The 55,961-nt window shown below is 57.6% G+C and carries 55 protein-coding genes and 1 riboswitch (1 of these 56 only partly in view); of the genes, 28 read left to right on the top strand and 27 right to left on the bottom strand.

The annotated features are described in order from the left end of the window. Positions 1-67: the beginning of a type 1 glutamine amidotransferase domain-containing protein gene (locus ENTHG_RS09360; protein WP_044178334.1), read on the bottom strand. The gene continues 614 nt to the left of window position 1, outside the view; 67 of the gene's 681 nt are visible here — the first part of the coding sequence; its start codon is at positions 65-67; its stop codon lies off the left edge, out of view. A gap of 67 nt (positions 68-134) precedes the next feature. Further along, positions 135-1,424 (bottom strand): adenosylmethionine--8-amino-7-oxononanoate transaminase, encoded by a 1,290-nt coding sequence (gene bioA / locus ENTHG_RS09355; RefSeq protein ID WP_044178331.1) that lies wholly within the window; start codon positions 1,422-1,424, stop codon positions 135-137. Between the two features lie 76 nt (positions 1,425-1,500). On the opposite strand from bioA, the gene bioB reads away from it, so the two are divergent. From bioB to bioD, 4 genes are read left to right on the top strand one after another with little or no spacing between them, the layout of a single operon-like run. Further along, a complete protein-coding gene (gene bioB / locus ENTHG_RS09350) occupies positions 1,501-2,541 on the top strand; it encodes a biotin synthase BioB (RefSeq protein ID WP_044178328.1) in 1,041 nt (346 codons plus the stop codon). Further along, the gene (gene bioF / locus ENTHG_RS09345; RefSeq protein WP_044178325.1) at positions 2,538-3,695 is read left to right on the top strand and encodes an 8-amino-7-oxononanoate synthase; all 1,158 of its coding nucleotides are present in this window, start codon (positions 2,538-2,540) and stop codon (positions 3,693-3,695) included. The genes bioB and bioF overlap by 4 nt, the downstream gene beginning before the upstream one ends. After that, entirely contained in the window at positions 3,679-4,434 is a 756-nt protein-coding gene (gene bioC, locus ENTHG_RS09340; protein WP_044178322.1) for a malonyl-ACP O-methyltransferase BioC, read from the top strand. Before bioF ends, bioC begins: the two co-directional genes overlap by 17 nt. After that, positions 4,427-5,149: a dethiobiotin synthase gene (bioD, locus tag ENTHG_RS09335; protein WP_044178318.1), complete on the top strand. Its 723-nt coding sequence runs from the start codon at positions 4,427-4,429 to the stop codon at positions 5,147-5,149. The genes bioC and bioD overlap by 8 nt, the downstream gene beginning before the upstream one ends. Here bioD and ENTHG_RS09330 read toward each other — a convergent pair. After that, on the bottom strand, positions 5,091-5,813 hold the full coding sequence (locus tag ENTHG_RS09330) for an ABC transporter ATP-binding protein (RefSeq protein WP_044178314.1): 723 nt from the start codon (positions 5,811-5,813) through the stop codon (positions 5,091-5,093). The two genes, bioD and ENTHG_RS09330, sit on opposite strands and share 59 nt — an antisense overlap. A 714-nt stretch (positions 5,814-6,527) precedes the next feature. Here ENTHG_RS09330 and uvrB point away from each other — a divergent pair. Beyond that, positions 6,528-8,549: an excinuclease ABC subunit UvrB gene (uvrB, locus tag ENTHG_RS09325; protein WP_044178313.1), complete on the top strand. Its 2,022-nt coding sequence runs from the start codon at positions 6,528-6,530 to the stop codon at positions 8,547-8,549. A gap of 305 nt (positions 8,550-8,854) precedes the next feature. Here the strand turns inward: uvrB and pmrB are convergent, their stop codons facing one another. From pmrB to yvcK, 4 genes are all read right to left on the bottom strand, one after another. Then, positions 8,855-9,934 (bottom strand): two-component system sensor histidine kinase PmrB, encoded by a 1,080-nt coding sequence (gene pmrB / locus ENTHG_RS09320; RefSeq protein WP_044178310.1) that lies wholly within the window; start codon positions 9,932-9,934, stop codon positions 8,855-8,857. Between the two features lie 2 nt (positions 9,935-9,936). After that, positions 9,937-10,608 (bottom strand): two-component system response regulator PmrA, encoded by a 672-nt coding sequence (pmrA, locus tag ENTHG_RS09315; RefSeq protein WP_044178308.1) that lies wholly within the window; start codon positions 10,606-10,608, stop codon positions 9,937-9,939. Continuing rightward, positions 10,605-12,248, bottom strand: coding sequence for a phosphoethanolamine transferase EptA (gene eptA / locus ENTHG_RS09310; RefSeq protein ID WP_044178305.1), 1,644 nt, complete (start codon positions 12,246-12,248; stop codon positions 10,605-10,607). The genes pmrA and eptA overlap by 4 nt, the downstream gene beginning before the upstream one ends. Before the next feature lie 124 nt (positions 12,249-12,372). Next, entirely contained in the window at positions 12,373-13,281 is a 909-nt protein-coding gene (gene yvcK, locus ENTHG_RS09305; RefSeq protein ID WP_044178303.1) for a uridine diphosphate-N-acetylglucosamine-binding protein YvcK, read from the bottom strand. A 208-nt stretch (positions 13,282-13,489) separates the two neighbouring features. Continuing rightward, positions 13,490-13,632, top strand: a riboswitch (molybdenum cofactor riboswitch). Here yvcK and moaA point away from each other — a divergent pair. The 7 genes from moaA to ENTHG_RS09270 all read left to right on the top strand — a co-directional run bounded on the left by moaA (position 13,620) and on the right by ENTHG_RS09270 (position 17,914). Next, entirely contained in the window at positions 13,620-14,609 is a 990-nt protein-coding gene (moaA, locus tag ENTHG_RS09300; RefSeq protein ID WP_044178301.1) for a GTP 3',8-cyclase MoaA, read from the top strand. (Overlaps the previous riboswitch by 13 nt.) Before the next feature lie 20 nt (positions 14,610-14,629). Next, positions 14,630-15,142 carry a molybdenum cofactor biosynthesis protein B gene (moaB, locus tag ENTHG_RS09295; protein WP_044178298.1) on the top strand — a complete coding sequence of 171 codons (513 nt, stop codon included), beginning with the start codon at positions 14,630-14,632 and terminating at the stop codon, positions 15,140-15,142. Between the two features lie 2 nt (positions 15,143-15,144). Then, the gene (moaC, locus tag ENTHG_RS09290; RefSeq protein WP_044178295.1) at positions 15,145-15,630 is read left to right on the top strand and encodes a cyclic pyranopterin monophosphate synthase MoaC; all 486 of its coding nucleotides are present in this window, start codon (positions 15,145-15,147) and stop codon (positions 15,628-15,630) included. Further along, complete coding sequence (gene moaD, locus ENTHG_RS09285) at positions 15,623-15,868, top strand: molybdopterin synthase sulfur carrier subunit (protein ID WP_044178292.1); 246 nt, start codon at positions 15,623-15,625, stop codon at positions 15,866-15,868. Before moaC ends, moaD begins: the two co-directional genes overlap by 8 nt. Position 15,869: 1 nt before the next feature. Next, positions 15,870-16,322 carry a molybdopterin synthase catalytic subunit MoaE gene (gene moaE, locus ENTHG_RS09280; protein WP_044178290.1) on the top strand — a complete coding sequence of 151 codons (453 nt, stop codon included), beginning with the start codon at positions 15,870-15,872 and terminating at the stop codon, positions 16,320-16,322. Positions 16,323-16,381: 59 nt separating this feature from the next. Then, positions 16,382-17,089 (top strand): Bax inhibitor-1/YccA family protein, encoded by a 708-nt coding sequence (locus ENTHG_RS09275; RefSeq protein WP_044178288.1) that lies wholly within the window; start codon positions 16,382-16,384, stop codon positions 17,087-17,089. Between the two features lie 123 nt (positions 17,090-17,212). After that, positions 17,213-17,914, top strand: coding sequence for a Bax inhibitor-1/YccA family protein (locus tag ENTHG_RS09270; protein ID WP_044178286.1), 702 nt, complete (start codon positions 17,213-17,215; stop codon positions 17,912-17,914). On the opposite strand, the gene ENTHG_RS09265 is transcribed toward ENTHG_RS09270, so the two are convergent. Genes ENTHG_RS09265 through ENTHG_RS09255 form a run of 3 tightly spaced genes read right to left on the bottom strand, consistent with a single transcriptional unit; the run spans position 17,915 to position 20,882 of the window. Then, positions 17,915-18,880 carry a lysylphosphatidylglycerol synthase domain-containing protein gene (locus tag ENTHG_RS09265; RefSeq protein WP_044178284.1) on the bottom strand — a complete coding sequence of 322 codons (966 nt, stop codon included), beginning with the start codon at positions 18,878-18,880 and terminating at the stop codon, positions 17,915-17,917. Then, complete coding sequence (gene clsB / locus ENTHG_RS09260; RefSeq protein ID WP_044178279.1) at positions 18,880-20,124, bottom strand: cardiolipin synthase ClsB; 1,245 nt, start codon at positions 20,122-20,124, stop codon at positions 18,880-18,882. The genes ENTHG_RS09265 and clsB overlap by 1 nt, the downstream gene beginning before the upstream one ends. Further along, the gene (locus tag ENTHG_RS09255; RefSeq protein ID WP_044178276.1) at positions 20,121-20,882 is read right to left on the bottom strand and encodes an endonuclease/exonuclease/phosphatase family protein; all 762 of its coding nucleotides are present in this window, start codon (positions 20,880-20,882) and stop codon (positions 20,121-20,123) included. Before ENTHG_RS09255 ends, clsB begins: the two co-directional genes overlap by 4 nt. 132 nt (positions 20,883-21,014) lie before the next feature. Here ENTHG_RS09255 and ENTHG_RS09250 point away from each other — a divergent pair, with 132 nt between their 5' ends. Beyond that, entirely contained in the window at positions 21,015-21,425 is a 411-nt protein-coding gene (locus tag ENTHG_RS09250; protein WP_044178273.1) for a YbhQ family protein, read from the top strand. Here the strand turns inward: ENTHG_RS09250 and ENTHG_RS09245 are convergent. From ENTHG_RS09245 to cecR, 5 genes are read right to left on the bottom strand one after another with little or no spacing between them, the layout of a single operon-like run. Beyond that, positions 21,387-22,493, bottom strand: a complete 1,107-nt coding sequence (locus tag ENTHG_RS09245) for an ABC transporter permease (RefSeq protein WP_044178270.1) — start codon at positions 22,491-22,493, stop codon at positions 21,387-21,389. The genes ENTHG_RS09250 and ENTHG_RS09245 overlap by 39 nt on opposite strands. Before the next feature lie 9 nt (positions 22,494-22,502). Beyond that, entirely contained in the window at positions 22,503-23,636 is a 1,134-nt protein-coding gene (locus ENTHG_RS09240; protein ID WP_044178267.1) for an ABC transporter permease, read from the bottom strand. Next, positions 23,626-25,365 carry an ATP-binding cassette domain-containing protein gene (locus tag ENTHG_RS09235; protein ID WP_044178264.1) on the bottom strand — a complete coding sequence of 580 codons (1,740 nt, stop codon included), beginning with the start codon at positions 25,363-25,365 and terminating at the stop codon, positions 23,626-23,628. Before ENTHG_RS09235 ends, ENTHG_RS09240 begins: the two co-directional genes overlap by 11 nt. Further along, positions 25,358-26,353, bottom strand: coding sequence for a secretion protein HlyD (gene hlyD / locus ENTHG_RS09230; RefSeq protein WP_044178262.1), 996 nt, complete (start codon positions 26,351-26,353; stop codon positions 25,358-25,360). The genes ENTHG_RS09235 and hlyD overlap by 8 nt, the downstream gene beginning before the upstream one ends. Before the next feature lie 3 nt (positions 26,354-26,356). Further along, complete coding sequence (gene cecR, locus ENTHG_RS09225) at positions 26,357-27,016, bottom strand: transcriptional regulator CecR (protein ID WP_044178259.1); 660 nt, start codon at positions 27,014-27,016, stop codon at positions 26,357-26,359. A gap of 298 nt (positions 27,017-27,314) precedes the next feature. Between cecR and rhlE the strand changes: the two genes are divergently transcribed. The 7 genes from rhlE (at position 27,315) to ybiB (ending at position 35,943) form a co-directional block, all read left to right on the top strand. After that, positions 27,315-28,652 (top strand): ATP-dependent RNA helicase RhlE, encoded by a 1,338-nt coding sequence (rhlE, locus tag ENTHG_RS09220; RefSeq protein WP_044178255.1) that lies wholly within the window; start codon positions 27,315-27,317, stop codon positions 28,650-28,652. A gap of 213 nt (positions 28,653-28,865) precedes the next feature. After that, a complete protein-coding gene (locus ENTHG_RS09215; protein ID WP_044178254.1) occupies positions 28,866-29,600 on the top strand; it encodes a GntR family transcriptional regulator in 735 nt (244 codons plus the stop codon). A 121-nt stretch (positions 29,601-29,721) separates the two neighbouring features. Next, a complete protein-coding gene (locus tag ENTHG_RS09210; RefSeq protein WP_044178251.1) occupies positions 29,722-31,326 on the top strand; it encodes a PTS transporter subunit EIIC in 1,605 nt (534 codons plus the stop codon). 13 nt (positions 31,327-31,339) lie between these two features. Then, the gene (locus tag ENTHG_RS25830) at positions 31,340-31,633 is read left to right on the top strand and encodes a family 4 glycosyl hydrolase (protein ID WP_202595300.1); all 294 of its coding nucleotides are present in this window, start codon (positions 31,340-31,342) and stop codon (positions 31,631-31,633) included. After that, positions 31,630-32,667 (top strand): family 4 glycosyl hydrolase, encoded by a 1,038-nt coding sequence (locus tag ENTHG_RS09205; protein WP_202595299.1) that lies wholly within the window; start codon positions 31,630-31,632, stop codon positions 32,665-32,667. The genes ENTHG_RS25830 and ENTHG_RS09205 overlap by 4 nt, the downstream gene beginning before the upstream one ends. A 147-nt stretch (positions 32,668-32,814) precedes the next feature. Further along, on the top strand, positions 32,815-34,956 hold the full coding sequence (gene dinG / locus ENTHG_RS09200; protein ID WP_044178248.1) for an ATP-dependent DNA helicase DinG: 2,142 nt from the start codon (positions 32,815-32,817) through the stop codon (positions 34,954-34,956). 24 nt (positions 34,957-34,980) lie between these two features. Further along, entirely contained in the window at positions 34,981-35,943 is a 963-nt protein-coding gene (gene ybiB / locus ENTHG_RS09195; RefSeq protein WP_044178245.1) for a DNA-binding protein YbiB, read from the top strand. Positions 35,944-36,048: 105 nt separating this feature from the next. Here the strand turns inward: ybiB and ybiJ are convergent, their stop codons facing one another. From ybiJ to ENTHG_RS09180, 3 genes are all read right to left on the bottom strand, one after another. After that, positions 36,049-36,309 (bottom strand): DUF1471 family protein YbiJ, encoded by a 261-nt coding sequence (gene ybiJ / locus ENTHG_RS09190; RefSeq protein ID WP_044178243.1) that lies wholly within the window; start codon positions 36,307-36,309, stop codon positions 36,049-36,051. Between the two features lie 285 nt (positions 36,310-36,594). Further along, positions 36,595-36,861, bottom strand: coding sequence for a DksA/TraR family C4-type zinc finger protein (locus ENTHG_RS09185; protein WP_044178240.1), 267 nt, complete (start codon positions 36,859-36,861; stop codon positions 36,595-36,597). Positions 36,862-36,987: 126 nt separating this feature from the next. Continuing rightward, positions 36,988-37,602 (bottom strand): flavin reductase family protein, encoded by a 615-nt coding sequence (locus ENTHG_RS09180; RefSeq protein ID WP_044178237.1) that lies wholly within the window; start codon positions 37,600-37,602, stop codon positions 36,988-36,990. A gap of 94 nt (positions 37,603-37,696) precedes the next feature. Between ENTHG_RS09180 and rlmF the strand changes: the two genes are divergently transcribed. Next, positions 37,697-38,632, top strand: coding sequence for a 23S rRNA (adenine(1618)-N(6))-methyltransferase RlmF (gene rlmF, locus ENTHG_RS09175; protein ID WP_044178234.1), 936 nt, complete (start codon positions 37,697-37,699; stop codon positions 38,630-38,632). On the opposite strand, the gene ybiO is transcribed toward rlmF, so the two are convergent. The 6 genes from ybiO to rhtA form a co-directional block, all read right to left on the bottom strand. Continuing rightward, the gene (ybiO, locus tag ENTHG_RS09170; protein WP_044178231.1) at positions 38,622-40,829 is read right to left on the bottom strand and encodes a mechanosensitive channel protein; all 2,208 of its coding nucleotides are present in this window, start codon (positions 40,827-40,829) and stop codon (positions 38,622-38,624) included. The genes rlmF and ybiO overlap by 11 nt on opposite strands. 117 nt (positions 40,830-40,946) lie before the next feature. Further along, on the bottom strand, positions 40,947-41,669 hold the full coding sequence (glnQ, locus tag ENTHG_RS09165; protein WP_044178229.1) for a glutamine ABC transporter ATP-binding protein GlnQ: 723 nt from the start codon (positions 41,667-41,669) through the stop codon (positions 40,947-40,949). Then, on the bottom strand, positions 41,666-42,325 hold the full coding sequence (gene glnP, locus ENTHG_RS09160) for a glutamine ABC transporter permease GlnP (RefSeq protein ID WP_044178226.1): 660 nt from the start codon (positions 42,323-42,325) through the stop codon (positions 41,666-41,668). Before glnP ends, glnQ begins: the two co-directional genes overlap by 4 nt. Before the next feature lie 156 nt (positions 42,326-42,481). After that, positions 42,482-43,225 carry a glutamine ABC transporter substrate-binding protein GlnH gene (glnH, locus tag ENTHG_RS09155; RefSeq protein WP_044178223.1) on the bottom strand — a complete coding sequence of 248 codons (744 nt, stop codon included), beginning with the start codon at positions 43,223-43,225 and terminating at the stop codon, positions 42,482-42,484. A 354-nt stretch (positions 43,226-43,579) separates the two neighbouring features. Then, a complete protein-coding gene (dps, locus tag ENTHG_RS09150) occupies positions 43,580-44,083 on the bottom strand; it encodes a DNA starvation/stationary phase protection protein Dps (RefSeq protein WP_044178220.1) in 504 nt (167 codons plus the stop codon). A gap of 294 nt (positions 44,084-44,377) precedes the next feature. After that, positions 44,378-45,265 carry a threonine/homoserine exporter RhtA gene (gene rhtA, locus ENTHG_RS09145; protein WP_044178216.1) on the bottom strand — a complete coding sequence of 296 codons (888 nt, stop codon included), beginning with the start codon at positions 45,263-45,265 and terminating at the stop codon, positions 44,378-44,380. A gap of 353 nt (positions 45,266-45,618) precedes the next feature. On the opposite strand from rhtA, the gene ompX reads away from it, so the two are divergent. Further along, positions 45,619-46,131: an outer membrane protein OmpX gene (ompX, locus tag ENTHG_RS09140; protein WP_044178213.1), complete on the top strand. Its 513-nt coding sequence runs from the start codon at positions 45,619-45,621 to the stop codon at positions 46,129-46,131. A 61-nt stretch (positions 46,132-46,192) separates the two neighbouring features. Here the strand turns inward: ompX and ENTHG_RS09135 are convergent, their stop codons facing one another. Beyond that, positions 46,193-47,776 carry a phosphoethanolamine transferase gene (locus tag ENTHG_RS09135; RefSeq protein WP_044178210.1) on the bottom strand — a complete coding sequence of 528 codons (1,584 nt, stop codon included), beginning with the start codon at positions 47,774-47,776 and terminating at the stop codon, positions 46,193-46,195. Positions 47,777-48,053: 277 nt separating this feature from the next. Then, positions 48,054-48,182 carry a manganase accumulation protein MntS gene (gene mntS, locus ENTHG_RS09130; protein WP_044178207.1) on the bottom strand — a complete coding sequence of 43 codons (129 nt, stop codon included), beginning with the start codon at positions 48,180-48,182 and terminating at the stop codon, positions 48,054-48,056. 191 nt (positions 48,183-48,373) lie between these two features. Between mntS and mntR the strand changes: the two genes are divergently transcribed. The 6 genes from mntR to ENTHG_RS09100 all read left to right on the top strand — a co-directional run bounded on the left by mntR (position 48,374) and on the right by ENTHG_RS09100 (position 55,402). Next, positions 48,374-48,841 carry a manganese-binding transcriptional regulator MntR gene (gene mntR, locus ENTHG_RS09125; RefSeq protein WP_044178204.1) on the top strand — a complete coding sequence of 156 codons (468 nt, stop codon included), beginning with the start codon at positions 48,374-48,376 and terminating at the stop codon, positions 48,839-48,841. Further along, positions 48,838-49,947: an anion transporter gene (locus ENTHG_RS09120; protein WP_044178202.1), complete on the top strand. Its 1,110-nt coding sequence runs from the start codon at positions 48,838-48,840 to the stop codon at positions 49,945-49,947. Before mntR ends, ENTHG_RS09120 begins: the two co-directional genes overlap by 4 nt. Positions 49,948-50,047: 100 nt before the next feature. Beyond that, a complete protein-coding gene (locus tag ENTHG_RS09115; RefSeq protein WP_044178199.1) occupies positions 50,048-51,154 on the top strand; it encodes an HlyD family secretion protein in 1,107 nt (368 codons plus the stop codon). Then, the gene (locus ENTHG_RS09110) at positions 51,151-52,722 is read left to right on the top strand and encodes a DHA2 family efflux MFS transporter permease subunit (protein WP_044178195.1); all 1,572 of its coding nucleotides are present in this window, start codon (positions 51,151-51,153) and stop codon (positions 52,720-52,722) included. Before ENTHG_RS09115 ends, ENTHG_RS09110 begins: the two co-directional genes overlap by 4 nt. Before the next feature lies 1 nt (position 52,723). Next, on the top strand, positions 52,724-54,247 hold the full coding sequence (locus ENTHG_RS09105) for an efflux transporter outer membrane subunit (RefSeq protein WP_044178192.1): 1,524 nt from the start codon (positions 52,724-52,726) through the stop codon (positions 54,245-54,247). A 99-nt stretch (positions 54,248-54,346) separates the two neighbouring features. Continuing rightward, entirely contained in the window at positions 54,347-55,402 is a 1,056-nt protein-coding gene (locus ENTHG_RS09100) for an aldo/keto reductase (RefSeq protein WP_044178189.1), read from the top strand. A gap of 63 nt (positions 55,403-55,465) precedes the next feature. On the opposite strand, the gene ENTHG_RS09095 is transcribed toward ENTHG_RS09100, so the two are convergent. Next, positions 55,466-55,961: L,D-transpeptidase family protein (locus tag ENTHG_RS09095; RefSeq protein WP_044179199.1), on the bottom strand; the 496-nt coding region annotated here is incomplete at its 5' end.

Here is a 55,961-nt window from a genome sequence, read left to right as displayed (position 1 = left end):
AGAAGCCGGTTTTCTGCCCGGTGTCGCCCAGAGCGTCATGGGAAGTCAGTACCATTAATATCGCCATTTTTCCTCCTGATTCCGGGATAAGTTAACTCCAGAGTGTAGTGCATCCCTGCATAAATGGCGGCGGATCAGGCGATAAACATCGCCTCATTGCGCACGGCATCCTTAACGGCCTGGGTGAGACGGCGCAGCTGATCCGGCTGAATAATATAGGGCGGCATCAGGTAGATAAGCTTGCCAAACGGACGGATCCATACCCCTTGCGCAACGAAGAATTGTTGCAGCGCCGCCATATTTACCGGCCGGGTAGTTTCCACCACGCCGATTGCGCCGAGTACCCGCACATCGGCGACGTTTTCGCACGCCCGCACGGGGGAGAGCTCAGCGCGTAGCTGGGCTTCAATCCCGGCGACCTGCTGCTGCCACTCACCGGATTCCAGCAGCGACAAACTGGCGGAGGCGACCGCGCAGGCCAGCGGGTTGCCCATAAATGTGGGGCCATGCATAAAACAGCCCGCCTCACCGTGGCTGATGGTGTCGGCCACCTGACGAGTGGTGAGGGTGGCGGACAGGGTCATGGTGCCGCCGGTTAACGCTTTACCGAGGCACAAAATGTCCGGCGCGATACCGGCGTGTTCGCAGGCAAACAGCCTGCCGGTGCGGCCAAAACCGGTGGCAATTTCATCAGCAATCAGCAGGATGCCCTCGCGGTCGCACATTTTGCGGATGCGACGGAGCCACTCGGGGTGATACATCCGCATCCCGCCGGCCCCCTGGACAATGGGCTCCACGATCACCGCCGCAATCTCATGGCGGTGGGCAGCCATCAGGCGGGCGAAGGCCACCATGTCGCGCTCATCCCATTCACCGTCCATCCGGCTTTGCGGCGCGGGGGCAAAGAGGTTTTCCGGCAGGTAGCCCTGCCACAGGCTGTGCATGGAGTTGTCCGGGTCGCAGACTGACATCGCGCCGAAAGTGTCGCCGTGGTAGCCGTGACGAAAGGTCAGGAAGCGCTGGCGCGGCTCGCCTTTCGCCTGCCAGTACTGCAACGCCATTTTCATCGCCACTTCCACCGCCACCGAGCCGGAATCGGCAAGGAACACGCACTCCAGCGGCGCGGGGGTCATCGCCACCAGCTTGCGGCACAGGCTGACGGCGGGCGCGTGAGTAATGCCGCCAAACATCACGTGCGACATGGCGTCAATCTGGCTTTTCATCGCCGCATTCAGCTGCGGGTGGTTGTAGCCGTGGATCGCCGCCCACCAGGAGGACATGCCATCCACCAGCCGTTCGCCGCTGGCCAGGAACAGTTCGCAGCCTTCGGCGCGCGCTACTGGATAGACCGGCAGGGGAGAGGTCATGGAGGTGTAAGGGTGCCAGATATGGCGCTGGTCAAATGCGAGATCGTCCGGGGTCATAATCGACTTGTAAACCAAATTAAAAACATTTAGGTTTACAAGACTACACGATTCCCACAACAAAACGTAGAAAATTATGACGACTCATTCTCGCTGGACACTGTCGCAAGTCACCGAATTATTTGAAAAACCGCTTTTGGATCTGCTGTTTGAAGCTCAGCAGGTGCACCGCCAGCACTTCGATCCCCGTCAGGTGCAGGTCAGCACGCTGCTGTCGATTAAAACCGGTGCCTGCCCGGAGGACTGCAAATACTGCCCGCAAAGCTCGCGTTATAAAACCGGGCTGGAGGCGGAGCGCCTGATGGAAGTGGAGCAGGTGCTGGATTCGGCGCGTAAGGCCAAAAATGCCGGTTCCACCCGCTTCTGCATGGGGGCGGCGTGGAAAAACCCGCACGAGCGCGACATGCCCTATCTTGAACAGATGGTGCAGGGCGTCAAGGCGATGGGGCTGGAGGCCTGTATGACCCTCGGCACCCTCGATGAATCGCAGGCGCAGCGCCTTGCCAGCGCCGGGCTGGATTACTACAACCATAACCTCGACACCTCGCCGGAGTTCTACGGCAATATCATCACCACCCGCTCTTACCAGGAGCGACTCGACACGCTGGACAAAGTACGCGATGCCGGGATCAAGGTCTGTTCCGGCGGTATTGTCGGGCTGGGTGAAACGGTAAAAGACCGGGCCGGTCTGCTGCTACAGCTGGCTAACCTGCCGACGCCGCCGGAGAGCGTCCCCATCAACATGCTGGTGAAGGTGAAAGGGACGCCGCTGGCGGATAATGACGATGTGGACGCCTTTGATTTTATCCGCACCATTGCGGTGGCGCGCATCATGATGCCGCAGTCTTACGTGCGCCTCTCCGCCGGGCGCGAGCAGATGAACGAGCAGACGCAGGCGATGTGCTTTATGGCCGGGGCCAACTCCATCTTCTACGGCTGCAAGCTGCTGACCACGCCGAACCCGGAAGAGGATAAAGATTTGCAGCTGTTCCATAAGCTGGGGCTGAACCCGCAGCAAACCGCCGTGCTGGCGGGGGATAACGAACAGCGCGCGCGGCTGGAGCAGGCGCTGATGACCCCGGACACCGATACGTATTACAACGCGGCAGCGGTATGAGCTGGCAGCAAAAAATCGACGCGGCGCTAAGCGAGCGTCGTTCCACTGACACCCTGCGCCGTCGTCACGCGGTGTCGCAGGGGGCCGGGCGCTGGCTTATTGCCGACGGTTGCAAATACCTGAATTTTTCCAGCAATGACTATCTGGGGCTGAGCCAGCACCCGCAGGTAATCCGCGCCTGGCAGCAGGGGGCTGAACGCTTTGGCGTCGGCTCCGGCGGCTCCGGCCACGTCAGCGGCTACACCACTGCCCATCAGGCGTTTGAAGAAGAACTGGCGGACTGGCTGGGCTACCCGCGCGCGCTGCTGTTCATCTCCGGTTTTGCCGCCAACCAGGCGCTGATTGCCGCGCTGATGGCCAAAGAGGACAGGATTATTGCCGACAGGCTTAGCCACGCCTCGCTGCTGGAAGCCGCCAGCCTCAGCCCGGCGCCGCTTCGCCGCTTCAGCCATAACGACACGCAGCACCTGGCGCGACTGCTTGCGGCCCCCTGTCCGGGGCAGCAGCTGGTGGTGACCGAGGGGGTGTTCAGTATGGATGGCGACAGCGCGCCGCTACGGGAAACAGACCGGGCGGCGCGGGCGCAAAACGGCTGGCTGCTGGTGGACGATGCCCACGGTATTGGCGTGGTCGGGGAGGCGGGGCGCGGCAGCTGCTGGCAACAGCAGGTGCGGCCGGATCTGCTGGTGGTGACCTTTGGCAAAGGCTTTGGCGTCAGCGGGGCGGCGGTGCTCTGTAGTGAAAGCGTGGCGGCGTACCTGCTGCAATTCGCCCGCCACCTCATCTACAGCACCAGTATGCCGCCTGCGCAGGCCCAGGCGCTAAGCGCCGCTCTGGCGTTAATTCGCGGGGAAGAGGGAAGGGCGCGCCGGGAAAAGCTGACGGCGTTGATTCAGCGTTTTCGCTCGGCGGTCAGTACCCGCGAGTTTACCCTTGCGGATTCGCAAAGCGCCATTCAACCGCTGATTGTCGGGGAGAATGGCCGCGCGCTACAGCTTGCCGATGCGTTACGCCGCCAGCAGTGCTGGGCGACGGCCATCCGCCCGCCAACCGTGCCCGCCGGCACCGCCCGCCTGCGGCTGACCCTTACCGCCGCCCATGAACCGCAGGATATCGACCAGTTGCTGGAGGTGCTGCATGGCGCAGGTCAATAAACAGGCCATCGCGGCCGCGTTTGGCCGCGCGGCGACCCATTACGAGCAGCATGCCGGACTGCAGCGGCAGAGCGCCGACGCGCTGCTGGCCCTGTTGCCGGAGCGGGCTTTCCCTCGCGTTCTGGACGCAGGCAGCGGGCCGGGGCGGATGAGCCGTTACTGGCGCGAGCGGGGCAGCGCGGTGACGGCGCTGGATCTCTCACCGCAGATGCTGGATGTGGCGCGCAGTCAGAACGCGGCGCATCAGTACATTGCCGGGGATATTGAATCCTTGCCGCTGGCGGACGCGCGCGTCGATCTGGCCTGGAGCAACCTCGCCGTACAGTGGTGCGGCGACCTGCAGCGGGCATTAAGCGAACTCTACCGGGTAGTGCGCCCCGGCGGGGTGGTGGCCTTTACCACCCTGGCACAAGGGTCGCTGCCGGAGCTGCGCCTGGCGTGGCGGGCGGTTGACGCGCGGCCGCATGCCAACCGCTTCTTAGCCGAAGCCCGCATCCGGGAAGCCGCCGACACATGGCGCGGGCGGTACCAGATGCAGACGATCACGCTGTGGTTCCCCGATGCGCTGAGCGCGATGCGTTCGCTGAAAGGCATCGGCGCGACCCATCTGCATGAAGGGCGCGAGCAGCGCGTACTGACCCGCACTCAGCTCAGGCAGCTCCAGCTGGCCTGGCCGCAGCAGCAGGGGCAATTTCCCCTGACGTACCATCTTTTTCTGGGAGTACTCACCCGTGACTGAACGCTATTTTGTTACCGGCACCGATACCGAAGTGGGCAAAACCGTTGCCAGTTGCGCGCTGTTGCAGGCGGCAACGATGCAGGGCTACCGGACGGCCGGTTATAAGCCCGTCGCCTCCGGCAGCGACATGACGACGGAGGGCTTACGCAACAGCGATGCGCTGGCGCTACAGCGTAACAGCAGCGTGGCGCTGGATTACGCCGCCGTTAACCCCTATACCTTCGCCGAGCCGACGTCGCCGCATATTATCAGCGCGGCGGAAAAACGGCCGATCCTGGCCTCGTCCCTTTCTGCGGGCCTGCGTGCGATAGAAGCCCGCGCTGACTGGGTGCTGGTAGAAGGGGCAGGGGGCTGGTTTACGCCGCTTTCAAAAACGCTGACCTTCGCCGACTGGGTGCAGGCGGAGCGGCTACCGGTTATTCTGGTCGTGGGGGTGAAGCTCGGCTGCATTAATCACGCGATGCTCACCGCGCAGGCGGTCCGCCAGGCGGGGCTACCGCTGGCAGGCTGGGTTGCCAACGATGTGCAGCCGCCGGGCCAGCGGCACGCGGAGTATCTCGCCACGCTACGGCGCATGTTGCCAGCCCCTTGCCTTGGGGAGATCCCCTGGCTTGGGCATGCGCCGCAGGATAAAGCGTGCGGGCAGTATCTGAACCTTAACCTGCTGACTCCGGCGGCAGCCAGTGCGACAGCATCTGCTCATCCAGCTGTCTGACCTCGCCCTGGGCGACGGTTCGTCCCCGGTGGAGCAGACAAAAACGATCGGCGACCCGGCGAATAAACGACAGCTGCTGCTCCGCCAGGAGAATCGTCATGCCGAAGTCGTGATTCAGCCGGACGATTAAGTTGCCCAGCTTATGGATAAACGCCTGCCCCAGCCCACGGGTAGGCTCATCCAGAATGAGCAGACGCGGGCTGTTGACCAGCGCCCGCGCCACGGCCAGCTGATGCTGGTTATCTTCTGACAGCGCTGCGCCTTTCATCTGGCGCAGGGAGTAAAGCTCCGGAAACAGCGCGTAGATATCGGCGCTCAGCGCGCTGCGCGGAGCGCTTCCCGCCAGCATCGCTATCTGCAAATTCTCTTCTACCGTCAGCTGCGAAAAGATGCGCCTGTCCTGCGGTACATAGCCAATCCCCATTGCGCTGCGATGTTCCGCCTGCAGGCCAAGCAGATCGCGCGGCGGGGAACCCGCCTCCTGCCACACCATGCTGCCGCTCTCTACCGGTAGATAGCCTGCGATACAGTTGATCAGGGTTGTTTTGCCCATACCGGGCATGCCGATAACGGAGTTACAGACGCCCGGCGTGAGATCGAGGTCGACATTCCACAAAGTATGCTGGTCGCCGTAATACTGGTTCACTGCACGTAAACTCAACATGCTCCGCTCCTGTTTCACATTAGGTGAAACCAGAGAAGTGCAAAAGGCTTGCCAGAAGGCGGGTCAGGCGTTTTTTTCGGAAGGCGCTGAACAAAAAGTGATATAAAACGCCTTTTTACCGGAGCGGGGTGAAATCCTCTGCACTCTGCCGGTGCCGCGCTGGCGGGTTATGGTGCAGCTAACGTGGAAAATCTCAGAAATAACCCGCAGAAAAAGTCGGTTTTGATAGCACTTTTCCTGCAAAAAATAGCGATAAAAATTTTTTAATCCTGCCGCTGCGCTCGCCGTCGGGTTTGCGGCGACTGGCGAGGCGTCGGGCCTGGAAGCACTTATCCACTATTCCTGTGGATAACCTTGTGTATTAGAGTTAGAAAAACGGCGACAAGCGAGTAAATACGCGGCCTGCGCCCGAATTGGCGCGAAAGCCGTCTTTTCCTGAATGTTTTTACAGATCAATTAGTTGAATAAAAGCAATGGTTGTAAGAAAAGTGTCACCCGCTGCCACAAAACTTTCATTACACAACTTGACAACTGTTAAAAAATGAATTTTTTTGGGGATAACCCGTCCCGCTGGTGTTTTGTTCTGTCTGGCTCGCTGCCAGCGCTTCGTTTCTTTTATAACACTGTTTTTTCATCCAGTATAATTTATTGGCAAATCCCGCTGTGGTGAGTAAAATTACTTACCTGTCCGCCCCCTTCATCAGGTCGTTGTCCATGAGTAAACCGTTCAAACTGAATTCCGCGTTTCGCCCTTCGGGCGATCAGCCAGAAGCCATTCGTCGCCTGAAAGAGGGGCTGGAGGATGGGCTGGCGCATCAAACCTTACTGGGGGTAACCGGCTCGGGGAAAACATTCACCGTGGCCAATGTGATTGCCGACCTGCAGCGCCCAACGATGGTTCTGGCCCCTAATAAAACCCTGGCCGCCCAGCTTTATGGCGAGATGAAAGAGTTCTTCCCGGACAACGCGGTGGAATATTTCGTCTCCTATTACGACTACTATCAGCCTGAGGCCTACGTACCCAGCTCCGATACGTTTATTGAAAAAGATGCTTCGGTGAACGAACACATCGAACAGATGCGCCTGTCGGCGACCAAGGCGCTGCTGGAGCGCCGTGATGTCGTGGTGGTGGCGTCGGTTTCGGCAATTTACGGCCTGGGCGATCCGGACCTCTATCTCAAGATGATGCTGCATCTGACGAAAGGGATGATTATCGATCAGCGGTCGATTTTGCGGCGTCTGGCCGAGCTGCAATATACCCGTAACGACCAGGCGTTCCAGCGCGGCACCTTCCGCGTGCGCGGCGAGGTTATCGATATCTTCCCGGCGGAGTCAGACGATATCGCCCTGCGCGTCGAGCTATTTGATGAAGAGGTCGAGCGGCTGTCGCTTTTCGACCCGCTAACCGGCCACGTCGAGTCGGTGATTCAGCGCTTTACCGTCTACCCGAAAACCCACTACGTCACCCCGCGCGAGCGTATTTTGCAGGCGATGGAGGAGATAAAAGACGAGCTGGTGGACCGGCGCAAGACCCTGCTGGCGAACAACAAGCTGCTGGAAGAGCAGCGGCTTAGCCAGCGTACCCAGTTCGACCTGGAGATGATGAACGAGCTGGGCTACTGCTCCGGTATCGAAAACTACTCCCGTTACCTCTCCGGGCGCGGGCCTGGCGAGCCGCCGCCGACGCTGTTTGATTATCTTCCGGCGGACGGCCTGCTGGTGGTGGACGAATCCCACGTCACCATTCCGCAAATCGGCGGCATGTACCGCGGTGACCGCGCGCGTAAAGAGACGCTGGTAGAGTATGGTTTCCGCCTGCCGTCGGCGCTGGATAACCGCCCGCTGAAATTTGAAGAGTTTGAGGCGCTGGTGCCGCAAACGATCTATGTCTCGGCGACGCCGGGCAATTATGAGCTGGAAAAATCGGGCGACGAAATTGTCGACCAGGTGGTGCGGCCCACCGGGCTGCTCGATCCGATTATCGAAGTACGCCCGGTGGCGACGCAGGTGGACGACCTGCTGTCGGAAATCCGCAAGCGTGCCGCTATCAACGAGCGCGTGCTGGTGACCACCCTCACCAAGCGGATGGCGGAAGATTTAACCGAGTATCTGGAAGAGCACGGCGAGCGTGTACGCTACCTCCACTCGGATATCGACACCGTGGAGCGCATGGAGATCATCCGCGATTTGCGCCTCGGCGAGTTTGACGTGCTGGTGGGGATCAACCTGTTGCGAGAAGGGCTGGATATGCCTGAAGTTTCGCTGGTCGCCATTCTGGACGCCGATAAAGAGGGCTTCCTGCGTTCTGAGCGTTCGCTTATTCAGACCATCGGGCGCGCGGCGCGTAACGTTAACGGCATGGCTATTCTCTACGGCGATAAAATTACGCCATCGATGGCGAAAGCCATCGGCGAGACCGAGCGCCGCCGCGAGAAACAGCAGCGCTATAACGAAGAGCACGGCATCACCCCGCAGGGGCTGAACAAGAAAGTGGTGGATATTCTGGCGCTGGGGGAAAACCTGGCGAAGACCAAAGCGAAAGGGCGCGGCAAGTCGCGCAATCCGGTGAAGGCCGACGCGGCAGATCTGGCGCTGACGCCGAAAGCGCTGCAGCAGAAAATTCACGAGCTGGAAGGGCAGATGATGCAGCACGCTCAGAACCTGGAGTTCGAAGAGGCGGCGAAGTGCCGCGACCAGCTGCATCAGCTGCGGGAACTGTTTATCGCTGCGTCGTGATTTTGCCCCTCACCCTAACCCTCTCCCCAGTGGGGAGAGGGGACCGATCGTGCGGTTTTCTCCCACCGGGCCGTAGCCCGGATAAGGCAGCGCCGCATCCGGGTGCATCCGTTGCCGCGCGTGATACGCTTCACAAAATAAAAAACGACGCTTAATGTTGCCTTAATAAAACCCGATTACTCTCCTGACTAACATCAGGAGAGTTTTTTATGCACAAAGAATTTCTGTATCAGTACCTCGCGGTGGCCCTCTCACTGGCCATCGTTATCGGCTTTAGCCAGCTGTGGGTTTTAAGCTACTAAGCGTCACCGCCGCGCGGGCTTAAAGGCCACCCAGGCGTGAACGCCGGGCCCTGGCGTGCGGTTTTGCAAAAAGAATTGCGCGTCGTGAAGCTGGGCGATACGCGAAACGATGCTCAACCCGAGCCCCGCGCCGCCGTACCGGCTGTCCATGCGCACAAACGCTTTGCTTAATTCACCGCTGCGCGCCTCGTCAACCCCTGGGCCCTCATCTTCCACCGATAGCACCGGCGAAACGTCGTTGGTCAGGCGCAGGGTGATGACCGAACCTGCCGGGCTGTAGCGGTGCGCATTCTCCACCAAATTTCTCACCAGCACCTGTAAGAGAGTGGCGTCGCCTGCGACGGCGACATCCGTATCGATCTTCGCAAGGCGCAACTGCTGTTGCCGCTCCTCAAGCATACGCTCCAGCTCTGCGCGCAGCGGGGTAACCACATCCTCCATAAGCGCGACCTGCTGATAGCTGCCCGCGGAGAAACACTGGCCGACGCGCGCCAGCTGCAAAAGCTGGGCGATGTTCTCCGTCATCTGATCGAGCCGCTGCAGCAGGGGCGCAACATCCAGCGCATGGCTTTTCGCCATCAGCTCCAGATGCAGACGCAGCCCCGCCAGTGGTGTGCGTAACTCATGGGCGACATCGGCGGTAAAGAGGCGTTCGCGCTCAAGGGTGGTGGTCAGCCGTGAAACCAGATGGTTAATGGCTGATGCCACCGCCTCCACCTCGCTCACGGACTTATCCAGGACAATCGGCTGCAGGTTATCCGGCGTGCGGGCGTCCAGCTCGCGCTGCAACGTGGAGAGCGGGCGGGTAATGGCTTTAACCGCCTGCAAACAGAGCAGCAGGGCAAGACCGATTATCACCAGCGACGGCACCAGCAGGCTGGCTACCGCTTCCCGCACTTCATGCTCAATATGCCTGTGGTTGTTATGGTTGTGGATGGCGCTCTCAACCAGCAGCTGGATCTGCTCTTTGCTCTCATGCCATAACCAGAAGACGCTGATAAGCTGGCAAAACACCAGAATAGCGCCAATGGTCAGCAGCAGGCGATTACGCATTGAGCCGCCTGCCAGCGTAAATTTCACCATAGTTATTCCTGTTTGCTCGCACTAAGCAGCATATAACCGTAGCCCCTGACGGTGCGGATACGCGACTTGCCGATTTTGTCGCGCAGGTTATGGATGTGCACCTCCAGGGTGTTGGTCGCCGGTTCGTTATCCCAGTTATAGATATCGTTGTAGAGAATTTCCCGGTGCACCGGCGAGCCGCTTTTTAGCATCAGCCGCGAGAGCAGGGCATACTCTTTGGGGGTCAGCTCCAATAGCTGTTCATCAAGCCATGCCTGGCGGCGCGTCATATTAAGGCGCAAATTGCCGTCGACAAGCTCGCTATCCGCCTGATTATTATAGCGGCGCAGCAGCGCGCGGATGCGCGCGTTAAGCTCCTCAAGCGCAAACGGCTTCACCAGATAGTCATCCGCGCCGCAATCAAGCCCGGAAATCCGATCGCCAAGGGTGTCGCGGGCGGTAAGAATCAGTACCGGCAGGGCGAACTTCTCCCGGCGCAGGCGCGCCAGGAAGTGCATCCCGTCTTCGTCCGGCAGCCCAAGGTCAAGCACCATCAGGCTGTAATGCCCGGTCGCCAGGCTTAGCCCCGCCTCATGGGCGGTCGAGACGCCATCGCAGGCGTAACCTTCGCTCTGCATCGCCAGAATCAGCCCCTGTTGCAGCAGGGCGTCATCTTCCACAACCAGAATTTTCATTTTGTCTCTCCCCGACAGGCGGTTAACAGATCGTCCTGCGCATGGTACTCACGGGTGCTGACGCCGGTCAGCCCCAGCAGGGTAGAAAAGAGATTATCCTGCGAAACAGCCCGTTGCTGGCTCTCTTTTTGCAGACACTGGCTTGCCACGCCATAGCGTTGCTGATAATCCTTTGATAGCCAAATTAGCACAGGAACGTGTTTTTGCGTCTGCGGGGCGATGGACCAGGGCAGCCCGTGCAGGTAAATGCCGTCTTCGCCCAACGATTCGCCATGATCGGAGAGATAGACAAGGCTGGTGGTGAACCTGTCCTGCTTCGACTCCAGCAGCCTGATTGCCTTATCGACAATGTAATCCACATACAGGATAGTGTTGTCGTAGGTGTTCACCAGCTGCTGCTGCGAGCAGGTCTGAATCTGGCTGGTACTGCAAACCGGCGTGAACTGGCGAAACTGCGCCGGGTAGCGGTTGTAATAGGTCGGGCCGTGGCTGCCGATGGTATGCAGAACGATGACCCCATCATGCTGGAGATGGTTAATATAGTCGTCCAGCTGATGGAACAGCACCTCATCCAGACACTCCCCGTCAGTACACTGCCCCGGCAGCTTAAGCTGCGTCATATCCTGGTGCGGCACGCGGTCGCAGGCCCCTTTGCAGCCGCCGTCGTTCTCATTCCACAGCACCTGAATGCCTGCTCGCTGAATAATATCCAGCAACCCCTCCTGGTGGTGGGCAAGCTGCTCGTCATAGTGCGCTCTGGGCATATTCGAGAACATACACGGCACGGATATCGCGGTAGCGGTGCCGCAAGAGGTGGCGTGAGGGTAGTAAATCACATTGTCCTGTTTCAGGCGCGGGTTGGTCTCCCGGCCATAGCCGCCAAGAGAAAAATCGTCCGCCCGGGAGGTTTCCCCGACAATCAGGATAGTCAGGTTTTTACGCGGCCCTTGCTGCATCTGCGCCTTCTGATGCGCATCTTCGCCAATGCGTACCAGCGGCAAATTGTCCAGCCGGTTATGGCTGTACCAGGACCAGCTGGCGGCAATGCTGTTCGACGGACTGAGCGTTTTTACCAGCTCCTTGTGGTTACGAAACAGCGAGGCGTAATCCTTATAAAAGAGCAGCGCGACAAAGACAATTAACAATCCGGAGAGCACGATACTGCCCATGCGCAGCAGCGCGCTGCGCCAGTACGGTCTCGCCGGTAGGGTTCTGATCCACCATGCCAGCGCCACGGCCAGCAGGCCAAACAGCAAAAGTGACCCCACCAGGCGCGGCGACAGCAGGGCAAAGCTTTCCGCCGGGGTAGTATCGAGAATGTTGGTTACCATCGAGCGGTCCACCACCACGCTAAAGCTGATGATGAAATATTGCGCCGCCGCGCTGACCAGCACGAAAAGGCTTATTACCAGCCGTTCAAGACGCAAAAACGAGGCCAGCGTTAACACGATATTGATAACGCAAAACGCCACCACCGGCATGGTGGCGAACACCAGTCCATTATGCAGAGAGTTGACCGGCAGCAGGTGAAACGCCTGATGATAAAAAGCCAGATTAAGCGGCAGAGCAATATAGAGGGCAAACAGAATAATAAAACTCAGGCGGCTCAGTGTCGGCCTGGGGAGACGAAGCGTGCGCATAGCATGGACCCGTTAACGAACAGGATTGCTATGCTGGCAGCGGAGCGTTAAGACAACCTTAAGAAGTTAAGAAAAGCCAGGCTGGGGGGCCCGGATACGCTTCGCTTATCCGGGCGGCTCTCAGTTAGCCAAGCGCCTGCACGGCCTTTTCCAGCGCGTCGCGCAGCAGATGCCGGTCGTGGCGGTAGGGAATATCGCTGGCCTCCAGTTCCCCCTGCACCACAATCCGGTCGGTAATGGCGCTGATATCCACCTTCGGCCCGACGATGGCCGCGTCGATAATGGGTTTACCGACGTACTGCTCCATGATCGCCAGTTTATCTTTCAGGCTCAGGCTGGCGGCGGCGACGCTCAACTCTTTACCCAGGTTGGCGATGTAGACCACCGGGGCGGGCGTGCGGCGTAGCGCCTGCGCCAGATCGTCAAGCAGCAGCAGCGGCAGCAGGCTGGTATAAAAACTGCCGGGGCCAATGAGGATCAGATCCGCCTCGGCGATGGCCTGGATCGCTTCACGAGTGGCATGCACTTTCGGAAACAGCATCAGCTCCTGCACCGGCGAGTCGAGCAGATCGATATTTACCTCGCCATACACCATGTTACCTTCGCTATCGGTGGCCATTAAATCCACCGGATGTTCGGACATGGGAATCAAAAACGCATCTACCTTAAGCAGGTTACGAATGAGATTGATGGCCTCCAGCGGCCGCACGCTAAGGTGATCGAGCGCCTTTAACATTAAATTTCCGAGGTTATGCCCGGAAAGTTCGCCGTTACCGCTAAAACGGTACTCAAACATCGCCGAGGCCACGCTGGGCTCGGTGATTAACTGGTTGAGACAGTTGCGCATATCGCCCCAGGCAATGCCGCCTTCGGAGCGGCGAATTCGCCCGGTTGAGCCGCCGTTGTCGGTGGTGGTGACAATGCCGGTCAGGCGCGAACCCAGCGAGGAGAGAGAGGACATCACGCGGCCCAGGCCATGCCCGCCGCCAAGGGCGACAACGCGGTCCAGGTCCGCCAGTGTGCGATTGCGCATTACTTCTTCCTTCAAATAAGTGACCGCGTTACGTTAACGTATATACCACCAAATGACGATGCCGCAACCGGCGGAAAATGACCGATATCAAAGCAAAAAAGCCTTTTTCACGTACTCTGGTGTGAAATCGCAGCAACAATACGTTATGTAGATATTTATACAACGTTAATGGCGATGGCGAAAACCGGCGCTTCGCGCTACTATCGCCTGACATACTTTACACTCTAGCCTCTGCGCCTAAGTCTGCTGATACGGTGCTTTGGCCGTGGCGATACGCTGTATCCGCCGCCAGGGTGCGGAAAGAAATGACCGCACCTCCCGTATCTGGAAAGGTGTACATGGCCACACAACTTACTGACTCGTTCACGCGTAAGTTTTACTATTTGCGCTTGTCGATCACCGATGTCTGCAACTTTCGTTGCACCTACTGTCTGCCCGACGGCTATAAACCGGGGGGCGTCACCAACAAAGGTTTTCTCAGCCTTGACGAAATCCGCCGCGTCACGCGGGCGTTTTCCGCGATGGGGACGGAAAAAGTTCGCCTCACCGGCGGCGAACCGTCCCTGCGCCGCGATTTTACCGAGATCATCGCCGCCGTGCGGGAAAACCCAGCGCTGCGTCAGATTGCCGTTACCACCAATGGCTACCGGCTGGCGCGCGATGCCGCGCGCTGGCGCGAGGCGGGCCTGACGGCGGTTAACGTCAGCGTTGACAGCCTCGACGCCCGCCAGTTTCACGCCATTACCGGACAGGATAAATTCACCCAGGTGATGGCAGGCATCGACGCCGCTTTCGCCGCCGGTTTCGACAAGGTCAAAGTCAATACCGTGCTGATGCGCGACGTGAACCATCATCAGCTTGATACCTTCCTTGCGTGGATTAAGCCGCGGGCTATCCAGCTACGTTTCATTGAGCTGATGGAGACCGGCGAGGGCAGCGAACTGTTTCGTCGCCACCATATTTCCGGTGCGGTATTACGCGATGCCTTAATCCGCCGCGGCTGGATCCAGAAGCTGCGCAACCGCAGCGACGGCCCGGCCCAGGTCTTCTGCCACCCGGATTACCTGGGTGAAATTGGCCTGATCATGCCTTATGAAAAAGATTTCTGCGCCAGCTGCAACCGGCTGCGGGTATCGTCCACGGGCAAGCTTCATCTGTGCCTGTTCGGCGATGGCGGCGTTGAGCTGCGCGATCTGCTGCAGGATGACGGCCAGCAGGCCGCGCTGGCGTCACGTATCGAAACTGCCCTGGGCGCTAAAAAGCAGACCCATTTTCTGCATCAGGGCAATACCGGTATTACCCAAAACCTTTCTTACATTGGCGGATAGCTGCCGCAAGGAGAGAAGCGATGAGTCAGGTTAGCGCTGAATTTATCCCCACCCGTATTGCGATTCTTACCGTCTCCAGCCGTCGCGGCGAGGAAGACGACACCTCCGGGCACTACCTGCGCGACGCCGCGCATGAGGCGGGGCACCAGGTGGTGGATAAAGCCATCGTCAAAGAGAACCGCTACGCCATCCGCGCTCAGGTATCGGCCTGGATAGCCCGCGAGGAGGTGCAGGTCGTGCTGGTAAACGGCGGTACCGGCTTTACCGAGGGCGACCAGGCCCCAGAAGCCCTGCTGCCGCTGTTTGACCGCGAAGTGGAAGGCTTCGGCGAGCTGTTCCGTATGCTCTCCTTTGAAGAGATCGGCACCTCGACCCTGCAATCCCGCGCGGTGGCCGGTATGGCGAATAACACGCTGATTTTCGCCATGCCCGGCTCGCCAAAAGCCTGCCGTACCGCCTGGGAAAATATCATTGCCCCCCAGCTCGACGCGCGCACGCGCCCGTGTAATTTTCACTCCCATATTAAGCCCTGATTATGTCCCGACTGACCCACATTAACGCCGACGGCGAAGCCCATATGGTGGACGTTTCCGCCAAAGCGGAAACCGTACGCGAGGCCCGTGCCGAAGCTTTCATCACCATGCAGCCGCAAACGCTGGCGATGATCCTCGACGGCAGCCACCATAAAGGCGATGTGTTCGCCACGGCCCGCATTGCGGGCATCCAGGCGGCAAAACGCACCTGGGAGCTGATCCCGCTCTGCCACCCGCTGCTGCTCAGCAAAGTGGAAGTTCTGTTGCAGGCCCAGCCTGAGCACAACCGGGTGCGCGTGGAGTCCGTCTGCCGCCTGAGCGGTAAAACCGGCGTGGAGATGGAGGCGCTGACCGCCGCTTCGGTAGCGGCGCTGACGATTTACGACATGTGCAAAGCGGTGCAGAAAGATATGGTGATTGGCCCGGTACGGCTGCTGGCGAAAAGCGGCGGCAAATCCGGCGATTTTAAGGTGGATTCTGATGATTAAGGTACTGTTCTTCGCCCAGGTGCGCGAGCTGGTGGGCGTTGATGCGCTGGAGCTTGAAGCGACGTTTCCCACGGTAGGCGCGCTGCGTCAGCAGCTGGCGAGCAGAGGCGATCGCTGGGCGCTGGCGCTGGAGGAGGGCAAGCTGCTGGCGGCGGTAAACCAGACCCTGGTCAGCATGGAGCACCCCGTTGCCGACGGTGATGAGGTTGCCTTTTTCCCACCCGTGACCGGAGGCTGATATGAGCGAGACGCGCATTGTCGTTGGGACCGCGCCGTTTAACGTTGGCGACGAACATAGCTGGTTAAGCGCGCGGGACGAAGACGGGGCGGTGGTCACCTTCACCGGCAAAGTCCGTAACCATAATCTCGGCGATAACGTCAGCGCGCTGACGCTGGAGCACTATCCCGGCATGACGGAAAAGTCGCTGGCGGAAATCGTGGTGGAAGCCCGCAGCCGCTGGCCGCTGGGGCGGGTCACAGTGATTCACCGCACCGGTGAACTGTGGCCGGGGGACGATATCGTGTTTGTCGGCGTCAGCAGCGCCCACCGCAGCAGCGCGTTTGAGGCCGGGCAGTTCATCATGGATTATCTAAAAACCCGCGCCCCGTTCTGGAAGCGCGAGGCGACCGCGCAGGGGGAGCGCTGGGTCGAGGCGCGCGACAGCGATAAGCAGGCAGCACAGCGCTGGTAACGCTTTAGCGGGAATGTGTTAACCTTGTTGATGGGTATTCCATTAATGAGGAGTCAACCATGGACCGATTCCCCCGTTCCGATTCTATCGTTTCGTCGGCACGCACCGGCTTACAAACCTATATGGCCCAGGTTTACGGCTGGATGACCTGTGGCCTGCTGCTTACGGCCTTTGTCGCCTGGTACACGCTGTATAACCAGAACGTGCTGATGGCTATCTACTCCAGCCAGCTTGTCTTTTTTGGCCTGATTATCGCCCAGCTGGCGCTGGTGTTTGTGCTGTCGGGTCTGATTCATAAGCTGAGCGCGGGGATGGCGACCACGCTGTTTATGCTCTATTCCGCGCTAACCGGGTTAACCTTCTCCGGCGTGCTGTTCGCCTATACCGCTCAATCCATCGCCGCGACCTTTGTGGTTACCGCCGGGATGTTTGGCGCCATGAGCCTTTACGGCTTTACCACCAAACGCGATTTAAGCGGGATGGGCAGCATCCTGTTTATGGCGCTTATCGGCATTGTTCTGGCATCGCTGGTCAACTTCTGGCTGAAAAGCGAAAGGCTGATGTGGATTGTGACCTATATCGGGGTGATCGTGTTTGTCGGCCTGACCGCTTACGATACCCAGCGGCTTAAAAACATTGGCGCGCAGATTGACGTCAGCGACAGAGGCCATCTGCGCAAATATTCGATTCTGGGCGCGCTGACGCTCTACCTGGACTTTATCAACCTGTTCTTAATGCTGCTGCGTATCTTCGGCAACCGGCGATAATAGTTACCCTCACCCCATCCCTCTCCCTGAAAGGGAGAGGGGGAAAAGCTGGCCCCTCTGGGGCAGGGTGAAGGGAATCCGGCAAGGGACACCAATGCAAATCGCTCAACTCAGGGAGGAGTGATGAAACCTTTTGGCTGGCTTTCTCCGCCGCAAATCAAGCCCACGGAGCTGATGGTCAATGTCTGCCTGTGGCTGGCGGCGGGCATGGCGTTGGGCATCGGCGTCGCCTGGCTGGCGCTGCACATTCCCGTCGTGCGTGAATGGTTTGCGCCCGGCCCCGTCATCGCCGTGTTGATGATTATCTTATTCGGCGGCGGGATTATCCTTCACACGCTCTTCGAGCGCTATAGCACCCCGGTCGCGCTGTGCTTGCTCATCGTTCTGAATCTGCTGACCGGGTGGCTTCTTACCTGCATTTTCTCCTGGCCTGGCGCTGCCTTAATCCTGGGGGTAACCAGCGGAATGTTCCTCGTCAGCGCCGTTATCGCCCATTACGCGGGCAGCAGGATTGGCGGCGGTGGCTATTATCTGCTCATGGTGTTAGCGGGGCTTGGTCTGACGGTGCTGGTCAGTATTGCGCTGCACAGCGGCCCGCCGGAGTGGGTCGGCTGTGTGGTGATGGTTCTGCTGTTTGGACTGACGGCGGCGGGGAACAGTTCGCGGCTACGGCTTTCCGCCCGCGAACTCTATATGCAAGAATTTACCACGGTGCAGGCCTGCGCCATCCATGGCGCGTTGCGGGTCTGGCTGAATATCGTCAACCTGGTGTTTGAGCTGCTACGGCTGGTGATATATATCATCGACAGCTTCCGCTTCCGCTGATCAGCCTTTGGCCATCGCCTTCTCATTTTTTGCCCGCAGCTTTTTGGCGCGGCCTTCCAGCACCAGATAACCAATCAGCGCCAGCAGCAGCGGCAGGAAATAGTAGAGCACGCGATAGGCAAGCAGGGCGGCGATAATCACTCCCTGCGAGACATGCTCGCCGGCCAGCAGGGCGAGAAACACCGCCTCAAGCACGCCGATCCCCGCCGGGATATGGACAATAACCCCGGCAATACTGCTCACCAGCAGCACCCCCAGCACAAAGAAGAAGTTAGCCTGTTCGCCCATCAGCAGCCAGATGATCGCCCCCATCGCTATCCAGTTGGCGCTGGAGATAACCATCTGCGCCACGGCGAACTTCCACGAGGGAATGACCAGCTTCTGCCCCTTAATGGTGAAATGACGGCGTTTGGCGAAGGCACAGGCCCACAGATAGAAAGCAATGAACAGCAGCAGCGCCACGCCAACGATCCGCAGGGTGGTATCATCGATATACCAGTGTTGTGGAATATCGACCACGCCGAAGGTAAACAGAATACCGCCAAGCAGGATATACCCCAGCCAGTTGGTGGTAATACTCAATGAAAAAATACGCGTGATAGTGCTGCTGGGCAGCCCCAGGCGTGAATAGAGCCGGTAGCGCATACCGATGCCGCCCACCCAGGTGCTGAGCGTCAGGTTAAAGGCATAACAGATAAACGACACCAGCATCACCTGGCGTTTAGCGAGCTTATGGCCGCAGTAGGCGCGGCCAAGCAGATCGTAGCAGCCATACAGCAGGTAGCTCAGGATGACCAGCGCGACCGCGCCGAGCAGGGCGGTGCGGTTGTAGTCGCGGATCACTTTCCAGACATCTTCCCAGTTCACTTTTTGCGCGTAGAGTACTAACAGTACGGCGACGGCAATAAAGAAGATCCAGGTGAGGATTTTTTTCGCCAGTTTCCAGCGCGGCTTTGATTTTGCCATCAGGGTTTTACCCCCGAATTTTCAGGGTCGATACGATCCTGCGTTTCGATCTCCGGCTGGACGGGCGGCTCCACCAGCGCCAGCCTTGGCGTATGTGCAGGCAGCCAGCCAACCAGCGCCGGGAAGTGACGCAGGAAGTGGAACACAATCACGCTCTTGGCAAGGTTCCACCAGGTGCGCTTCGGCGCCATTGACTCGTCCACGCGCACGCAGTCTTTGGCGATAATCGCGTTCAGGTTTTCCCGCAGCGTTTGGTTAAACTCACGGTCGTGAATGATCAGGTTGGCCTCCAGATTGAGCGACAAACTTAACGGGTCGAGATTACTGGAGCCCACGGTCGCCCAGTGGTCATCCATCAGCGCCACCTTGCCGTGCAGCGGGCGGCGGCGATATTCATACACCTCCACGCCGCCTTTAAGCAGATAGTTATAGAGCAGCTCCGCCCCCACTTTGACAATCGGCATATCCGGCTCGCCCTGCACGATGAGCTTCACCTTGACGCCGCGCCGGGCCGCGTTACGCATGGCGTGCAGCAGGCGATAGCCGGGGAAAAAGTAGGCGTTGGCGATAATGACTTCCCGGCGGGCATTGGCGAGCATCTTAAGGTAGTGGCGTTCTATATCATCCCGGTGGTCGTCATTGTCCCGCCAGACAAAAAGCGCCTGCGCTTCGCCGGGCTTTCTGTTCTCCTCCGCCTGATGGCGTCTGCGCTGCCACCAGCGTTTGGTCTGGGCTTCATCGGGCAGGTTTTCCAGTTCAAACTGCAGAATATCTTCCACCACCGGCCCTTCCACGCGCACCGCATAGTCCTGCTTGGCCTCCGGGCCGTAGCTGGTGACATGCTCCGCCGAATAGTTGATGCCGCCGACAAAGGCGATGGTGTTATCTATCACCACAATTTTACGGTGCATGCGGCGGAAGACGTTGGTGCGCATCCCCATCAGACGGGGGCGCGGGTCGTAATAACGGAACACGACACCGGCGGCGGTGAGTTCGTTAACGAATTCGTCGCTTAAATCCGGCGAGCCGTAGCCGTCCAGTAACACCTCAACGTTGACGCCCCGGCGTGCCGCTTTTAACAATGCGGCATGCAGTTCGCGCCCGACGTCATCTTCAAACCAGATAAAGGTTTCCAGAATGATTTTCTGTTTCGCCTGCTCAATGGCGGCGTAAACAGCAGGGTAATAGTTATCGCCATTTTCCAGTAACTGGATGCGGTTACCCTCTCGCCATGTACATTTCATAGGTGGATCTCCGCGCTCAGAGGGGCATGATCGGACAAATGACGCCAGTTGCGCAGCGGTAAAGCGGTGGGAGAGCTGGCGCTGGCGTTTTTCACATAAATACGATCAAGGCGTAGTAGAGGCAGACTCACCGGGAAGGTACGGGCAGGGCGGCCATGGGCGCGAGTAAAAATCTCCTCCAGCCCGGCCTGCATTTTCAACGGATGGTTGGCGCGTTGCCGCCAGTCGTTGAAATCGCCCGCGACCACCACCGGTTCATTTTCCGGTAGCGAATTGACCCACTCCGCCAGCATAGTCAGCTGCGCCTGTCGATGCGCCTCGCGCAGCCCCAGGTGGACGCAGATAACATGTATCGCGCGATCGATATGGGGCGGTACGATGCGGCAGTAGAGCAGGCCGCGCTTTTCACTGCCGTCTACGGAGACATCCCGGTTTTCATAATGCTCAATGGGGAAACGCGACAGCACCGCGTTGCCGTGGTGCCCTTCCGGGTAAACGGCGTTGCGGCCATAGGCGAAATCGCTCCACATGGTATCGGCCAGAAACTCGTAGTGGGTGGTGTCCGGCCAGTTCTCAACGTGCAGCGGATGCACTTCATGCGCGCCCATCACTTCCTGCAGGCAGACGATATCGGCGCTAACGGTGCGTACCGCGTCGCGCAGCTCGGGCAAAATGAACCGTTTATTAAATGCGGTAAAGCCCTTGTGTGTATTAATGGTGAGCACTTTTAACGAAAATTGCCGGGTTTGTTGGGTCATATTGCTCCTGCCAGCCTCACTATCCTCATGAAAATAAATTGTAGTCTCTGTCACAAAAAGCTGCCGGGTTACGGAATTTTCTGTAAATACGCGTAGTCTCAGAAAAGTCATATATTCGTCAGGAGAGAAGCCATGAAGTGGCAACAACGTGTTCGTGTCGCAACCGGCCTGAGTTGCTGGCAGATAATGTTGCATTTGCTGGTTGTGGCAGTGCTGGTGGCGGCCTGGATGAGCGGGGCGCTGGTGCGTGTCGGGCTGGGCCTGTGCGTACTGTACGGCGTGACGGTGATGCTGATGCTCTTTTTACAGCGCCACCATGAAGCGCGCTGGCGCGATATCGGCGATTTTCTGGAAGAGCTCACCACCACCTGGTATTTTGGTACGGCAATGATTGTGCTGTGGCTGCTCTCCCGGGTAATGCAAAACAACCTGCTGCTGGCGCTCGCCGGGCTGGTTATCCTCGCCGGGCCTGCGGTGGTATCGCTGCTGGCGAAGGATAAAAAACTACATCACTTTGCGTCGAAACATAGCGTACGCCGCTGAACCCGTCGTGGCCGTTATCACCAGAAGCGGCCACAGACTCCCCCACACAATGGAAAAATCCGCATCCTTAAGGTAGATCTGCTTGGTGATATCGGTGAAGTGGCGGATAGGGTTAACCCAGGTTAAATCCTGCAGCCAGACCGGCATATTTTCCACCGGCGAGACATAGCCGGAAAGCAGTATCGCGGGCATCATAAAGACGAACACGCCGATAAACGCCTGCTGCTGGGTTGCGCAGAGGGCGGAGATCAGCAGGCCGAATCCTACCAGCGACAGCCCGTAAACCAGCATGGTGAAGTAAAAGAGCACAAGCGATCCGGCAAACGGAATTTTATACGCCAGAATCCCCACCGCCAGTACGATAGTCGCCTGGAAGGTGGCGACGATAAGCGCAGGCACCGCTTTGCCGATAAAAATCTGCCAGGTGGTTAGCGGCGAGACCAGCAGTTGGTCCAGCGTGCCCTGTTCGCGCTCGCGGGCAACGGACAGCGACGTCACGATCATCACGCCAATGGTGGTGATCATGGCGATAAGCGATGGCACCACAAACCATTTGTAATCGAGATTGGGGTTATACCAGTTGCGGATAACCAGCTCGCTGTTATTGGGTTTCGCTTTGCCTTCCATCAGTTCCTGCTGGTAATTTTTGACAATCTCCTGCAGGTAGTTGGCGGCGATCTGCGCGCTGTTAGAGTTGCGTCCGTCAAGAATAAGCTGCATTGGCGCGGGGGTGAAGCTGTCCAGCCTGCGTGAAAAGTCTGCCGGAAAGCGTACCAGCAGCAGTGCTTTCTGCTCATCAATGGTCGTGCGAACCGCCTGCGGGCTATCGAGCAGCAGAACGTGAGTAAAGGCTTTAGCGCGGGCGAAGCGCTGGGTCAGCTCCACCGCATGTTTGCCGTTGTCCTCGTTGTAGACGGCGATAGTGGCGTTGGTCACCTCAAGCGTTGCGGCGAAGGGGAAGAGCAGCACCTGAATCAGCACCGGTAAAATCAAAATCGCCCGCGTCTGCGGCTCGCGCAGCAGCGACTGCAGCTCTTTGCGAATTAACGTCCATAAGCGATGAAACATGCGTCCTCCCTAGTCCAGCCGCCGTTTGGTTTTAAGCCACGTCAGGCCGATAAACATCACCGCCGAGGCCAGTAAAAAGAGCACGTTAACCACCAGTACCACCGGAATATTCCCCGCCAGAAACAGGCTTTGCAGCGTATTGACGAAGTAGCGCGCCGGGATGATATAGGTCACCGCCCGAATAATTGCCGGCATACTGTCTATCTGGAAAATAAAGCCGGAGAGCATGATCGAGGGCAGAAACGCGGCGTTAAGCGCCACCTGCGCGGCATTAAACTGGTTGCGGGTGATGGTGGAGATAAGCAGACCCATCCCCAGCGTGCTAAGCAAAAACAGGCTGGTGATGAGAAACAGCACCAGCAGCGAGCCGCGATAGGGCACGCCAAGGATAAACACTGAGACAAGCATACAGAGCAGCATCGCCAGCATGCCAAGGAAGTAGTAAGGAATCAGTTTGCACAGCAGCAGTTCGCCGCGCGTTACCTCGGTCGAGAGCAGCGCCTCCATGGTGCCGCGCTCCCACTCTCGCGCCACCACCAGCGAGGTAAGGATAGCGCCGATCACCGTCATGATAATGGTCACCGCGCCGGGAATAATAAAGTGCTGGCTGATGGCCGCCGGGTTGAACCAGTAGCGCATCTGCACATCGATCAGCGGCTCAAAGCGTTCGCCCCGATCCTCCGCCCGCTGCTGCTGCCAGGTTTGCCAGATCCCCTGCACATACCCCTGCACAAAGTTGGCGGTATTGGGTTCGCTGCCGTCGGTGATCACCTGCAGCGGCGCGTCGTCGCCGGGACGGGCCATCTTTTCAGCGAAATTAACCGGAATCACCACCAGTCCGCGAATACGCCCGGCCTGCATCATCTGCACCAGCTGCTGGCGGTTGTCGCTGATGGTGGCCTCAATCCACGGCGAGCCGGTCATCGCGTGAGTGAAATCAAGCGCTTCTTCGCTGCGCTGCTCAAGCAAAATGCCCACCCGCAGCTTGCTGGAGTCCAGGTTAATGCCGTAGCCGAAAATAAACAGCAGCAGCAGCGGGATCACTACCGCAATCAGCCAGCTACTGGGATCGCGGACGATCTGGCGCGTCTCTTTTACGCACAGCGCGCGTACCCGACGCAGGGAGAGGGGGCTATGGCGCATGGTGGTGCTCCTTATCCCAGTTGTGAATCAGGGTAATAAACGCGTGTTCCATGGTCGGGTCGCTATGTTCATCGTCGGCGGTTTGCGCTTTCAGGGCGTCCGGCGTGCCGCTGGCGATAAGCTTGCCGCGATAGACCAGCCCGATGCGATCGCAATATTCGGCCTCGTCCATAAAGTGGGTGGTGACCATAACCGTCACCCCTTTTTCGACCATGCTGTTGATGTGCAGCCAGAATTCGCGGCGGGTAAGGGGGTCGACGCCGGAGGTTGGCTCATCAAGAAACAGGATATCAGGTTCATGCATCAGCGCGCAGGCGAGCGCCAGCCGCTGCTTGAAGCCGAGCGGCAGGGCATCGGTAGCCTGGGAGGCGACAGCTTGCAGGCCGAATGCCTCGACCATGCGGTTAATCTTTTCCTGCTGAGCACGCCCGCGCAGGCCATATACCCCGGAGAAAAAGCGCAGGTTCTGCGCCACCGTCAGGTTGCCATACAGCGAGAATTTCTGCGCCATATAGCCCAGGTGCTGCCGGGCCTGGCCTGAACTGGTTTTCAGATCCATATCCAACACCAGCGCCTGGCCGGAGGTGGGCACCAGCAGGCCGCACATCATCTTAAAGGTGGTGGATTTACCCGCGCCGTTGGGGCCAAGCAGGCCGAAGATTTCGCCGCGCCTGACCGCGAAGTTGACATGATCGGTGGCGGCGAAATCGCCAAATTTTTTGGTCAGCGCTTTGGCTTCTATCACCGTTTCATCCGCCGAGCCGTTGACCGTATGCAGGATCGCCCCCAGCGGCGAATGGGTAAACCCCGCGCCGCCAAGCAGGTCGATAAAAGCGTCTTCAAAGCGCGGGGTGGTTTCATCAATAGCGAGTTCGTTAAGTGCGGCCGCATCGCGCAGTGCGCTGACCGTCGCCTCTTTTTTCACGATAACCCGTACCGAGCGCCCCTGAATCATGCCGTCGCTCACCTGCGGCAGCCGGAGCAGCCGCTGGAGCAACTGGCGATTGTTCTCCTCTGGCGTGTGGGCAAGAAAACTGCGCCCGGCCATGGTCTGCGTCAGCGCGCGCGGCTCGCCCTGATAAAGCAGTTCCCCTTCGTTCATCAGCAGAACGTCTCGACACTGCTCCGCTTCGTCCAGATAGGAGGTACTCCAGAGGATCAGCATGCCGTCGTCGGCCAGGGTATGCACCATCTGCCACAGCTCGCGCCGTGAAATGGGATCGACGCCGACGCCCGGCTCATCCAGCAGCAGCACTTTCGGCTGGCCCACCAGCGTGCAGGCCAGCCCCAGCTTCTGTTTCATGCCGCCGGAAAGCTTGCCCGCCAGCCGCCCGGTGAACGGGGCCAGCGCGGTGAAGGCCAGCAGGCGCTCGAAGGTCTGCTGGCGCTGCTCGCCGGTCACGCTGCGCAGATCGGCGTAGAGATTCAGGTTCTCCATCACCGTTAAATCTTCATAGAGCCCGAATTTTTGCGGCATATAGCCAAGCAGCGCATGCAGTTCGCTACTGTTCTTAATAGGATCGAGGCCCAGCACGGTTGCCGTGCCTTCGTCAGGCTTCATCAACCCGGCAAGAATGCGCATCAGCGTGGTTTTCCCCGCGCCGTCCGGCCCGACAAGTCCGGTGACGTACCCCGCCTGAATCGAACAGTCAAGGCGGGCCACTGCCGGTTTTTCCATCCCGGCGAAGCGTTTAACCAGGCCGTTAAGATGAATCACGGCTTCACTCATTGCGCGCTCCGCTGTCAAAGTTCACCGTAACCGGCATCCCCTGGCGCAGGGCGTCATCGGCATCGGTGACAATAATGCGCAGGCGATAGACCAGATCGGTACGCAGATCCGGCGTCTCCACCGTTTTTGGGGTGAACTCTGCGGTGGGCGAGACAAAGCCGATTTTGCCGTGGTAAGGCTTATCCGGGCGGCCATCGATATAAAGCTGTACCGTCTGGCCCGGCTGCGCCTGATGCAGGCTGGCTTCGTTGACGTAGGCGCGCACCCAGACCGGGCGGGTGAGGGAGAGCGTCAGTACCGTGCTGCCCGCGTTAAGCATGCTGCCCGGCTCCACGGCGCGGGTGAGGAGGGTGCCGTCCGACGGCGCAATCAACTGGGTATCTTTGAGATCAAGTTCGGCCTGCGCCAGCTGCGCCTGCGCCTGTTCAAGGCTCGCTTTCGCCTGCGCTATCTCCTGCGGTCGGTTACCGGTGCGGTACTGGCTTAACTTATCCCGCGCTGATTTAAGCTGCGCCTGCGCCTGATCCCGCGAGGAGCGGGCATTTTCCAGATCGTTGGCGGAAATCACCCGCGTTTTCCATAGCCCCTGCTGGCGTTGATAAAAATTACGGGCGTAGTCGTATGCCGCCTGCGCCTGATTCACCGCCGCCTGGGCCTGCGCTATCTCTTCATTACGATAGCCTTCGGCCACCAGCGCGTACTTCGCCTCGGCCGCTGAGACGTTGGCCTTTGCCTGCATAAGCGCATTTTCGTAGGGCGCGCGGTCGATAACGCCCAGCGGCTGCCCGGCCTTGATGGCATCGCCTTCATCCACCGCCAACGACGCCAGCCGCCCGCTTACGCGGAAACTTAAATTCACCGTGCGGATATCTACGTTGCCATACAGCGTAAGCGGCGTCTCCTGCCTGCTCTGATGCCACATCCAGCCGCCGCCAAGGGCCGCGAGCAGCACCACGATTATGACTATTGCCATCACCGGTTTTTTCATCACTTAGCTCCTTGTTAGTCCCAGCAGGATAAGATCGACATGGCAGGTAATCACCTGACAAATCAGCGCGGCTTTTTGCTCATCAAAGGCTGTCCATCCCGCGCGCAGCAGAATGGTCTCTCTGCCGAGACGAAAAGCGAGGATTTCACCAATCAGCGCGTGGGTGTGCAAAATGGTCTCGGTATCGTTCGCATCGCGCCCGGTCAGGGCGGCAATAAGCCGCGTGAAGTGGCTGTGCAGCGGGGCGATAACCTGATCGTGCACCAGCTGGTAGGCGCGCGTAGGGGAGAGCTGCTCACGAGAGATAAACTTGCTCAGGCTGAGCGTATCGTCCTGGGTGAGCAGGGCTATCATGTTTTCGCAGGCCTTGTGAATAAGCGCGCGGATGGCGGCTTTGTCAGGCTGCGGCGCGGCGAGCAGCGCTTCGGCCGCTTCGGCATGGGGCCGGAAATTTTCTCCAATAAAGTCGGCAATCCACTGGGCGCAGGCGAGGTAGAGATCTTCCTTCGAGCCAAAGTAATAAGGGATAGCGGCGATATTTTGCCCGGCAAGGGCAGCGATATCGCGGGTGGTGGCGTGCAGCCCATATTCGCCAAACTGGGCGAGTGCAGCATGGATCAGCTGGTTTCGCGCCTGTTCGCCTTTAAGCGTCGTCGAGTTCATCGTGTCCGTCAGCTAAAGTTAATCAATCGATTGATTAACTTTATGGTCATTTTATCACCTTGTCTACCTGCGATATTGCGCCTGCAAGAGCTCACACAGGTCCTCAGGCCTTGTCAGCCTTGCGTTAAGCAGGCTGGAGAATTATTTTTCCAGACAAATGCAAAGCGATATTTTATGCGCTGCGTCACAAAAGCTGCTACACTCCGCCCCTTCATGACATTGTGGTTTTTGTCATCTGTCACGTTATCTATCTCCCTGAAAACTACACCTGTTACGGTCGGGGCGGTGCGGAGTTGTTATGTCTTTTGATTCCCTTGGCCTTAATCCGGAAATTTTGCGCGCTGTTGACGAGCAGGGTTACCGTGAGCCGACCCCTATTCAGCAGCAGGCGATCCCGGCGGTTCTGCAGGGCCGCGACCTGATGGCCAGCGCCCAGACCGGCACCGGTAAAACGGCCGGGTTTACCCTGCCGCTGCTGCAACGCCTGGTGCAGAAAGAACCCCATGCCAAAGGCCGTCGCCCGGTGCGCGCGTTGATTCTGACGCCGACCCGCGAACTTGCCGCCCAGGTAGGGGAAAACGTCCGCGAATACAGCAAATACCTTAATATCCGCTCGCTGGTGGTCTTCGGCGGCGTGAGCATCAACCCGCAGATGATGAAACTGCGCAGCGGCGTTGATATCCTGGTGGCGACGCCGGGCCGCCTGCTCGACCTTGAGCATCAGAACGCCGTGAAGCTGGACAGCGTGGAAATTCTCGTGCTGGACGAAGCCGATCGCATGCTCGACATGGGCTTTATCCACGATATCCGCCGCGTGCTGGCGAAGCTGCCGCCGCGTCGGCAGAATCTGCTCTTCTCCGCCACCTTCTCTGACGATATCAAAGGCCTTGCCGAGAAGCTGCTGCATAACCCGCTGGAAATTGAAGTGGCGCGTCGCAATACCGCCTCTGAGCAGGTGACTCAGCATGTGCATTTCGTCGATAAAAAGCGCAAGCGGGAGCTGCTGTCGCAGATGATTGGCGAAGGCAACTGGCAGCAGGTGCTGGTATTTACCCGTACCAAACACGGCGCTAACCATCTGGCGGAACAGCTGAATAAAGACGGCATTCGCAGCGCCGCTATTCACGGCAATAAATCGCAGGGCGCCCGTACCCGCGCGCTGGCCGATTTCAAATCCGGCGATATTCGCGTGCTGGTGGCGACCGATATCGCCGCTCGCGGGCTGGATATCGAAGAGCTGCCGCACGTGGTGAACTACGAGCTGCCTAACGTGCCGGAAGATTACGTCCACCGCATTGGCCGTACTGGACGTGCCGCGGCCACCGGCGAGGCGCTGTCGCTGGTCTGCGTCGATGAACATAAGCTGCTGCGCGATATTGAACGGCTGCTGAAAAAAGAGATCCCGCGTATCGCCATTGCAGGCTACGAACCGGACCCGTCCATCAAAGCGGAGCCGATTCAAAACGGTCGTCAGAGCCAAGGACGCGGCGGTCGCGGGCAGGGCGGTGGCGGCCGTGGCCAACAGCAACCGCGTCGCAATGACGGCGGCGCGCCGAAGCCAGCCCGCAGCCAGGAAGGCAAACCGGCAGGTGAAAAGCCGCGCCGTCGCCGTCCGCGCAAGCCTTCCGCCGCATAACTACATGTCGCCGGGTAAGGCATCAGCCACATCCGGGAACGTCTGACAAACCCTGCCTGAGGCAGGGTTTTTTTATGCGCATGCAGGGGCACAGCGGCAATCGCCTCGCGCCCCGGACGATGGCGATAAGGAAGAACAGCCAGGCGGGGGAGAAACGTTGTCACTTTGCCCGGCTCTCGCTACCATACCGGCATAGAAGAGGGAGTTGCGCCAATGATTGATAAACATTCCACCGTGCCGGTCTACCTACAGCTTGAGCAATACCTTACCGGGCAAATCGCCGCCGGGTCGCTTAAGCCTGGCGACGCTATTCCTTCTGAAAACGAACTTTGCCAGCAGTTTTCTATTTCCCGGATGACTGCGCGTAAAGCGGTGGATTACCTGGTGCGGCAGGGCAAAGTCGAGCGGCGGCGCGGGCAGGGCACCTTTGTCGTACAGTCGGAGAGAAATTTACGCATTTCGCTGCCGTTGGATCGCCATCTCTCCTCCAGTGAAGCGACGCTTGGCCTGGAAGCGCCGGTGGTAAACCGTCTCATCTGCCTTTATCGCCAGCAGCCCTCGCCGGAGATCGCGCAGAAACTGCGGCTTGCGCCGCAGACTGACGTCTGGTTTATGCAGCGTCTGCGGCTGGTAGGGGATATCCCGTTCGTTTTCGAACAGTCCTGGATGATTACGCAGCCCTTTGCCGATCTCAGCGAGGCGGATCTTAACGCTTCGAAATATGCCTATATTAACCGCAAAGGTTTTACCGTTGAGCGGTCGGAAAAAGAGATCCGCGCCGAGCTGCCGTCGCAAAACGTGCGTGACATGCTGGGGATTAACCGTGACGAACCGGTACTCCACGCCTCCTCAGTCGCCTTTTTACGCGACGATATTCCGTTTGAAGTCTCTGAAATCTATTACAACCAGCAGCATTACCGCTTCACGCTAACCGCGGCCCGGCCTTAACAGAAAGAGACGCGCTTTGTGATCCATCTCGTGTTTTCGCATAGTGGGCTAGACAACTATACATGTGGTTTGGCTATACTCTGTTCATGTTCAGCCAGTACCCCACATAAGGAAAACTACAATGCGTCGGACCGGTGAGTTTTTACAGGATCTGGGAAAAGCGTTAATGATGCCCATTTCCGTTATTGCCGCTGCGGGGATATTTCTTGGCCTCGCGGCAGCGTTGCAAAACCCGGCTATTGTCGGCGAGAGTATTATCCATGCGGAAATAATGCAGCAGGTCATTGGCTTTATTCGTAAGGTTGCTGGCGCGCTGTTCGGTAATTTACCGCTGCTGTTTGCCATCGCCGCCGCCATTGGCCTCGCGCGGGATGAAAAGCCTACCGCCGCGCTGGCCGCAGTCATTGGGTTTATTACTTTTCATGTGGGGGTGAATTACAGCCTGCTGGCACAGGGATTAACGCCGCAGACTACCTCGGTGGCCGCCCTGATTGAAAAAGGCTACAGCCAGACCGACGCGGTAATGTATTCCGCGGAGTTTGCCTCCACTCTGGGTATTTTTTCTTATCAGATGAGCGTGCTTGGCGGGGTAATTGCCGGTCTGGTGACGGTCATTCTGCATAACCGCTTTTATACGATTAAACTCCCGGCGGCCATCGCCTATTTTGGTGGCCGTCGCTTTGTTCCTATTATTACCGTTATTGTCCTGCCGATTGTGGGCGTACTGATGTCGCTGGTCTGGCCATTTATCGCCACGGCGATTATTCATCTTGGCCAGTTTATCGGCGAATCCGGCCCGTTTGGTACGTTTATCTACGCCTTTACCGAACGCATTCTGATTCCCACCGGTCTGCATCACATTCTGAATGAAACCGTGCGATTCACCCCGGTAGGCGGCATGGTGCACGTGGATAACGAGAGCGTAATAGGGGCGTTATCCATCTTCAACTATGCGCTGGCCCATCCCGGCGCGCTGGCCGACGACGTCGTGCGCGAGGCCACGCGCTTCCTGGCGCAGGGGAAAATCCCGGTAATGATGTTCGGCCTGCCTGCGGCGGCGCTGGCCATCTACCGCTGCGCGAAACCAGAGCATAAACAGCGGGTTAAAGCGCTGATGATGGCCGGTGCGCTGGCCTCTTTCACGACCGGGATCACCGAACCGCTGGAGTTCAGCTTTATTTTCGTCTCGCCGCTGCTGTTTTTATTTCACGCCGTGATGAGCGGGCTCTCATTTGCCTGCGCGCAGCTGCTGGAGGTGATGATCGGCAATATTCAGGGCGGCCTGATCGACTTTATGGTCTTTGGCGTGCTCGGCGGAGCCAAAACTCACTGGTGGTTCGATCTGCTATTAGGGGCGATTTGGGCTCCGGCCTATTACTTCTCCTTTAAATGGATAATTTTACGCACTAACGCCAGAACCCCAGGGCGCGAAGAGGATGAAGAGCCGCTGGCTGCGGCGGGAAATAGCGAAGGGGATGCCGCAACCGGGCAAATTATTAAAGGGCTCGGCGGTGCGGAGAATATTCAGCATGTCGACTGCTGCTTTACCCGCCTGCGGGTGAAAATTAAAGACATGAATAAGGTTGATGAAAAAACGCTTAAACAGAGCGGTGCCAGCGGATTTATTCGCGCCACCGACAGCGATATTCAGGTGATTTACGGCCCGCAGGTGGAGAGTATCGCCAGCGCCGTAAAACAAAATTTACTTGTGCAACAGACGCAATAAGAGAGCGAATCAAATGAAAACTTCTTTTAATATTGTTTTAGTTGGCGGTGGTTCAACATGGACGCCGGGCTTATTAAAAGCATTATGCAAACTTAAAGCGCGTCTGCCGTTAAATAAACTGGTGATGTTCGACGTGAATCAGGAGCGCCAGGCGGTTATTGGTGAATATGCCAAAGTGCTGTTTCGTGAAGAGTACCCGGAACTGGAGTTTGTCTATACCGGGGATGAAGATGAAGCGTTCACCGATATGGACTTTATCTTCTGCCAGATGCGCACCGGCGGCTACGCAATGCGCGAAAAAAGATGAAAAAAATTCCTCTCAGTCTGGGCGTAATCGGCCAGGAGACCTGCGGCGCGGGCGGCTTTGCCTATGGCATGCGCTCCATCCGCGACATGATTGCGCTGGTGGAAAACGTACGCGCCCGTTCGCCGAAGGCATGGATCCTCAACTATACCAATCCGGCGGCGATCGTGGCCGACGCTCTCAACAAGCGCTTCCCGGATGACAAACGCATACTCAACATCTGCGACCAGCCGGTTAACCTGCTGCGTTCCTATGGCCGCCTGCTGGGACGCGACCCGGCAACCTTCGATCCGGTCTATTTCGGCCTTAACCACTTTGGCTGGTTTACCCATCTGTACGATGAAACGGGCCACGATCTGGCACCGGAACTGAAAGCCTTCATTGCTGAAAACGGTTTTAAACCGGTAGATGCCGAGCAGCGCGACCAGTCCTGGCTCGATACCTACGCGGCGGTGGCGGATATGCTGCGCGATTTCCCTGACTATCTGCCGAACACCTATCTGCAATATTACCTCTACCCGGAGTACAAATTTTCGAAGCTCGACCCCCATTTTACCCGCGCCAACGAGGTCATTAACGGGCGTGAGAAACGGGTTTTTGACGAGTGCCGCACGGCGGTAGCGGAAGGCACCACCCGCAACGTGCACGTAGTGCATAACGATGCCCACGGCGATATGATTGTCGAGCTGGCAGAGGCTATCGCCTTCAATTTGAAAAAGAAATTTATCGTCATGGTGCCCAACAATGGTCTGGTGGAGAACCTCGATCACGACGTGATGGTGGAGCTGACGGCGGAGATCGGCAGTAACGGCCCGCGCCCGTTCGGGGTCGGTAAAATTCCCACCTTCTATAAAGGGCTAATTGAGCAGCAGTTCGCCTATGAGCGGCTGACGGTCGAGGCCTGGTTTGAAGGCTCTTACACCAAAGCGTTGCAGGCGTTGACCCTTAACCGCACGATTATTGATGCGAAAAAGGCGCGCAAGGTGCTGGATGCGCTGATTGAAGCGAACAGGGAGTACTGGCCAGCGCTCAAGTAGGTCATACACCAGACAAGCCATTAGCAAACCGCGGGCTGCGCCATAAGGGATTTTGCGGCCCGCTTTCCAGATCCGGAAAAACCATTACCCCTGAAACGGTAAAAATGCCACAATAGTGGCTGTTTATACAGTGTTTCAGGTTTACTCATGGCCCTTACCGCCGCGCTAAAAGCGCAGATTGCCGCCTGGTATAAGGCGTTGCAACAGCAGATCCCGGACTTTATTCCCCGCGCCCCGCAACGGCAGATGATTGCCGATGTGGCAAAAACGCTGGCGGGTGATGAGGGGCGGCATTTGGCAATCGAAGCGCCAACCGGCGTGGGCAAAACCCTCTCCTACCTGATTCCCGGTATTGCGATTGCCAGGGAGGAGCAGAAAACGCTGGTGGTGAGTACCGCCAACGTGGCGTTGCAGGATCAGATTTTCAGCAAAGATCTGCCGCTGCTGCGCAAAATTATCCCCGATCTGCGCTTTACCGCCGCCTTTGGCCGCGGGCGCTATGTCTGCCCGCGTAACCTGACCGCGCTCGCCAGCAGCGAACCCTCCCAGCAGGATCTGCTGGCCTTCCTTGACGATGAGTTGACCCCCAACAACCAGGAAGAGCAGAAACGCTGCGCGCAGCTCAAAGGCGATCTCGACAGCTACCGCTGGGACGGTCTGCGTGACCATACCGACCGCGCCATTGATGACGACCTCTGGCGGCGGCTCAGCACCGATAAAGCAAGCTGCCTGAACCGTAACTGCCACTACTACCGGGAATGCCCCTTTTTTGTCGCCCGCCGCGAGATTCAGGAGGCCGAAGTGGTTGTGGCTAACCATGCGCTGGTGATGGCGGCGCTGGAGAGCGAAGCCGTTCTCCCCGAGCCGAAAAACCTGCTGCTGGTGCTGGACGAAGGCCACCATCTCCCGGATGTCGCGCGCGACGCGCTGGAAATGAGCGCTGAAATTACCTCCTCCTGGTACCGGCTGCAGCTGGATCTCTTTAGCAAGCTGGTGGCGACCTGCCTTGAACAGTTTCGCCCGAAAACCACGCCGCCCCTGGCGACGCCGGAGCGCCTTAACGCCCATTGCGAAGAGCTGTTTGAGCTTATCGCCTCGCTCAATAATATCCTGAACCTGTTTATGCCCGCCGGGCAGGAGGCGGAGTACCGCTTCGCCATGGGCGAACTGCCGGATGAAGTAATGGCTATCTGCCAGCGGCTGGCGAAACTGACCGAGATGCTGCGCGGCCTGGCGGAGCTGTTTCTCAACGACTTAAGTGAAAAAACGGGCAGCCACGATATCGTCCGCCTGCACCGGGTGCTGCTGCAGATGAACCGGGCGCTGGGGATGTTCGAAGCGCAAAGCAAGCTGTGGCGGCTGGCGGCGATGGCGCAGGCTTCCGGCGCGCCGGTGACCAAATGGGCCACCCGTGAGGTGCGCGACGGGCAGCTGCATCTCTGGTTTCACTGCGTCGGTATTCGGGTCAGCGATCAGCTGGAAAAACTGCTCTGGCGCAGCGTTCCGCACATCGTCGTCACCTCCGCCACCCTGCGCTCGCTTAACAGCTTTTCGCGGCTGCAGGAGATGAGCGGTCTCAAAGAGAAAGCCGGGGACCGTTTCGTTACCCTCGATTCGCCCTTTAACCATGTGGAACAGGGGAAAATCGTCATTCCGCAAATGCGCTATGCGCCGCTTATCGATAACGAAGAGCAGCATCTCGCGGAGATGGCCGCCTTCTTTCGCCAGCAGGTCGAGAGCAACGCCCACCGGGGCATGCTGGTGCTGTTTGCCAGCGCGCGCGCCATGCAGCTCTTTTTAACCTTCGTCACCGATTTGCGCCTGCTGCTGCTGGTGCAGGGCGATCAGCCGCGCTACCGGCTGGTGGAGCTGCATCGTAAACGTATTGACGGCGGCGAGCGCAGCGTGCTGGTGGGGCTGCAATCCTTTGCCGAAGGGCTGGATCTCAAAGGGGACTATCTGACCCAGGTACATATTCACAAAATCGCCTTTCCCCCTATCGACAGCCCGGTGGTCATCACCGAGGGCGAATGGCTGAAAAGCCTCAATCGCTACCCCTTTGAAGTGCAGAGCCTGCCCAGCGCCTCCTTCACCCTTATCCAGCAGGTCGGCAGGCTAATTCGCAGCCACAGCTGCCGCGGCGAAGTGGTCATTTACGATAACCGCCTGCTCAGCAAAAGCTATGGCAAACGTCTGCTCAACGCGCTGCCGGTCTTTCCGATTTCCCAACCGGACGTGCCTGACGTTATAGTGAAGAAACCCAAACAGAGCCGCCGTAAGCGCCGCTGACAATGTGAGCCGTGAGGAGTTGAGATGGATTACCGCAAAATCATCAAAGAGATTGGCCGGGGGAAAAACCATGCCCGCGATCTGGATTTTGACACCGCCCGTGGGCTTTATACCCGGATGCTGAATGGCGAGGTGCCGGATCTGGAACTGGGCGGCATCTTGATTGCGCTGCGGATAAAAGGGGAAGGAGAGGCGGAAATGCTCGGCTTCTACGAGGCGATGCAGCAGCAGACAATGCGTCTGACGCCGCCGGTTGCGCAGCCGATGCCCATCGTTATCCCTACCTACAACGGCGCGCGTAAGCAGGCCAACCTGACCCCGCTGCTGGCAATTTTGCTACGTAAGCTGGGCTTCCCGGTCGTCGTGCACGGCGTCAGCGAAGATCCTACGCGCGTGGTGAGTGAAACCATTTTTACCCTGCTCGGCATTGAGCCCGTTCGTCATGCGGGCCAGGCGCAGGCCCGCCTTGAGGGGCGGCAGCCGGTCTATATTCCGGTCGGGGCGCTCTGCCCGCCGCTGGAAAAACAGCTGGCGCTGCGCTGGAAGATGGGCGTACGCAACAGCGCGCATACGCTGGCCAAGCTGGCAACGCCGTTTGAACCCGCGGCCGCGCTGCGCCTGTCCAGCGTTTCTCATCCTGAATATGTGCCGCGTGTAGGCAAGTTTTTTGCGGCCATCGGCGGGCGCGGCCTGCTGATGCACGGCACAGAAGGGGAGGTATACGCTAACCCGCAGCGCTGTCCGCAAATCAACCTTATTGATGCGCAGGGTGAGCGGGTGCTGTATGCCCGGCAGAATGAAACAGCAAACGTGGCGCTGCCGCAGGCAAAAGATGCGGAAACCACCGCGCGCTGGATTGAGCGCTGCGTAGCGGGTGTCGAGCCTGTACCCGAGTCGATAAAAATTGAGATGGCCTGCTGCCTGGTGGCGACCGGCGAGTGTGACACGCTGGAGCGCGCGTTGGCGCGGATTGCAGAAAACTTTTAAAAAAAGCCCGTCACATTCCTGGACGGGCTAAAAAGGGGTAACAACAACAGGGTCAATGAGGGTTGGAGCAGCCGTCGGAGGGTCGCCGACGGGTAAAACAGTCGCTTATTTGTAGATAACAGCCGTGCCGCTTAATTTGTTGTTGCTGTTCGCGGAGGTGATGCTGTAGCCAGTTGCCCCTGCCGCCTCTGCTTTTTCAGCCAGCTGAGCTTCAAGGCCGTCCAGGGTCAGAGCGCCTTCGGCGGAGACCACGCCCACTTTATTCATATTCTGCGCCTGAGCCGGGCTAATGGCCTGTGCGGCAAACGCGCCGAAGGAGAGGGTAGAAAGCGCGATGGCGGCAACAGCATATTTGATGGTTTTCATGGTAATTTTCTCGCAGGTTATTCTGTTAATGTGACGTTGTTTCGTCGATGTGATAAGTATCACGTTTTTTTACCAGCAAGAAAATCTAAGAGAATTGACGGCCTTGTTCTAAAAAATTGAACAATCACCAACGCTATGAATTTTATATGAATTATTCATGTTAATTATGATTTTGCCGTGTGTTGCCTGCGGTTACGCCGTAAGCGGCACAGATTGCTACTTTTTTAGCTGTTTTTTATGCGCAAGGAAGCAACCGCTTGCGCTGCTCTAAACGCCTGATGACAGCTAACGTAACTGGCTGTCTTTCGAGCCTTTGCGATTATATCCTGCATAACTGCTATTAGGTGAATCTTTATTCTGCTGGCACTGAATGCAGAAACGCACGCCCGGGATCGCTTTCCGGCGGGCTTCGGGGATTGGCTCGCCGCACTCAGCACATTCTTTCAGGCTCTCGCCCTTTGGCAAGTCGCGCCTGGCCCGCGCCACCGCATCATCTACCGTGCTGTCAATTTGATCCTGAACCGCGCCATCATTTGCCCAACCTGATGCCATTATCGACTCCTCATTAACTGGCGTATGAGGATAATATTTGTGCAATATTGCTATTTTTCAAGCGGAGCGGGGGCGTGAGAACGCTGGCAGGGGGGAAACCGGCAGGCAGCGCTGCCGGTGAGAGGCTTAACGGTCGTCGGGACGGCGCATATCAAAACGCTGCGCCTCGGTGATGGTAAAGTAGGCGGAAGGGCCGCCGCCACGCAGCACCGGCTGGGCTCTGGCGGTCTGGTAGATGCCCTCTTCCAGCAGGGACTCGTCAATATGCACCGCCACCACTTCCCCTAGCACCAGCCAGGTCTCTACCGGCGACCCTGCCGCAGTGGTCAGTTGAATACACTGGGAGAGACGGCATTCAAAGTTTACCGGGCTTTCCGCCACGCGCGGCGCGCTGACAATACGGCTGGGGGCCGGGGTCAGCCCGGCGCGGGTAAATTCATCTTCCCCGTGGGGAATGGAGGCGGATGTCTCATTCATTCGTTCCGCCAGATCGCGGGTAGTCAGGTTCCAGACAAACTCCCCGGTTTCATTAATATTGCGCACGCTGTCTTTCCAGCCGCTGCTGGCGAAACCAATAATCGGCGGGCGGTAGTTAAAGCAGTTAAAAAAACTGTATGGCGCAAGGTTACGCTGGCCGCTGCCGTCCAGCGAGGCTATCCAGCCGATGGGGCGCGGCCCGATAATGGCGTTGAGCGGATCGTGAGGCAAACCATGCCCCTGAGAAGGTTGATAAAAATACATAGTGAATACCTGCGGGGAAGAGTTTCTTTAGCCTCACTTATTTACCCGGCACTCGTCAACGGGTATCTTACGCCGCTGCTAACAGGAGAATGCCATGAATGCCCAGAAGCCGGGTTTGCACCCGCGAAACCGCCACCACAGCCGCTACGATCTTGACGCGTTATGCGCCACTCACCCCGCGCTGCGCACGTTCATCGTCACCAGCCCCGCCGGTGAAGCTACGGTGGACTTTGCCAACCCTGACGCGGTAAAGGCGCTTAATAAAGCGCTGCTGGCGCATTTTTACGGCGTGGCGCAGTGGGATATTCCCGCGGGTTTTCTCTGCCCGCCGGTGCCTGGCCGGGCCGATTACATTCATCACCTTGCCGATCTCCTTGCTGAAAGCCATGACGGTAACGTGCCTTCCCAGGCGAGCGTGCTGGATATCGGCACCGGGGCGAACTGTATCTATCCGCTGATTGGCTCATACGAGTACGGCTGGCGCTTTACCGGCAGCGAAGTGGACCCCGTCGCGTTTGCCAGCGCGCAGGCGATCGTTAACGGCAACGCGGGGCTAAGCCGATCGATTAGGCTGCGTCGGCAAAAAGATCCTGCGGCCATTTTAAGCGGCATCATCCATAAAAATGAGCTCTACGACGCCACCCTATGTAATCCGCCGTTTCACGACAGCGCGCGTTCGGCGCAGGCAGGCAGCGAACGCAAACGCCGTAATCTCGGCCTTGCGGCTACAGGTGCGCTTAACTTTGGCGGACAGCAGCAGGAGCTGTGGTGCGAAGGGGGCGAAGTGGCGTTTATCAGTAAGATGATTGACGAAAGCAAACAGTTTGCCCGCCAGGTGCTGTGGTTCAGTTCGCTGGTATCACGCGGCGATAATCTGCCGCCTCTCTACCGGGCGTTAACCCAGGCCGGCGCGGTCAAGGTGGTGAAAAAAGAGATGGCCCAGGGGCAGAAACAGAGCCGCTTTATTGCCTGGACCTTTATGGATGAGGCCCAGCGTAAGCGCTGGGCGCAGAATCGATTTAAAGGGTAGGCTCCGCGGGCGGCTGCGGCATAGCAGGCTGCGTCGCCGGCAACATCTGATACGTCTGGACGGGCGCACGGACGTCCGCCAGATCGAAGTGTTTCTTCACCATGCTGTCGAGGGCGAAACGCACCGTCCACTGCTTAAGCGGCAGGGTGGTAAACGTAACGCGCAGGGTAAACGCGGTATTGGTCAGCCCAACGATGCCCATAAAAGAGGGCTCGCCAATGATTAAGCCGCGAATATCCTCCATCTCCATCAGCTCGGCTACCGCATCTTTCAACGCCTGACCGGCTTTGTCCGCGCTTTCGTGGCGGTCAACGTCGTAGTTGGCCACCACCGAGCCTATACCGCGAACAAAGTTGGCGAAGGTGGTAATCGAAGACCAGGGAATAATGTGGTATGCCCCGGTATCCTGGCGAACCCCGACCGACCGGATCGACATCCGTTCTACGGTGCCGGTAAGCGGCCCGATGGTCACCAGATCGCCGGTGTTCATCCCATTTTCGAACTGAATGAAAATCCCGGTGATGATGTCCTTCACCAGCGTTTGCGAACCAAACGAGATAGCCAGACCCAGCGCCCCGGCCCCCGCCAGCAGCGGGGCGATGTTGACGCCAATTTCCGACAGCACAATCATCACCGTTATGGTGCTTATTACTACCGCAAGGGCGTTACGAAACAGCGTCAGCAGCGTCCGGGTACGGGCGCTGGGCAATGGGCGACCGTGTATGTCCGACGCGAGTCGGTTCTCAATAATGCTCGCCAGCAGCGTCCAGCCCACGGCGGAAAAGAAGAGGATAAGCGCGATACGAATAATAATATCGACCATCTTCTCCCCGGCGCCATAGGTTAGCCAGAACCAGAAATCGAACAGTCCCCAGGCGTTAAGCAGCAGCAGTACCGTGGCGCAGACAATCAAAAAGCGCGCCGCCTTCAGGGAGGCAGAGAGCCAGCCGTTGAGCCGTTTTTGCAGTTCAGGGTAGTTACGCTGAACCTGCGGCGAGAGCGTGATGGTCTTATTCAGCCAGCGCGACAGCACGCCGGAGAGAAAGGCCGCGACGCTTAAAATCCCCAGGCTGCTCAGGGAGGCTCCCATCATAAATTTCAGGCTATTGCCCGGATCGAACAGAGAGAAGAAGAAGAGCACAATAAAGTAGGCGCTGGCTATCCAGTGCCAGATGAAGGCAAAGGCGCGGATAAAGAGGCTAAAGAAGGCCAGCGAGCGGTCAGCGAGATGGTTTAAGTGTTCCTGAATCGCCTTTTTATTATGGAAAATCAGATACAGCGCCCAGACGGTGATAAACAGCATGATGGCGACGTTAGCCAGCGCCCCCACCTGCACGTTAACCTGGTTGGAGATAATCGGCACCGCTACCAGCAGGCCATAGCCAATCAGGCTGCTCAGCGCGCTGAGGCGCAAATGCCAGTAACGGGCGGTCTCGTCCTGAATGCGAAACGGGCGAAGTTCTGGAAAGCGCGGGCAAAAAATCAGCCGCAGAATCGCCTTAAAAAACTCTATCAGGGCGAAGGCGTTAAGGAACAGGCTCTGTTGAAAAGCGATGGTGCGGTTACCGGCGTTGAGGTTGGCGCTCAGTAGCTGGCCAACAAAGAGGGTGAGCGCCAGCAAAAGCATGTCGATGATAAAAGCCCCCACAATCATGGCCGGAAGCTGGAGCCAGTTACTGCGTTCACGATTCTTTTTACGCCCCCAGTGGCCCATTTTGCGATACAGCGGCGACACGCTAAAACGCACCAGCAGCCAGAAGGCGAACACCAGGCCCGCCAGCATCAGGAAATGGGTGGCGGCATTGGTGAAGGTCTGGGGATTAAACGCTTTGTGGGGTGAGCCGGTGATGTTGCGATAAAGCTGGGCAAAACGTGAGGCCAGCTCCTCGCCATAACGGCTGCTTACCTCGGTGATATTTTCCAGTACCGTCTTCTGCTCCTCAACCGGCGGCGGGGTCAGCCCCGGCACCGGCTCCTGCGGCGGCGTGGCGGCGGCTTTACGTAATTCGTCGATCAGCTCTTTGCGCGACTGGTCGTTTTCCAGCACGTCTGCAAGCGCCGCATAGGCGGCCTTTTTCTGTGCGGCGTCGGGTTCTGGCGAAGTCTGCGTGGGGGTTGCGTCTGAGGTGATGCCCGGTATCGACGCAGCCTGTAACGGGGCGCAGAACAGGCTGACCAGCAGCAGGATCCACGGCATAGACTCCTCCATTGAGAATGAACAGCAAAGTGATAAGTATAGATGGCGGGGAAGGGCGGGCAGGATTTGAGAGAAATCTGGCAAAAGCCAGGCGCTATAGCGCCTGGCTTTGAGCCGTCAGGAGACGTGCTGTAAAAATTCCTGCAGGCGCGGGCTTGGCGGATTTTCGATCAATGCCTGTGGATTACCGTCTTCGGCAATGCGGCCCTTATCGATAAAGATCAGGCGCGACGCCACTTTTTCAGCGAAGCCAATTTCGTGCGTCACGATGACCATTGTCATTCCCTCTTCGGCGAGATCCTGCATCACCTTAAGCACTTCATGGCGCAGCTCAGGGTCGAGTGCCGAGGTGGGCTCATCGAACAGCATCATTTTCGGTTTCACCGCCAGCGCCCGCGCAATCGCCACGCGCTGCTGCTGGCCGCCGGAAAGTTCGGACGGATAGTGATGAGCGCGCTCGGCCAGGCCGACTTTCGCCAGCAGCGCTTTCGCCAGTTTCTCCGCCTCGGCTTTATTCGCCCCACGCACGCGCAGCGGGCCGAACATGACGTTTTCCAGCGCGGTAAGGTGGGGGAAGAGGTAAAACTGCTGGAACACCATCCCCGCTTCCTGGCGGATCAGCCGCTCGTCCACCTTCGGGTCGTTGACTTTCAGGCCGTCGACAATCAACTCTCCTGCGGTGATCTCTTCGAGCTTGTTGATGCAGCGCAGCAGGGTGGATTTACCGGAGCCGGAAGGGCCGATAATGACCACCACTTCGCCCTGGGTAATATGCAGATCGATGTTATGCAGCACCTGGGTTTGACCAAAGTGCTTGGATACGTTTTTAAATTCAATCACAGGATTTTCATCCTTCTTTCAAGACGGCGCAGAATAAAGCTCAGAACAAGCGTAATGATCAGGTAGATAACGGCGACGGCGCTCCAGATCTCCAGCGCGCGGAAGTTGCCTGCGATAATCTCCTGGCCCTGACGGGTCAGCTCGGCGACGCCGATAACGATAAACAGGGAGGTATCTTTAATACTGATAATCCACTGGTTACCCAGCGGTGGCAGCATACGACGCAGCGCCAGCGGCAGAATAACGTGGCGAATGGTTTCGCGCTTTGACAGGCCCAGCGCCAGGCCCGCTTCACGAAAGCCTTTGTGAATAGAGAGCACCGCGCCGCGGGTGATCTCGGCAATGTAAGCGCCGGAGTTGATCATGATCGTCACGACGGCGGCGCTAAACGGATCGATACGCAGATCGTTAAAGGCCATCGGCAGGGCGAAATAGATAAACATAACCTGTACGACAATTGGCGTACCGCGGATAACTTCAATAAATACCAGCGCGATGTGGTTGGCTATCCAGCCGCCGAAACTACGGGCGAAACCGGCAGCAAGGCCGATTATCAGGCCGCCAATCAGACCAAGGACCGAGATCCATAGCGTCATTTTGGCGCCTTCAATCAGAAGCGGTATGGCGGGCCAGATGGCGCTCCAGTCAAACTGCATGATGAATTCCTGTAAACCGTGGTGAAAAATCCAGGTGAAAAAACACCCGTAATAACTGCGTTTTTAAACCAGATGGCGCCGCACTTAGCCTGCCGGGAAAACCTGGCTCGGTAAGAACAGCGCCACCGGGCGTGATACCTGATGAATCAGGCTGATTTATTTAGGCTCAGTGCCGAACCATTTTTTGTAGATTTCGTTGTAAGTGCCGTTGTCACGCAGCGTTTTCAGCGCGCCGTTGACCTTATCACGCAGCTCGTCGCTGCCTTTCGGGAAAGCGATGCCGTACTGCTGCGCTTCTAAAGATTCGCCTACCGCTTTGAACTGGCCGTTGCCTGCGGTCTTAATGAAGTAGAGGATGTTCGGCGTATCGTGCAGGACGGCGTCAGCGCGGTTAGTCCCCAGCTCCATATACGCGTTGTCGATATTCGGGAACTGGCGCAGGTCTTTCGTCTTGATATTCGCTTTCGCGTAATCGACCGAGCCGGTGCCGCTCTTCACCGCGACCACTTTGCCGTCGAGATCTTTGACGCTTTTCACGTCATTGTTGTTCGCTTTTACCATCACCAGCAGGCCGCTTTTGTAGTAGCCGTCAGAGAAGTCGATCGCTTTTTTACGCTCGTCGGTAATGGTGATGCCCGCCAGCGCCAGGTCAACGTTTTTCGTTTGCAGGGCAGGAATGATGCCGCTGAAGTCCATTGGTTTCAGTTCATAATCAAGCTTCAGCTCTTTAGCCACTGCGGCCCACAGGTCAACGTCGAAACCGACATACTTGTCGCCCTGTTTAAACTCGAAGGGAACAAACGCGGTATCGGTTGCAACAACTAACTTATCTGCCGCCTGAGCGGAGACCGCGAAGGCGAGAGCGAGTGTAGCCAGGGAAAGTTTGAAAGCAGACTTCATAATTTTTCCTTTTATATCCACGGGGTGATCCCCTGCGAGAACGTACGCAGTATGAAAAATTCATGCCAGGTTTACAACCTGTTGTTTTGTAAAGAGGTTAAAATCTGAAAATGCCCTGAAAGCGACGCGGCGCACCATTTTGGGGCTTCCTTTTGGTGCGTAAGACGCAGGCAGGGATAAGTTTGCTTTATTTAGCGCACAAAAGCGCCATTTAACAATCATTTCTTAACAATTTTGTGAGGTGGTGATAACAGAAAAGGGGGTGTTGAGGGGAAGCAGGGGGAAAGGGTTGCACTCTTTAAGTGCAGACTCTCCGGCCAGAAGGCCGGAGAGGTCATGCTAAACGCTTATGGTTTATTCGATGTTAGACTCGATAAACCACAGGAACTGATCCAGATCGCGTGAAGCCGCGGTGAAGATATCTGCGGTATCTTCGTCTTTCGCTTCGCTGATAGCCTTACGAACGTCGTTTGCAACAACAGCATAACGGTCGGCCAGCTCTTTCAGGTGATCCTGAACGCTGTGAATATCCAGCGGGTAGCTTTTCAGCGGGGTTTTGTTATTGATAACCTGCGTGGTGCCCAGCGCGACGCCACCTAACTGCACGGCACGTTCTGCCATGGTATCAAGGTGGTTAACCAGCGCGGTGCGGAATCCGTCAAGCATCTCATGAACGGCGATAAAGTTAGCGCCGCGCATGTTCCAGTGAGCCTGTTTGGTGATCAGCGACAGGTCAATAAACTGAACCACCTGGCGATTCAGCAACTCAATGGTCGCTTTCTTATCGTTGTCTGCTACATCGTTACGGGTATAAAGCAGATCAGTCGTTTTGTTTTTTACCAGTTTAGCGGTACTCATAATCTCATATCCTCTTGATGTTTGTGTCCCAGGTAATTGCTGAAACTAAGTATAGCAGCAGATTTGAGATTGCCGATTTGAATATTCCTATTGCTCTAATAGCAACGAGGGCACATATAATGACACTTTTTGTAATATATTTTAGAAAAAGCCGTCAATAAGAGAAAGATTAATAATTATTGGTGATAATTCCACGGAAATATATATTCAGATAACGCAGATTATATTAAGTGGTAAAAGAGAAAGTATGCATGAATATTCAGCATGACCGCAGGATCATGCTGAATGGTTCGCTTATTCAATATCAACTTTAGCTATTTTACTGTCCCGGCGCAGGGTTAAGGTAGAGCCTATTGAGGCGATGACAATGCACATTAGCGCTGCAACCTGTTGAAAATTTAAAGTTTCCCCCAGGAAAAACATGCCTGAGAGCGCGGCCAGGGCGGGTTCCATGCTCATAAGCGTACCAAAGGTACGGGTGGGCAGACGGGTTAAGGCAATCATCTCTAATGAATAGGGAAGGGCCGTGGAAAGCAGCGCCACTGCCAGGCCCAACGGTAATACCGACCAGTGCCATAATAGATCTCCTGCCTGCATTACCCCAACCGGAACAAAAATGACCGAGGCTATTAAGGAGCCGAGGGCAACCGTAGCGGGGCCATGTTCTTCCCCTGCTTTATGGCCGGAAATAATATAAATGGCCCAGCATGCACCGGCACCCAGCGCCAGCGCCGCACCGGTTAAATCTACATGGGAAACGCTGTCACCCAGAGGTAATAAATACCACAGCCCCAGTACCGCCAGGATAACCCATAAAAAATCTACGGCGCGTCGGGAGCCAAACAGCGCCACCGACAGCGGCCCGACAAATTCCAGCGCCACCGCAATACCAAGCGGCACCGTCTGAATGGCGAGGTAGAACATATAGTTCATCGCGCCCAGCGAAATCCCATAGGTCAACAAGGGTAAACGCTGTTCGCGGGTAAAGCGTAAGCGCCACGGTTTGAAAACCACCACCAGCATCAGCGTTCCCAGCGCGAGGCGCAGCGCGGTCACCCCCGGCGCGCCTATCAGTGGAAAGAGCGATTTCGCCAGCGACGCGCCGCCCTGAATAGAACACATCGCAATAAGTAACACCACAATCGGCAGCCATACCGGCGTCTTGCGAGACAATACAGGCATCCTTTCTCCCGTCAATCTGGGTCAACTAATGTAAAACAGGCAGTCTACTTGAATTAGCCCCGTCTGGTTTAGCCTTTGTTGAAAATCATTCGCCAGTTTGATGTAAAGTAAGAGGCATCTGCTGGTTAATTAACCTGTCTGATTAGGAATATTCTGGATGAACATAGCGGGGCGTTGCCCGCATAATGGTGCGATATCCGGGAAAAGCGCTGTTTTTTGAAAGGGTTATCCTTGTAAAGAAATGTTCTGTTACATGAAAACCGCCTTTAGACAACGCTAATCTCAAAGAGTTTCCTGACAACTTTTGATATATTTAAAACTTAGGATTTACTTGAAGCACATTTGAGGTGGTTATGAAAAAAATTGCATGTCTTTCAGCACTGGCCGCTGTTCTGGCCGTATCCGCAGGTTCCGCAGTTGCAGCAACCTCTACCGTTTCCGGCGGTTACGCGCAGAGCGATGCTCAGGGCGTGGTAAACAAAGCTAACGGTTTCAACCTGAAATACCGCTACGAGCAGGATAACAACCCGCTGGGCGTTATCGGTTCCTTTACTTACACTGAAAAAGACCGCTTTGAAAACGGCGCTTACAACAAAGGCCAGTACTACGGTCTGACCGCAGGCCCGGCTCTGCGTCTGAACGACTGGGCCAGCATCTACGGCGTAGTGGGTGTCGGCTACGGTAAATTCCAGGAAACTGTTGATACTGCTAAAACCTCTGACACCAGCGACTACGGTTTCTCCTACGGCGCAGGTCTGCAGTTCAACCCGATGGAAAACGTTGCGCTGGACTTCTCCTATGAGCAGTCCCGTATCCGTAGCGTTGACGTTGGCACCTGGATCGCAGGCGTCGGCTACCGCTTCTAATTCGGCTGGCAATAAAAAATCCGCCCATGTGGCGGATTTTTTTTGCCTTCAACCCAGCGAGTTAGCGGCTGCGGGTGTCAAAAATATCCGTCGCCAGCTTAGTGTAGTCAACTTTCTGTAACTTAAAGTTGGTAACGTAGACTGGCCCGGCCTTTTTCTCGGACATGAACGGGTAAGAATTTTTAATCTGCGCGGCGGAAATCCCCGTCCACTGCGAAAAAAAGCTCAGAAAATCATTCGCCGAACGGCGGGCCTTGATCAGGCGATGCCTGGTATCATCGCTCGACAGCACCATAAATGGCACCTGGAAATTCTGCTTAAACAGGTCATCGTGCGCCAGATACTGCGACTCTGTTCCCCGCTCTCTGAATGTCAGACCGTGGTCGGAAAAATAGACCATAGAGAAACTCTCTTTGGCATTGACCAGCTGCGAATAGAGTTTGCCCAGCAGTTCGTCGGTGCTGGTAATGGAATAGAGGTAGCAAGAGGTCTCTTTTGACTGCACAAACTCGCTGTATTTACCGCCGGAGCGCTCGCAGGTTGACGGATGCGAGCCCATCAGATGCAGTACGATAAGCTGCGTCTGCGACCGCGGCTTTGCCAGCACCTGGCTGGTCAATTTGAGCAGGTCGTCGTCACGGGTGTTTTTATCCGCTTCAAAATCGCCGCTTTTCAGAAACTGCACCTCGTCGGCGCGTTTGGCGATGCTGGCGATCGCCGTATCGTATTCGCCAATCTGCCCCTGATTAGAAAACCACCACGTTTGAAAACCGGCCCGGTTCGCCAGCGTCACCACGTTATTCTGGTATTGCGGCTTGCCGTCAACCACTCGGTTGAGCGTTAAACCCAGCGATTTCTGCGTCGAACCGCTGGCGGCGATATAGTCGAGGAAGAAGGTGCCGTTAGCCTGGCTGGCGAAAGGGGTGTTGTTCCAGTGGCCGCCAAACGCGCCCACCGCGTCGCGCCGGACGCTTTCGCCGATCACTACCACGTAGGTGTGGTACTTCGGCTTCACCGCGGTAACCGTCCAGCTGTCTTTCATGCTGGCGAGCTGAGCCATATTCGCCTGCTCTTCCATCACCTCCTGGTTATTCACCGCCACGTCACGCACAAAGCGCAGCACCGGGATGCCCGTATCAATCAGCTTAAAAGTAAAGCCGTGGATGGCATTCTGCACCGGCCCGATAAAATAGGCGGCGATAAAAAACAGCACCCCCAGCGTATCCCATTTTTTCCACGCCGTCGGGCCTGAGGCGCGACGGCGCACGGCAACCACCCCCAGCGCGAAGATAAACAGGCCAACGACATAGTGATACCACGGGAAAATGGTCAGAATTTCCGTCGACTCTTCCATATTGGTGGAGTGGAGTGCGAGCAGGGTATTAAAGTTTGGCGCGCCGTAGGCCTGCCCAAAAGGGAAATAGCAGGCGGCCACCAGCGAACAGAGGGCAATCAGCGCTTTTTGTACCCGTGGCGCATGCCGCCACAGCACCCACATCAGGCTGGCGAAGACCACCGCATAAAGAAGACTAAAGGGGTAACCGAGAGCGTAGTTAATTAAAAGTGATTGTAAAAAATAGAAGGCGGGCCACGGACTTAATGCCTGATGACGAGAGGCAAGCGTCTCTTTAACAATTGTGCTCATAGGTAACTATCACGAAAACGCCATGTGCTCACCCTGGCGTAAGGGTCAAAACCTGCCGGACTGTGCGTGGAGAGGGGAGGAGGTCCGCTTCTGCGAGCCGCAATGTGTGCAGGGCTGCGCAAAGATAAAGTTAGCCGCGTGTCACGTCAACACCTGAGGCCGGTTCGTTTTGGGAGGGCGGTTACAAATCAAACAAATAAGTGAAAATAATCGCCGTGACGGCAAGAATAACGCGGGAAGATGACAGGAAGATGAAGCGGCGTACCGCGACGCCGCGTTAATGAGAAGATGTATCGTCCGACTGCGGTTTGCCGTTAAAGATGTCGCACAGCATGTTGAGCAACAGCAAACGCACGGTAAAGGGGGAGTGGGTAAACACGTTCATGCACCTCTTAAATTCATTCATCGTGACCTCCTTACTGAGCGATCCTGACCCGACCATCCATGAAGGGGTGACTGTATTACATACAGATATAGCACAGGCTATATTGTATAGCTATGGCTAAAACGTTAATTTTTTGTGCTGGTTCACGTATGGTTTACAATGCGCCATCTCTATATGATGCAGGTATCGCGTCACACCTCAGAGGAAGCACAATGAACCGTCGCGCAGGTAAGCAAACATTAAAAAAAGTGACGCTGGTAAATGTTGAAGAGCATGTGGAAGGCTTTCGTCAGGTACGCGAGGCGCACCGCCGCGAACTGATCGATGACTATGTTGAACTGATCTCCGATCTGATCCGCGAAGTGGGCGAGGCGCGGCAGGTGGATATGGCGGCGCGGCTTGGCGTTTCCCAGCCGACCGTCGCCAAGATGTTAAAACGTTTAGCCTCGGTTGGGCTTATCGAGCAGATTCCGTGGCGCGGCGTGTTTCTGACGCCGGAAGGGGAGAAGCTGGCGCAGGCCAGCCGCGAGCGTCACCAAATCGTTGAAAGTTTTCTGCTGGTGCTTGGCGTCAGCCCGGATACGGCCCGCCGGGATGCGGAGGGGATGGAGCATCACGTCAGCGAAGAGACGCTGGCATGCTTTCGTCTGTTTACTGAACAGAGGTCGCAGTCGGAATGAGCCTGCCGTTTGTTCGCGCCCTGGCGCGGGATCGCTTTTTACAGCTGCTGTTGGTTATTGGCGTTGGTCTCGCATTTGCCGTTCCCTTTAAGCCCGCCGGGTGGCCAAACGCCATTGACTGGCACACTATCATTACCCTGAGCGGATTGATGCTGCTGACCAAAGGCGTAGAGCTAAGCGGGTATTTTGACGTGCTGGGGCGGCGCGCGGTCAGGCGCTTTCACACAGAGCGGCGGCTGGCGATGTTTATGGTGCTGTCGGCGGCGGTGCTCTCTACCTTTCTGACCAATGACGTGGCGCTGTTTATCGTTGTGCCGCTGACCATCACCTTAAAGAAGCTGTGCGAAATCCCCGTTAACCGGCTGATTATTTTCGAAGCGCTGGCGGTCAACGCCGGATCGCTGCTCACCCCCATCGGCAATCCGCAAAATATCCTGCTGTGGGGGCGCTCAGGCTTGTCGTTTATGGCCTTCATCGGCCAGATGGCGCCGCTGGCGCTGGCAATGATGGCAACCTTACTGGCGCTGTGCTGGTTCGTTTTTCCCAATAAAACGCTTAATTACCATAGCGGGGCGAAAAGCCCCAAGTGGCAGCCGCGCCTGGTGTGGTGCTGTCTGGGTTTTTATCTGGTTTTTCTGACCGCGCTCGAACTTAAGCAGGAACTTTGGGGGCTGGCGCTGGTGGCGGCGGGCTTTTTGCTGCTGGCAAGAAGGGTGGTGCTGAGTGTGGACTGGACGCTGTTGCTGGTGTTCATGCTGATGTTTATCGATGTTCACCTGCTAACCCAGCTGCCGGCGCTGCATTCGCTTCTCAACGCTACCGGCCAGCTTTCGCCAGCGGGGTTGTGGCTTACGGCGATTGGCCTGTCGCAGGTTATCAGTAATGTACCCGCGACCATTTTGCTGCTCAACTACGTTCACCCTGACACGCTGCTGGCCTGGGCGGTAAACGTGGGCGGTTTTGGCCTGCTGCCGGGCTCGCTTGCAAACCTCATCGCGCTTCGGATGGCTAACAGCCGCCGTATCTGGTGGCGCTTTCATCTCTGGTCATTACCGATGCTGCTCTGGGCGGCGCTGGTCGGTTACGGGCTGCTTTTTTTCAGATAGTGCTGATTTGTCAGTTTATCCTGGCAAATGTATAGCTAGCTTCTAACTTTAGTAAACGGCGTAACTGTGACGCCGTTTACTGACAGGATTGTTGCGAGCTATGGCAGATAAGGCAGAAAATTCAAACGCCCCGGAGAACGGGCAGCAAACCGAAGAAAAAGAAAATCGCAAACGCCCCGGTAAGAAACCGCTCATCATCCTGGGTATTGTGGTGGTGGTGATGGTTATCGTGGCGCTGGTCTGGTGGTTTATGACCCGCAATGAAGAGACCACTGACGATGCGTTTACCGACGGCGACGTGGTGACCATCGCGCCAAAAGTGGCCGGTTACGTCACCGAACTGCGGGTAAAAGACAACCAGCGGGTGAAAAAAGGCGACTTGCTGGTGGTCATCGACCCCCGTGATGCCGCCGCCCAACGCGATCAGGCACAGGCGCAGCTGGGGCTGGCGACCGCGCAACTGCATCAGGCTGAAGCGCAGCTGGCGCTGTCGAAAGTGCAGTATCCGGCGCAGCGCGATGAAGCCAAAGCGCAGGTATTAAAAGCGCAGGCGGATCTGGCGAACGCTCAGGCCGCCTATAAACGCCAGCGCGGTGTTGACCCCCGCGCCACCACGCAGCAGAACATCGACAGTGCCAACGCGCAGTTACGCAGCGCCCAGGCCCAGTTGGCGAGCGCGCAGGCGCAGCTCGAAGTCGCCGATCAGGTACAGCTACAGATCCGCCAGCAGGAGACCAACGTCGAAGCGCGTCAGCGCCAGGTCGATCAGGCGAAAGCGCAGCTGGAAACCGCCGAACTAAATCTCTCCTGGACCGAAGTGCGTGCCCCATTTGACGGTTTCGTCACCAAACGTAACGTGCAGACCGGCACGCTGGTGCAGGCGGGGACGGCGCTCTTTTCACTGGTATCGCCGCAGATCTGGGTGGTTGCCAACTTTAAAGAGTCCCAGCTGGAGCGTATGCGCCCCGGCAATAAAGTCAGCCTGACGGTAGATGCTTACCCGGATATGGAGCTGGAAGGGCATATCGACAGTATTCAGCAGGGCAGCGGTTCGAAGTTCTCCGCCTTCCCGTCGGAAAACGCCACCGGCAACTTTGTCAAAATTGTCCAACGTGTCCCGGTAAAAATCGTCATCGATAAAGGGCTGGATCAAAACCAACCTTTGCCGCTGGGCCTTTCAGTTGAACCGAAGGTTACTCTGGAATGACGGACGCCAGTCATCAGAACTGGCGTCCCGCCAGCAATCCCTGGGCCGTGGCGTGGGTGGTCACGCTGGCGGTCTTTATGGAGATCCTCGACACCACTATCGTTAACGTGGCGCTGCCGCACGTCGCCGGTTCGCTCTCTGCGAGCTATGACGAATCCACCTGGGTGCTGACCAGCTACCTTGTCGCCAACGGCATCGTGCTGCCTATCTCCGCCTTCCTCAGCCGGGTTTTTGGCCGCAAGCAGTTCTTTTTGATCTGCATTGTGATGTTTACCGTCTGCTCTTTTCTCTGCGGGATCGCCACCGAACTGTGGCAGATCATTCTGTTTCGTATTCTGCAGGGCTTTTTTGGCGGCGGTCTGCAGCCAACGCAGCAGTCCGTCCTGCTCGACTACTTCAAGCCAGAAGATCGCGGCAAGGCGTTTGGCCTCTCGTCGATTGCGATTATCGTTGCGCCGGTGCTGGGGCCAACGCTTGGCGGCTGGATCACCGACAACTACTCCTGGCGCTGGGTCTTCTTTATTAACATCCCGGTGGGCATTGTGACGGTGCTGGCTATCTACCAGCTGCTGGAAGATCCGCCGTGGGAGCGTAAATCCGAAGAGAAGCTCTCTGTCGACTGGGCCGGTATCAGCCTTATCGCGCTGGGGCTGGGCTGCCTGCAGGTGATGCTTGACCGGGGGGAAGATGAAGACTGGTTCGCCTCTGACTTCACCCGCACCTTCGCGGTACTGACCTTTATCGGCATCATCGGCGCGATTTACTGGCTGCTGTATGCCAAAAAGCCGGTGGTCGACTTACGCTGTATGGCGGATAAAAACTTTGCCGTCTCCAGCCTGCTGATGGCGGGAATGGCGATGATTCTGTACGGCAGTTCAGTGGTGATCCCGCAGCTGGCGCAGCAGGACCTGGGCTATACCGCCACCTGGTCGGGAATGGTGCTCTCCCCCGGCGCGGTACTGATCGTGCTGACCATTCCGCTGGTGCTGAAACTGATGCCCATTGTGCAGACCCGCTGGATTATTGCCTTCGGCTTCTTCTGCCTGGGGGCGGCCTTCTGGTGGTCGCGGTCGCTCACGCCGGATATCGATTTCGAGACGCTGGTGCTGTTTCGCAGCGCGCAGTCAATCGGCCTGGGCTTTTTGTTCGTGCCGCTTACCACTATTGCCTTTATTACCATTCCGCGCCAGCTTAATGCCGACGCGGCGGCGCTGTTTACCATGTTCCGTAACGTCGCCGGTTCGATAGGCATCTCGCTCTCTACGGCGGCCATTACCGAACGCTCGCAGGCCCACAGCGCCCACCTGGCGTACCACGCGACGCCTTTTGACGAGCAGTTTCAGCAGGCGATCCGCTCAACCGCCGAGGCGATTCGCAACTTTACCTCACTGACGGGCGATCCGCTGAGCGCCGCGACCGGGCAGATGTATAAAGCCATGATTGAGCAGTCGCGGTTTCTGGCCTATATCGACGTCTTTACCCTGTTAAGCGTGGTGGCCATTCTCTTGATTCCGTTTTGTTTACTGCTCTCGCCGATTAAGAGCGAAGGCAGCGCAGGAGCACATTAATATGTCCAGGCGTGGTATCTCTTTAACGTTTCTTTCACTCTGTCTGGCGGGCTGCGCGGTTGGCCCTGACTACCAGCCACCGGTTCCACAGACCCCCGCGCGCTGGAATGACCAGGCGGACAATAGCGTCGCCTCCCATACCGCGCCGCAGGCGGTTAATCCTCGCTGGTGGACGACCTTTAATTCGCCCCAGCTTAACAGCCTGATCGAGCGCGCCATTGCCGGGAACCTGTCGCTGCAGCAGACGGTGCTGCGCATCGCCGGGGCGCGCGAGCAGATAAACCAGGCCAGCGGCGCGCTCCTGCCTGCCGTTAACGGTAATTTGCAGGCCACGCGCCAGCAGCTTGGGCTTGAAGGTGAACTCAAATCCCACGGCGTATACGACCAGCTAAACGATGTCGACCCGGCTATTTCTGGCGCGCTGGGCGCGTTGACCCAGCCGGTTAATCTCTACCAGGGCAGTTTTGATGCCCAGTGGGAGCTGGACTTATGGGGCAAAGTGCGTCGCCAGGTCGAGGCGGCGCAGGCGCAGCAGCAGGAGGCTATCGAGCAGCGTAACGATGCGCTGGTATCGTTGCAGGCGGAAGTGGCGCGCGCCTGGCTGCAGCTGCGCGGCGCGCAGAGCATCATCGATACGCTGCAAACGCAGATCGATACCGCGCAGCAAACCTTTGAGCTGACCGAAAACCGCCAGCGGGGCGGCCTCTCGCCGCAGCTGGATGTAGAAAACGCCCGGGCTCAGGTGGGGAACCTGGAGGCGCAGCTGCCGCAGTATCAGGCGCAGGAGCGCCAGGCGATGAATGCGCTGGCTATTCTGCTGGGCAAAGCGCCCGGCGCGCTGGACAGTGAACTGCGTAGCAAACAGCCGCTACCGAAGCTGCCTGCGATTGTGCCGACCGGTATCCCTTCCACCCTGGCGCGCAGGCGTCCTGACGTGCGCCAGGCAGAGGCGACGCTGCATGCCGCGACGGCGCAAATTGGCGTCTCCGTGGCCCAGCTTTTCCCTGACCTGACGCTGAGCGGCCAGTTCGGCCTGCGCAACAGCGAGGCGGACTGGCTGACCGACTGGAGCAGCCATTTTTACAGCTTCGGCCCGCAGATTTCGATCCCCATCTTCCAGGGCGGCCGCCTGGTGTCCAGCGTTAAGCTGGCCCGCGCGCAGCAGGGCGCGGCGGTGCTGAACTACCGTCAGACCGTGCTGGAAGCGCTGGGGGACGTGGAGAATGCGCTGGTCAGCTACCGTACCGATCAGCAGCGGGAAGCGGGGCTGAACAAAACGATTGAGGCTTCGCAAAACGCCTTCGATCTTGCCAGCGACAGTTACCGCCAGGGTATCGCCACCTTTATTGATGTGCTGGACGCCCAGCGGCAGCTGGCGCAGGCCGAACAGCAGCGCGCCCAGGCGCGGGTGCAGAGCAGCCTGGATTTAGTGGCGCTCTATAAGGCCCTTGGCGGCGGCTGGGAGCCTTATCAGCAGGTGCAGATGCCGGACTACAAGGTATTTGGCGACGCGCCGCGCGGCTAAAGAGAGAATTGGGCAAGAAACAGACAGGATCGCCACATTCGCCCCCGCCCGGGATTGCGTATAACTATAGGCGTCAACCAACAGCATAAGGAGACGTCAATGCGTTATCAAAAACTGGGCAATACCGGTCTGTTTGTTTCTGAACTGTGCCTCGGCACCATGACCTTCGGCGGCGAAAGCGGTATGTGGGGTAAAATTGGTCAGCTCGATCAGGCGCAGGCCGATCGTCTCGTCGGCAGCGCTCTGGATGCCGGGATCAATTTTATCGATACCGCCGACGTCTATTCCGAAGGGCGATCCGAGCAGATTACCGGCCAGGCGTTGAAAAACCTTAAGGTGCCGCGCGAAAACGTGGTAGTCGCCACCAAAGTGTTTGGCGAGACCGGCACCGCGGGCGTTAACTCTCGCGGCAGCTCGCGCTACCACATTATCAGCAGCGTGAAAGAGAGCCTGCGCCGTATGCAGCTTGATCATATCGATCTCTACCAGCTGCACGGTTTCGATCCGGCCACGCCGATGGAAGAGATGCTCTACGCGCTCGATAACCTGGTGCAGCACGGTCACGTGCGCTATATCGGGGTGTCGAACTGGTCGGCGTGGCAGATAGCCAAAGCGTTGGGTATCTCCGAACGGCTGGGGCTGGCGCGCTTTGCCTCATTGCAGGCCTATTACACCCTCGCCGGACGTGACCTTGAGCGCGAACTGGCGCCGATGCTGCAAAGCGAGAAGGTGGGGCTGATGGTATGGAGCCCACTGGCGGGCGGTCTGCTTAGCGGTAAGTACAGCCGGGACGGTAAGGGCGAAGCGGGGAGCCGACGCCTGGCGTTTGATTTCCCGCCGGTCGATAAGGAGCGCGCTTTCGACTGCATCGATGTCATGCGGCATATCGCCGAGGCGAAAGGGGTGTCGGTGGCGCAGATCGCGCTGGCCTGGCTGCTGCATCAGCCGGTGGTCAGCAGCGTGATTATCGGCGCGAAACACCCGGAGCAGCTTGATGACAATATCGCCGCTACCGCTATCCGCTTAAGTGACGACGAGTTGCGCCAGCTTGACGCCGTCAGCGCGCTGCCGCGGGAATACCCCGGCTGGATGCTGGAACGCCAGGGTGAATACCGCCGCAACCAGCTTGCGCAGCAGTCCTCGAAATCTGAATAGGGCGTTTTGACGGTAACAAAAAGGGGCCATGCGGCCCCTTTTAATCATCTTGAGCAAAGGCTATCAGTTCAGACGTACCGGCATCCCGGAACGGTTCTGCACGGCCTGCTCAACCACATTCTGATCAACGTCAGACTGGTTGGTCACCGTCTGAACCGCTTTGGTCAGCGTAACAGGAACGATTTCGCCGCCGGTGAACTGCTCTTCGGTGGTCGACAGCGGGTTATGCACCTCGATATAGCGACTGCCATCCGGCTCGGTCGTGGCTTTTACCGGCTCATCAATAAACTGGACGCGGGTGCCGACCGGCACATTCTCGAACAGGAATTTAATGTCGTCGTTGCGCAGACGCACGCAGCCGTGGCTGACGCGCAGGCCAATACCAAAGTTGGCATTGGTACCGTGAATCGCATACAGGCGGCCAATATAAAGTGCGTACAGGCCCATCGGGTTATCCGGGCCGGCGGGCACGACGGCAGGTAACGGCTGGCCTGCGGCGGCATATTCAGCATGCATTTTTGCCGTCGGCGTCCAGGTCGGGCCTGCTTTCTTACGTTCT

Origin of the sequence: Phytobacter massiliensis JC163, from assembly GCF_000321045.1 — a bacterium.
Lineage (GTDB): Bacteria > Pseudomonadota > Gammaproteobacteria > Enterobacterales > Enterobacteriaceae > Phytobacter_A > Phytobacter_A massiliensis.
Note: the sequence above shows the minus strand (reverse complement) of the source record. Positions and strands in the feature narration are given on the sequence as shown.

What these genes read in the sequence shown, in the direction of transcription:
- moaC (WP_044178295.1), top strand. Translation starts at nt 15,145, where the DNA reads ATGTCCCGACTGACCCACATTAACGCCGACGGCGAAGCCCATATGGTG.
- rhlE (WP_044178255.1), top strand. Translation starts at nt 27,315, where the DNA reads ATGTCTTTTGATTCCCTTGGCCTTAATCCGGAAATTTTGCGCGCTGTT.
- ybiB (WP_044178245.1), top strand. Translation starts at nt 34,981, where the DNA reads ATGGATTACCGCAAAATCATCAAAGAGATTGGCCGGGGGAAAAACCAT.
- glnH (WP_044178223.1), bottom strand. Translation starts at nt 43,225, where the DNA reads ATGAAGTCTGCTTTCAAACTTTCCCTGGCTACACTCGCTCTCGCCTTC.
- bioA (WP_044178331.1), bottom strand. Translation starts at nt 1,424, where the DNA reads ATGACCCCGGACGATCTCGCATTTGACCAGCGCCATATCTGGCACCCT.
- pmrB (WP_044178310.1), bottom strand. Translation starts at nt 9,934, where the DNA reads ATGGTGAAATTTACGCTGGCAGGCGGCTCAATGCGTAATCGCCTGCTG.
- pmrA (WP_044178308.1), bottom strand. Translation starts at nt 10,608, where the DNA reads ATGAAAATTCTGGTTGTGGAAGATGACGCCCTGCTGCAACAGGGGCTG.
- ENTHG_RS09240 (WP_044178267.1), bottom strand. Translation starts at nt 23,636, where the DNA reads ATGCGCCATAGCCCCCTCTCCCTGCGTCGGGTACGCGCGCTGTGCGTA.
- moaE (WP_044178290.1), top strand. Translation starts at nt 15,870, where the DNA reads ATGAGCGAGACGCGCATTGTCGTTGGGACCGCGCCGTTTAACGTTGGC.
- ENTHG_RS09265 (WP_044178284.1), bottom strand. Translation starts at nt 18,880, where the DNA reads ATGGCAAAATCAAAGCCGCGCTGGAAACTGGCGAAAAAAATCCTCACC.
- ENTHG_RS09330 (WP_044178314.1), bottom strand. Translation starts at nt 5,813, where the DNA reads ATGTTGAGTTTACGTGCAGTGAACCAGTATTACGGCGACCAGCATACT.
- ENTHG_RS09180 (WP_044178237.1), bottom strand. Translation starts at nt 37,602, where the DNA reads ATGTATTTTTATCAACCTTCTCAGGGGCATGGTTTGCCTCACGATCCG.
- hlyD (WP_044178262.1), bottom strand. Translation starts at nt 26,353, where the DNA reads ATGAAAAAACCGGTGATGGCAATAGTCATAATCGTGGTGCTGCTCGCG.
- rlmF (WP_044178234.1), top strand. Translation starts at nt 37,697, where the DNA reads ATGAATGCCCAGAAGCCGGGTTTGCACCCGCGAAACCGCCACCACAGC.
- cecR (WP_044178259.1), bottom strand. Translation starts at nt 27,016, where the DNA reads ATGAACTCGACGACGCTTAAAGGCGAACAGGCGCGAAACCAGCTGATC.
- dinG (WP_044178248.1), top strand. Translation starts at nt 32,815, where the DNA reads ATGGCCCTTACCGCCGCGCTAAAAGCGCAGATTGCCGCCTGGTATAAG.
- mntR (WP_044178204.1), top strand. Translation starts at nt 48,374, where the DNA reads ATGAACCGTCGCGCAGGTAAGCAAACATTAAAAAAAGTGACGCTGGTA.
- bioB (WP_044178328.1), top strand. Translation starts at nt 1,501, where the DNA reads ATGACGACTCATTCTCGCTGGACACTGTCGCAAGTCACCGAATTATTT.
- moaB (WP_044178298.1), top strand. Translation starts at nt 14,630, where the DNA reads ATGAGTCAGGTTAGCGCTGAATTTATCCCCACCCGTATTGCGATTCTT.
- ENTHG_RS09110 (WP_044178195.1), top strand. Translation starts at nt 51,151, where the DNA reads ATGACGGACGCCAGTCATCAGAACTGGCGTCCCGCCAGCAATCCCTGG.
- ENTHG_RS09275 (WP_044178288.1), top strand. Translation starts at nt 16,382, where the DNA reads ATGGACCGATTCCCCCGTTCCGATTCTATCGTTTCGTCGGCACGCACC.
- ENTHG_RS09120 (WP_044178202.1), top strand. Translation starts at nt 48,838, where the DNA reads ATGAGCCTGCCGTTTGTTCGCGCCCTGGCGCGGGATCGCTTTTTACAG.
- ompX (WP_044178213.1), top strand. Translation starts at nt 45,619, where the DNA reads ATGAAAAAAATTGCATGTCTTTCAGCACTGGCCGCTGTTCTGGCCGTA.
- ENTHG_RS09115 (WP_044178199.1), top strand. Translation starts at nt 50,048, where the DNA reads ATGGCAGATAAGGCAGAAAATTCAAACGCCCCGGAGAACGGGCAGCAA.
- ENTHG_RS09245 (WP_044178270.1), bottom strand. Translation starts at nt 22,493, where the DNA reads ATGTTTCATCGCTTATGGACGTTAATTCGCAAAGAGCTGCAGTCGCTG.
- ENTHG_RS09135 (WP_044178210.1), bottom strand. Translation starts at nt 47,776, where the DNA reads ATGAGCACAATTGTTAAAGAGACGCTTGCCTCTCGTCATCAGGCATTA.
- ENTHG_RS09235 (WP_044178264.1), bottom strand. Translation starts at nt 25,365, where the DNA reads ATGAGTGAAGCCGTGATTCATCTTAACGGCCTGGTTAAACGCTTCGCC.
- ENTHG_RS09185 (WP_044178240.1), bottom strand. Translation starts at nt 36,861, where the DNA reads ATGGCATCAGGTTGGGCAAATGATGGCGCGGTTCAGGATCAAATTGAC.
- yvcK (WP_044178303.1), bottom strand. Translation starts at nt 13,281, where the DNA reads ATGCGCAATCGCACACTGGCGGACCTGGACCGCGTTGTCGCCCTTGGC.
- ybiJ (WP_044178243.1), bottom strand. Translation starts at nt 36,309, where the DNA reads ATGAAAACCATCAAATATGCTGTTGCCGCCATCGCGCTTTCTACCCTC.
- ENTHG_RS09270 (WP_044178286.1), top strand. Translation starts at nt 17,213, where the DNA reads ATGAAACCTTTTGGCTGGCTTTCTCCGCCGCAAATCAAGCCCACGGAG.
- ENTHG_RS09210 (WP_044178251.1), top strand. Translation starts at nt 29,722, where the DNA reads ATGCGTCGGACCGGTGAGTTTTTACAGGATCTGGGAAAAGCGTTAATG.
- moaD (WP_044178292.1), top strand. Translation starts at nt 15,623, where the DNA reads ATGATTAAGGTACTGTTCTTCGCCCAGGTGCGCGAGCTGGTGGGCGTT.
- ENTHG_RS09255 (WP_044178276.1), bottom strand. Translation starts at nt 20,882, where the DNA reads ATGACCCAACAAACCCGGCAATTTTCGTTAAAAGTGCTCACCATTAAT.
- mntS (WP_044178207.1), bottom strand. Translation starts at nt 48,182, where the DNA reads ATGAATGAATTTAAGAGGTGCATGAACGTGTTTACCCACTCCCCCTTT.
- ENTHG_RS09250 (WP_044178273.1), top strand. Translation starts at nt 21,015, where the DNA reads ATGAAGTGGCAACAACGTGTTCGTGTCGCAACCGGCCTGAGTTGCTGG.
- dps (WP_044178220.1), bottom strand. Translation starts at nt 44,083, where the DNA reads ATGAGTACCGCTAAACTGGTAAAAAACAAAACGACTGATCTGCTTTAT.
- bioC (WP_044178322.1), top strand. Translation starts at nt 3,679, where the DNA reads ATGGCGCAGGTCAATAAACAGGCCATCGCGGCCGCGTTTGGCCGCGCG.
- ENTHG_RS09215 (WP_044178254.1), top strand. Translation starts at nt 28,866, where the DNA reads ATGATTGATAAACATTCCACCGTGCCGGTCTACCTACAGCTTGAGCAA.
- rhtA (WP_044178216.1), bottom strand. Translation starts at nt 45,265, where the DNA reads ATGCCTGTATTGTCTCGCAAGACGCCGGTATGGCTGCCGATTGTGGTG.
- ENTHG_RS25830 (WP_202595300.1), top strand. Translation starts at nt 31,340, where the DNA reads ATGAAAACTTCTTTTAATATTGTTTTAGTTGGCGGTGGTTCAACATGG.
- ENTHG_RS09100 (WP_044178189.1), top strand. Translation starts at nt 54,347, where the DNA reads ATGCGTTATCAAAAACTGGGCAATACCGGTCTGTTTGTTTCTGAACTG.
- bioF (WP_044178325.1), top strand. Translation starts at nt 2,538, where the DNA reads ATGAGCTGGCAGCAAAAAATCGACGCGGCGCTAAGCGAGCGTCGTTCC.
- clsB (WP_044178279.1), bottom strand. Translation starts at nt 20,124, where the DNA reads ATGAAATGTACATGGCGAGAGGGTAACCGCATCCAGTTACTGGAAAAT.
- ybiO (WP_044178231.1), bottom strand. Translation starts at nt 40,829, where the DNA reads ATGCCGTGGATCCTGCTGCTGGTCAGCCTGTTCTGCGCCCCGTTACAG.
- uvrB (WP_044178313.1), top strand. Translation starts at nt 6,528, where the DNA reads ATGAGTAAACCGTTCAAACTGAATTCCGCGTTTCGCCCTTCGGGCGAT.
- moaA (WP_044178301.1), top strand. Translation starts at nt 13,620, where the DNA reads ATGGCCACACAACTTACTGACTCGTTCACGCGTAAGTTTTACTATTTG.
- ENTHG_RS09105 (WP_044178192.1), top strand. Translation starts at nt 52,724, where the DNA reads ATGTCCAGGCGTGGTATCTCTTTAACGTTTCTTTCACTCTGTCTGGCG.
- eptA (WP_044178305.1), bottom strand. Translation starts at nt 12,248, where the DNA reads ATGCGCACGCTTCGTCTCCCCAGGCCGACACTGAGCCGCCTGAGTTTT.
- glnP (WP_044178226.1), bottom strand. Translation starts at nt 42,325, where the DNA reads ATGCAGTTTGACTGGAGCGCCATCTGGCCCGCCATACCGCTTCTGATT.
- ENTHG_RS09205 (WP_202595299.1), top strand. Translation starts at nt 31,630, where the DNA reads ATGAAAAAAATTCCTCTCAGTCTGGGCGTAATCGGCCAGGAGACCTGC.